This window comes from Amycolatopsis sp. NPDC059027 (assembly GCF_042739735.1).
Taxonomy (GTDB): domain Bacteria; phylum Actinomycetota; class Actinomycetes; order Mycobacteriales; family Pseudonocardiaceae; genus Amycolatopsis.
In genome coordinates this window covers 9,004-64,835 of record NZ_JBHYIK010000030.1, presented here as the reverse complement: position 1 = coordinate 64,835, position 55,832 = coordinate 9,004, and the positions used below count along the sequence as shown (strand labels likewise).

The 55,832-nt window shown below is 68.9% G+C and carries 50 protein-coding genes and 1 tRNA gene; 27 read left to right on the top strand and 24 right to left on the bottom strand.

Translation table 11 applies throughout. The annotated features are described in order from the left end of the window. Positions 1 to 890 (bottom strand): FAD-dependent monooxygenase (locus tag ACFWY9_RS21715; RefSeq protein WP_378339780.1); only part of this gene is annotated, 890 nt, incomplete at its 3' end. Positions 891 to 1,037: 147 nt separating this feature from the next. Between ACFWY9_RS21715 and ACFWY9_RS21710 the strand changes: the two genes are divergently transcribed. Then, complete coding sequence (locus tag ACFWY9_RS21710) at positions 1,038 to 2,192, top strand: hypothetical protein (RefSeq protein ID WP_378322853.1); 1,155 nt, start codon at positions 1,038 to 1,040, stop codon at positions 2,190 to 2,192. A 46-nt stretch (positions 2,193 to 2,238) separates the two neighbouring features. Here ACFWY9_RS21710 and ACFWY9_RS21705 read toward each other — a convergent pair whose 3' ends face one another. Next, the gene (locus tag ACFWY9_RS21705) at positions 2,239 to 3,183 is read right to left on the bottom strand and encodes a methylenetetrahydrofolate reductase (RefSeq protein WP_378322852.1); all 945 of its coding nucleotides are present in this window, start codon (positions 3,181 to 3,183) and stop codon (positions 2,239 to 2,241) included. An 80-nt stretch (positions 3,184 to 3,263) separates the two neighbouring features. Then, entirely contained in the window at positions 3,264 to 5,378 is a 2,115-nt protein-coding gene (locus ACFWY9_RS21700; protein ID WP_378339779.1) for a PQQ-binding-like beta-propeller repeat protein, read from the bottom strand. 277 nt (positions 5,379 to 5,655) lie between these two features. On the opposite strand from ACFWY9_RS21700, the gene ACFWY9_RS21695 reads away from it, so the two are divergent. Genes ACFWY9_RS21695 through ACFWY9_RS21680 form a run of 4 tightly spaced genes read left to right on the top strand, consistent with a single transcriptional unit; the run spans position 5,656 to position 11,895 of the window. After that, positions 5,656 to 6,006, top strand: a complete 351-nt coding sequence (locus tag ACFWY9_RS21695; protein ID WP_378339778.1) for a hypothetical protein — start codon at positions 5,656 to 5,658, stop codon at positions 6,004 to 6,006. Continuing rightward, positions 6,003 to 7,520, top strand: coding sequence for a PrsW family intramembrane metalloprotease (locus ACFWY9_RS21690; protein ID WP_378339777.1), 1,518 nt, complete (start codon positions 6,003 to 6,005; stop codon positions 7,518 to 7,520). The genes ACFWY9_RS21695 and ACFWY9_RS21690 overlap by 4 nt, the downstream gene beginning before the upstream one ends. Continuing rightward, positions 7,517 to 11,395 carry an RHS repeat-associated core domain-containing protein gene (locus ACFWY9_RS21685; protein WP_378339776.1) on the top strand — a complete coding sequence of 1,293 codons (3,879 nt, stop codon included), beginning with the start codon at positions 7,517 to 7,519 and terminating at the stop codon, positions 11,393 to 11,395. Before ACFWY9_RS21690 ends, ACFWY9_RS21685 begins: the two co-directional genes overlap by 4 nt. Next, a complete protein-coding gene (locus tag ACFWY9_RS21680; RefSeq protein ID WP_378339775.1) occupies positions 11,395 to 11,895 on the top strand; it encodes a hypothetical protein in 501 nt (166 codons plus the stop codon). Before ACFWY9_RS21685 ends, ACFWY9_RS21680 begins: the two co-directional genes overlap by 1 nt. A gap of 22 nt (positions 11,896 to 11,917) precedes the next feature. Here the strand turns inward: ACFWY9_RS21680 and ACFWY9_RS21675 are convergent, their stop codons facing one another. The 5 genes from ACFWY9_RS21675 to ACFWY9_RS21655 form a co-directional block, all read right to left on the bottom strand. Next, positions 11,918 to 12,277 (bottom strand): hypothetical protein, encoded by a 360-nt coding sequence (locus ACFWY9_RS21675; RefSeq protein ID WP_378339774.1) that lies wholly within the window; start codon positions 12,275 to 12,277, stop codon positions 11,918 to 11,920. 93 nt (positions 12,278 to 12,370) lie between these two features. Then, positions 12,371 to 13,327, bottom strand: coding sequence for a TIGR04222 domain-containing membrane protein (locus tag ACFWY9_RS21670; RefSeq protein ID WP_378339773.1), 957 nt, complete (start codon positions 13,325 to 13,327; stop codon positions 12,371 to 12,373). 141 nt (positions 13,328 to 13,468) lie between these two features. After that, complete coding sequence (locus ACFWY9_RS21665; protein WP_378339771.1) at positions 13,469 to 13,819, bottom strand: hypothetical protein; 351 nt, start codon at positions 13,817 to 13,819, stop codon at positions 13,469 to 13,471. Between the two features lie 346 nt (positions 13,820 to 14,165). Further along, positions 14,166 to 14,576: a VOC family protein gene (locus ACFWY9_RS21660; protein ID WP_378322843.1), complete on the bottom strand. Its 411-nt coding sequence runs from the start codon at positions 14,574 to 14,576 to the stop codon at positions 14,166 to 14,168. A 48-nt stretch (positions 14,577 to 14,624) separates the two neighbouring features. Next, on the bottom strand, positions 14,625 to 15,389 hold the full coding sequence (locus tag ACFWY9_RS21655; RefSeq protein WP_378339769.1) for a helix-turn-helix domain-containing protein: 765 nt from the start codon (positions 15,387 to 15,389) through the stop codon (positions 14,625 to 14,627). A gap of 110 nt (positions 15,390 to 15,499) precedes the next feature. On the opposite strand from ACFWY9_RS21655, the gene ACFWY9_RS21650 reads away from it, so the two are divergent. The 4 genes from ACFWY9_RS21650 to ACFWY9_RS21635 all read left to right on the top strand — a co-directional run bounded on the left by ACFWY9_RS21650 (position 15,500) and on the right by ACFWY9_RS21635 (position 19,745). After that, on the top strand, positions 15,500 to 15,919 hold the full coding sequence (locus ACFWY9_RS21650) for a PPOX class F420-dependent oxidoreductase (protein ID WP_378322841.1): 420 nt from the start codon (positions 15,500 to 15,502) through the stop codon (positions 15,917 to 15,919). Between the two features lie 211 nt (positions 15,920 to 16,130). Continuing rightward, a complete protein-coding gene (locus ACFWY9_RS21645) occupies positions 16,131 to 16,562 on the top strand; it encodes an FAD-dependent oxidoreductase (RefSeq protein ID WP_378339767.1) in 432 nt (143 codons plus the stop codon). 187 nt (positions 16,563 to 16,749) lie between these two features. Beyond that, complete coding sequence (locus ACFWY9_RS21640; protein WP_378339766.1) at positions 16,750 to 17,613, top strand: class I SAM-dependent methyltransferase; 864 nt, start codon at positions 16,750 to 16,752, stop codon at positions 17,611 to 17,613. A gap of 734 nt (positions 17,614 to 18,347) precedes the next feature. Then, a complete protein-coding gene (locus ACFWY9_RS21635; RefSeq protein ID WP_378322837.1) occupies positions 18,348 to 19,745 on the top strand; it encodes a hypothetical protein in 1,398 nt (465 codons plus the stop codon). Positions 19,746 to 19,781: 36 nt separating this feature from the next. Here the strand turns inward: ACFWY9_RS21635 and ACFWY9_RS21630 are convergent, their stop codons facing one another. From ACFWY9_RS21630 to ACFWY9_RS21615, 4 genes are all read right to left on the bottom strand, one after another. Next, the gene (locus tag ACFWY9_RS21630) at positions 19,782 to 20,027 is read right to left on the bottom strand and encodes a hypothetical protein (protein WP_378322836.1); all 246 of its coding nucleotides are present in this window, start codon (positions 20,025 to 20,027) and stop codon (positions 19,782 to 19,784) included. Positions 20,028 to 20,481: 454 nt separating this feature from the next. Further along, the gene (locus ACFWY9_RS21625; protein WP_378339764.1) at positions 20,482 to 21,027 is read right to left on the bottom strand and encodes a GNAT family N-acetyltransferase; all 546 of its coding nucleotides are present in this window, start codon (positions 21,025 to 21,027) and stop codon (positions 20,482 to 20,484) included. Between the two features lie 60 nt (positions 21,028 to 21,087). Next, positions 21,088 to 21,402, bottom strand: coding sequence for a hypothetical protein (locus ACFWY9_RS21620; RefSeq protein WP_378322834.1), 315 nt, complete (start codon positions 21,400 to 21,402; stop codon positions 21,088 to 21,090). Positions 21,403 to 21,687: 285 nt separating this feature from the next. Continuing rightward, positions 21,688 to 23,739 (bottom strand): RICIN domain-containing protein, encoded by a 2,052-nt coding sequence (locus ACFWY9_RS21615; RefSeq protein ID WP_378339763.1) that lies wholly within the window; start codon positions 23,737 to 23,739, stop codon positions 21,688 to 21,690. Positions 23,740 to 23,996: 257 nt separating this feature from the next. Here ACFWY9_RS21615 and ACFWY9_RS21610 point away from each other — a divergent pair, with 257 nt between their 5' ends. The 4 genes from ACFWY9_RS21610 to ACFWY9_RS21595 all read left to right on the top strand — a co-directional run bounded on the left by ACFWY9_RS21610 (position 23,997) and on the right by ACFWY9_RS21595 (position 29,262). Beyond that, entirely contained in the window at positions 23,997 to 25,064 is a 1,068-nt protein-coding gene (locus ACFWY9_RS21610) for a hypothetical protein (protein WP_378339761.1), read from the top strand. Positions 25,065 to 25,157: 93 nt separating this feature from the next. Next, on the top strand, positions 25,158 to 28,589 hold the full coding sequence (locus ACFWY9_RS21605) for a colicin E3/pyocin S6 family cytotoxin (RefSeq protein WP_378339759.1): 3,432 nt from the start codon (positions 25,158 to 25,160) through the stop codon (positions 28,587 to 28,589). Next, positions 28,586 to 28,903 (top strand): hypothetical protein, encoded by a 318-nt coding sequence (locus tag ACFWY9_RS21600; RefSeq protein ID WP_378339757.1) that lies wholly within the window; start codon positions 28,586 to 28,588, stop codon positions 28,901 to 28,903. The genes ACFWY9_RS21605 and ACFWY9_RS21600 overlap by 4 nt, the downstream gene beginning before the upstream one ends. A 161-nt stretch (positions 28,904 to 29,064) precedes the next feature. Then, positions 29,065 to 29,262 carry a hypothetical protein gene (locus ACFWY9_RS21595; RefSeq protein WP_378322829.1) on the top strand — a complete coding sequence of 66 codons (198 nt, stop codon included), beginning with the start codon at positions 29,065 to 29,067 and terminating at the stop codon, positions 29,260 to 29,262. 354 nt (positions 29,263 to 29,616) lie between these two features. Here ACFWY9_RS21595 and ACFWY9_RS21590 read toward each other — a convergent pair whose 3' ends face one another. Then, positions 29,617 to 30,027 (bottom strand): neocarzinostatin apoprotein domain-containing protein, encoded by a 411-nt coding sequence (locus ACFWY9_RS21590; RefSeq protein WP_378339755.1) that lies wholly within the window; start codon positions 30,025 to 30,027, stop codon positions 29,617 to 29,619. Between the two features lie 489 nt (positions 30,028 to 30,516). On the opposite strand from ACFWY9_RS21590, the gene ACFWY9_RS21585 reads away from it, so the two are divergent. Then, on the top strand, positions 30,517 to 31,281 hold the full coding sequence (locus tag ACFWY9_RS21585) for a hypothetical protein (RefSeq protein ID WP_378339754.1): 765 nt from the start codon (positions 30,517 to 30,519) through the stop codon (positions 31,279 to 31,281). A 69-nt stretch (positions 31,282 to 31,350) separates the two neighbouring features. Continuing rightward, positions 31,351 to 31,923: an IS5 family transposase gene (locus ACFWY9_RS21580; RefSeq protein WP_378339752.1), complete on the top strand. Its 573-nt coding sequence runs from the start codon at positions 31,351 to 31,353 to the stop codon at positions 31,921 to 31,923. Positions 31,924 to 32,478: 555 nt separating this feature from the next. On the opposite strand, the gene ACFWY9_RS21575 is transcribed toward ACFWY9_RS21580, so the two are convergent. From ACFWY9_RS21575 to ACFWY9_RS21560, 4 genes are all read right to left on the bottom strand, one after another. Then, positions 32,479 to 32,799: an RNA polymerase sigma factor gene (locus ACFWY9_RS21575; RefSeq protein ID WP_378339750.1), complete on the bottom strand. Its 321-nt coding sequence runs from the start codon at positions 32,797 to 32,799 to the stop codon at positions 32,479 to 32,481. 5 nt (positions 32,800 to 32,804) lie between these two features. Next, positions 32,805 to 33,053, bottom strand: a complete 249-nt coding sequence (locus ACFWY9_RS21570; protein WP_378322824.1) for a hypothetical protein — start codon at positions 33,051 to 33,053, stop codon at positions 32,805 to 32,807. Between the two features lie 466 nt (positions 33,054 to 33,519). Next, the gene (locus tag ACFWY9_RS21565) at positions 33,520 to 33,726 is read right to left on the bottom strand and encodes a hypothetical protein (RefSeq protein ID WP_378339749.1); all 207 of its coding nucleotides are present in this window, start codon (positions 33,724 to 33,726) and stop codon (positions 33,520 to 33,522) included. A 228-nt stretch (positions 33,727 to 33,954) separates the two neighbouring features. After that, positions 33,955 to 34,027: transfer RNA gene (locus ACFWY9_RS21560), tRNA-Ala, on the bottom strand. Between the two features lie 134 nt (positions 34,028 to 34,161). Between ACFWY9_RS21560 and ACFWY9_RS21555 the strand changes: the two genes are divergently transcribed. Next, positions 34,162 to 35,814 carry an FAD-dependent oxidoreductase gene (locus tag ACFWY9_RS21555; protein ID WP_378339747.1) on the top strand — a complete coding sequence of 551 codons (1,653 nt, stop codon included), beginning with the start codon at positions 34,162 to 34,164 and terminating at the stop codon, positions 35,812 to 35,814. Further along, the gene (locus tag ACFWY9_RS21550) at positions 35,811 to 37,238 is read left to right on the top strand and encodes an ATP-binding protein (RefSeq protein ID WP_378322821.1); all 1,428 of its coding nucleotides are present in this window, start codon (positions 35,811 to 35,813) and stop codon (positions 37,236 to 37,238) included. The genes ACFWY9_RS21555 and ACFWY9_RS21550 overlap by 4 nt, the downstream gene beginning before the upstream one ends. Here ACFWY9_RS21550 and ACFWY9_RS21545 read toward each other — a convergent pair. Continuing rightward, complete coding sequence (locus ACFWY9_RS21545; protein WP_378322820.1) at positions 37,235 to 37,456, bottom strand: helix-turn-helix domain-containing protein; 222 nt, start codon at positions 37,454 to 37,456, stop codon at positions 37,235 to 37,237. The two genes, ACFWY9_RS21550 and ACFWY9_RS21545, sit on opposite strands and share 4 nt — an antisense overlap. Further along, positions 37,456 to 38,100: a hypothetical protein gene (locus ACFWY9_RS21540; RefSeq protein ID WP_378322819.1), complete on the bottom strand. Its 645-nt coding sequence runs from the start codon at positions 38,098 to 38,100 to the stop codon at positions 37,456 to 37,458. The genes ACFWY9_RS21545 and ACFWY9_RS21540 overlap by 1 nt, the downstream gene beginning before the upstream one ends. Positions 38,101 to 38,202: 102 nt before the next feature. Here ACFWY9_RS21540 and ACFWY9_RS21535 point away from each other — a divergent pair, with 102 nt between their 5' ends. Next, complete coding sequence (locus ACFWY9_RS21535) at positions 38,203 to 38,658, top strand: SRPBCC family protein (RefSeq protein ID WP_378322818.1); 456 nt, start codon at positions 38,203 to 38,205, stop codon at positions 38,656 to 38,658. Positions 38,659 to 38,756: 98 nt separating this feature from the next. On the opposite strand, the gene ACFWY9_RS21530 is transcribed toward ACFWY9_RS21535, so the two are convergent. Next, positions 38,757 to 39,587: a hypothetical protein gene (locus tag ACFWY9_RS21530; RefSeq protein WP_378322817.1), complete on the bottom strand. Its 831-nt coding sequence runs from the start codon at positions 39,585 to 39,587 to the stop codon at positions 38,757 to 38,759. 213 nt (positions 39,588 to 39,800) lie between these two features. Further along, positions 39,801 to 40,742 (bottom strand): ornithine cyclodeaminase family protein, encoded by a 942-nt coding sequence (locus ACFWY9_RS21525; RefSeq protein WP_378322816.1) that lies wholly within the window; start codon positions 40,740 to 40,742, stop codon positions 39,801 to 39,803. Positions 40,743 to 40,813: 71 nt separating this feature from the next. Here ACFWY9_RS21525 and ACFWY9_RS21520 point away from each other — a divergent pair, with 71 nt between their 5' ends. Then, positions 40,814 to 41,434 (top strand): pentapeptide repeat-containing protein, encoded by a 621-nt coding sequence (locus tag ACFWY9_RS21520; RefSeq protein WP_378322815.1) that lies wholly within the window; start codon positions 40,814 to 40,816, stop codon positions 41,432 to 41,434. A gap of 23 nt (positions 41,435 to 41,457) precedes the next feature. Here ACFWY9_RS21520 and ACFWY9_RS21515 read toward each other — a convergent pair whose 3' ends face one another. After that, positions 41,458 to 43,884, bottom strand: coding sequence for a LuxR C-terminal-related transcriptional regulator (locus ACFWY9_RS21515; protein WP_378339745.1), 2,427 nt, complete (start codon positions 43,882 to 43,884; stop codon positions 41,458 to 41,460). Next, positions 43,881 to 45,005 carry a molecular chaperone DnaK gene (locus ACFWY9_RS21510; RefSeq protein WP_378339743.1) on the bottom strand — a complete coding sequence of 375 codons (1,125 nt, stop codon included), beginning with the start codon at positions 45,003 to 45,005 and terminating at the stop codon, positions 43,881 to 43,883. Before ACFWY9_RS21510 ends, ACFWY9_RS21515 begins: the two co-directional genes overlap by 4 nt. A gap of 300 nt (positions 45,006 to 45,305) precedes the next feature. On the opposite strand from ACFWY9_RS21510, the gene ACFWY9_RS21505 reads away from it, so the two are divergent. From ACFWY9_RS21505 to ACFWY9_RS21495, 3 genes are all read left to right on the top strand, one after another. Next, entirely contained in the window at positions 45,306 to 46,400 is a 1,095-nt protein-coding gene (locus ACFWY9_RS21505; protein ID WP_378322812.1) for an IniB N-terminal domain-containing protein, read from the top strand. Between the two features lie 108 nt (positions 46,401 to 46,508). Beyond that, positions 46,509 to 48,287 (top strand): isoniazid inducible protein IniA, encoded by a 1,779-nt coding sequence (locus ACFWY9_RS21500; protein ID WP_378322810.1) that lies wholly within the window; start codon positions 46,509 to 46,511, stop codon positions 48,285 to 48,287. Then, the gene (locus ACFWY9_RS21495) at positions 48,284 to 49,480 is read left to right on the top strand and encodes a GTPase (protein WP_378339741.1); all 1,197 of its coding nucleotides are present in this window, start codon (positions 48,284 to 48,286) and stop codon (positions 49,478 to 49,480) included. The genes ACFWY9_RS21500 and ACFWY9_RS21495 overlap by 4 nt, the downstream gene beginning before the upstream one ends. Here the strand turns inward: ACFWY9_RS21495 and ACFWY9_RS21490 are convergent. Next, positions 49,477 to 49,878, bottom strand: a complete 402-nt coding sequence (locus ACFWY9_RS21490) for a TIGR03618 family F420-dependent PPOX class oxidoreductase (protein ID WP_378339739.1) — start codon at positions 49,876 to 49,878, stop codon at positions 49,477 to 49,479. The genes ACFWY9_RS21495 and ACFWY9_RS21490 overlap by 4 nt on opposite strands. 154 nt (positions 49,879 to 50,032) lie before the next feature. Between ACFWY9_RS21490 and ACFWY9_RS21485 the strand changes: the two genes are divergently transcribed. From ACFWY9_RS21485 to ACFWY9_RS21465, 5 genes are all read left to right on the top strand, one after another. Then, positions 50,033 to 51,247, top strand: a complete 1,215-nt coding sequence (locus tag ACFWY9_RS21485) for a glycosyl hydrolase family 8 (RefSeq protein ID WP_378339737.1) — start codon at positions 50,033 to 50,035, stop codon at positions 51,245 to 51,247. 158 nt (positions 51,248 to 51,405) lie between these two features. Beyond that, positions 51,406 to 52,380 carry an ABC transporter substrate-binding protein gene (locus ACFWY9_RS21480; protein ID WP_378339736.1) on the top strand — a complete coding sequence of 325 codons (975 nt, stop codon included), beginning with the start codon at positions 51,406 to 51,408 and terminating at the stop codon, positions 52,378 to 52,380. After that, the gene (locus ACFWY9_RS21475) at positions 52,367 to 53,266 is read left to right on the top strand and encodes an amino acid ABC transporter permease (protein ID WP_378339734.1); all 900 of its coding nucleotides are present in this window, start codon (positions 52,367 to 52,369) and stop codon (positions 53,264 to 53,266) included. The genes ACFWY9_RS21480 and ACFWY9_RS21475 overlap by 14 nt, the downstream gene beginning before the upstream one ends. After that, positions 53,259 to 54,029, top strand: a complete 771-nt coding sequence (locus ACFWY9_RS21470) for an amino acid ABC transporter ATP-binding protein (protein WP_378339732.1) — start codon at positions 53,259 to 53,261, stop codon at positions 54,027 to 54,029. Before ACFWY9_RS21475 ends, ACFWY9_RS21470 begins: the two co-directional genes overlap by 8 nt. Further along, the gene (locus ACFWY9_RS21465; protein WP_378339731.1) at positions 54,026 to 55,777 is read left to right on the top strand and encodes an aminotransferase class V-fold PLP-dependent enzyme; all 1,752 of its coding nucleotides are present in this window, start codon (positions 54,026 to 54,028) and stop codon (positions 55,775 to 55,777) included. The genes ACFWY9_RS21470 and ACFWY9_RS21465 overlap by 4 nt, the downstream gene beginning before the upstream one ends. Positions 55,778 to 55,832: the final 55 nt, after the last annotated feature.

Genomic DNA, 55,832 nt, shown 5'->3' with positions numbered 1-55,832 from the left:
GCGCTGAACGCCGCGTCGCCGAGCAGCCCCACCCGTCCGTTCGACCAGCGGTCCATCACCACCTGGGCGACCTGGTCGAGGTAGAAGTCCGGAGTGTCGTCCAGGTGCGCGAGGATGCGCGGGGTCAGCCAGCCCAGGCCGGCCGTCTGCTCGCGCAGCAGGCGCTTCTGGGCCTCGACATCGCGGTAGTCGACGTCGAATTCGGCCGCGGGGAAGGCGAACATGGCCATCGCCTGCGTGGCGTCCTGGATGGGCCGCAGGCCGGCGGAACGCGCGGACTCCTGGTCCTGGTACTCGATGAACCAGCGGTCCAGCCCGAACTCGTTGGGCACGCTGTAGAAGGCCAGCACGAGCCCGAGGTGGCGGATGAACCGCTCGCGCGGCCCGAAGACCATCGCGCGCAACGCCGAGTGCAGCCCGTCCGCCCCGACCACCAGGTCGAAGCGCCGCCGGTCGCCGCTCGCGAAGGTCACGTCGACCGCGTCCGCGTCCTGGGTGAGTTCGGCGATCCGGTCGCCGAAGATGTACTCGACACTGTCGCGGGTGTCGTCGTAGAGCACCTGGGACAGGTCTCCGCGCAGGATCTCGATTTCCGCGATGTACCCGTCGCCGCCGTCGTCCTCGGCGCGGTAGGTCTCCAGCACGTTCCCGTCGACGTCCACGGTGTGCGCGCCGGCGGTGTCCGTGCAGGCCGCGCGCACCGCCGCGGCCAGCCCCATCCGCCGGATGACCTCTTTGGCCACCCCGCGCGCGTCCACCGCCTGACCGCCGGGGCGCAACCCGGGAGCCCGCTCCACCACGGTCACCTCGGCTCCCCGCCGGCGCAACCAATGGGCCAGCGCGGGCCCCGCGATGCTCGCCCCCGCCACCAACACCCTGATACCGCTCACCGTGCTCCCCCAGTTCGTCCGTCCGGAACCCGGCTGGATTGTACGGTGGTTTCGCGGCCCCGTCCGCCGGCAATGGTTGCCGGCAGTTCAGCAGCCGCTCGAAGTTGCCGCACCAGCCCGGAAAGGTGTTGCGGCTAGCCTGGCGTCGTGGGTCGGCTGGTGCTTGGCGCGGTGATCGTGGGTGCCGCCGTATTCGCGGTGTGGCGCCCGAGGAGGCTGTCCGGCACGCCGTTGCGGGGGCGGGGAAACCCGGTCCGCTGGTTGCTCGCCGTCATCGCGCTGCTCTACCTCAACCAGGTGTTGTTCACCGTCTACGTGGACCGCGTGCACCACGGGGACGCCACCTTCATCAGCCGCTACGTCCCACCGGGTTGGTTCGATCTGGCCGGCCTCGGTCCGATACCCGGCTGGTTCCCCGAGCCCGGCCTGCTGTCGGTCAGCCTGTTCCGGGTCTCGTCATTTCTGGAGTTGCCGTTCGTCGTCTTCGCCTACCTGACGGTGTGCCGCTGGCTTGACGCCGGGGCGTATCGGCGCGCGGTGCGGCTGGTCTGGCCCGCGTCGGTTGCCTACACGATCACGTTCTGCCTCATCGAGTGGGAACTGCGCAATCCATGGACCACCCAGCAGGATCTGCTGATCCGCGCGGCGTCGGGAATCGCGGTCCCGCTGTGGGTGTCCCGGTTCGCCGGCGACACCGGCAGGCGGGTCCGGTCGCTGCCGGATCTGCTGCTGTTCCTCGTCTCGGCCGGCGCACTGGGCTGGCTCGTGCTGGCCGTCTACGACAGCGCCCTGTTGTACAACCTCGGCCACGTACCCGCGGTGTTACCGGGTGCCGTGATCGCCACGGCGGTACTCGTGCCGGCGCGCGTGCTCGCCCGACGGGTCCCGGACCGCCGCGCCGGTCCGGGACTGACCGTGCTGATCCGCTCGGCGAAGTGGCTGGCCGTGGTGTTCTTCGTACCAGCGCTGGCCATTCGGTACGGACTGAACTTCGGCCTTCCGGCACTGGCCACCGTTGCCGGCGTAACGGTCGTCGTGGCCGCGCTCGTCCTCGGCACCGGCCGCGCGCCAGGGCGTGCGCTGCTCGGCGAACTGGCCGCCGCGCTGCTCGGCGGCGCCGTGCTCGCCGGTCCGGCGTATCTCCTGGCCGGCGGCTACCCGGAGGCACGGCTGCTCGCCGCGGCCACAGCCTTCCTGGCCGGGGTGATCACCGTGTGCGCCTTCGTGGACCGGCGGGCCGCTCCGGTTGCCGACCAGCTCGAGGGCGCCACGTCGAGTCCGCCGAACCGTGAGCCGGCCTGATCCGTGGTAACCACCGGACCAGGCAATCGCGTGTTCCCGCGTGGCTTCACCCGGCCGGCCGGTCGCGTTCGAGCAGCCGGCTCAGCTCGCCGGCGAGGGCGGCCGACGCCTCGATCTCGACCTTGCGGATGGACACGCTCTCGGCGAGGAAGCCGAACGGCATGCCGAGCTTGCGGCAGAAGGCGGCCAGGTCCCGCGCGGTCGCCACGCAGTGCTCGTAGGACTCGGCCAGCGTGTCGTCCGCGTGGCGCAGGGAGTTCTCGAGCCAGCGCGGGACGTCGACGCCGAGCCATTTGAGGAATGCCAGCGTCTTCATCGAGCCGCACACCGAAAGCGTGAACAGGACGGGCTTGGGCGTGAGCCGCCGCTCGCGGCAGGCGTAGAAGTAGTCCGAGACCATGCTCTTCGCCGCGTCGGCGTTGTAGACGACTTGCGAGATGAAGTACGCACATCCCGCCTCCTGCTTGGTGATCAGTCGCAGATGTTCCTCGGGGCGCTCGGTGATGGCGACGCCGCCGAGCAGCAGGTCCGGACGGACTTCCCGGCGCAGGGCCTGTGCCTCGGACAGGCTGGTCAGCACCGGCTTGTCCTTCGACGACGCACCGACGAAGACACCGTGCACCCGGTCCGGATCCGCTGTCCGCAGCCAGGTCCGCAGTTCGGCCTCGGCGTATTTGCCGACGCACCGGTAGATGATCGCGGGGCGGTTCCACCCGTCGAGGTATTCCGCATGGTAGGTGGCGGGATCCATGGTCGGCAGGTAGGGAAACGGGCGCTCCGCCGGATTACGGTCGCTTTCGTCGTCGATGTCGTAGAGCGCCAGACCGTCCACGTCGAGGTCGGCCAGCCGTCCCAGGGTGGCCGCGGTGATCTCCCGGATCCGTTCGGGAGTGGTGCTCAGGCGGGGCGGCGTGATGCCGAACAGGAGAATGCCGCTCGAGGCGTTGGTCACCAGCGTCCGGAAAGCCGTGCTGTCACTGCGGTCCACCATGACGCGGAAGCTAGCAGCCGCCCGCCGGTCGTGCTCCGGAAGATCGGATTCTCTGGTGCGGGGCAACCTGCTCCGGCGATTCAGGGGCCTTCGGCAGGCATCGCACCGACGACGGTCTCGTTGTCGCTCAAGGACCCGGGGAATCCGCTGACGAGGTAGCCGCCGACCCGCGCACTCTGCGGGGGCTGGACGGTGGAACCGGGGAAGGCCTTGGCCTGCTCGGCGTTCAAGGCGCGGATTTTCGCGGGCTGGCCGCCACCGGTCGCGGTGTAGAGCGCGGGCTGGCCACCGCCGTCCGCCACGAAGTCCACACCGGACTCGGTGGCCGCCAGCAGTGTCACGTTGGTCGAGCCCGCCACGGTGCTGGTCCACTGCATCCGGCCGGTGTCCGGGTCGATGGCGGCGACGCCGTTGTTCCGGGCGCTCACCGCGGAGTTCTCACCGTTGAGCAGGTACAGGGTGTCCTTGGTCAGCACCATGTTCTCCGGTGGCCGCGCACCACCGTATTCGAAGCCGACCGCGTTGACGGCGACGCCGGAGACCTCTACCGGCGTCAGCGAGTGCCGCCCGGCCCCCAACGTGAACAGCCTGGTGCCTGCTCCCGCGGTCGACATGTGACAGCCGACCACCAGGTGATGGGTGTCCCCGGTCAGTACCCCGGAGAGCGTCTTGTACGAGATACCGGCACGGCAGCCGTCCAGCGGCGCCACCCGGATCACCGTCGGCGAATCCACACCCCCGAGCATCACCAGTTCGGGCGCTGCCCCGGCGTCGCACTGCGCGAGGGCGTAGACCTGACCACGCAGCACCTGGGCGTGCCCGCTGAGCTGGCAGCCGCCCGGCATCGGGTTCTCGCCGGCATCGGTCTTCCACCGCACCTGCCCAGTCGCCACGTCGGCGGCGAGCAGATCGCTGCCGCCGTGCGCGCGGGTGTTGCCACCGGCGTAGCGCGCGCTCACCACGCCATTGCCGATGGACAGCGCCGTGCCCCCGGTGAGGTCCGGGAAGCCGTCGGCGTTCGTGCCGAGCACCAGGCTGACCGGCTGCGCCCACCTGGTTTTGCCGGTGTCCACTTCGATCGTCTGGAGGTGGTCGCAGTCCTCGATGCCGGGCTGGTCGCGGAAATAGCCGTAGGTGAACGCGCCGACACCGCCGTCGGTGCCCGGACTCATGTTGCACAGGAGCGGAAGCTCGTGCCCGTTCTCGGGAGGCTTCCACGTCCAGCGTTGCGCGCCGGTCGTGACGTCGTAGGCGGCCAGTCCGCTGTTCGAGGTACCGACTACGACGAGCGAGGACGTGCGCCACAAGCTGACGAAGGAGCCGCCTTGGCCGCCGGGTACCGACCAGGCGAAGCCCGCCCTCCCGGCCTGTGCCGGCGACGGCGCCGAGGACGGACCGCCCGGCCACGCCAGCAGAGCGATCACAGCGACCAGCACCACGGCCAGCCCGCCGGCCAGCGCGGTGATCCACGCCCACCGGCCACGCTTCGCGGCCGGCACGCTCGGCGTGTACGACGGTGGCGCGGAAGACGGTGGTGTGAAGGAAGGGGGCGCGTACTGCGGCGGCGGGGCGTACGTCGATGGAACAAGGCCGGTCGGCGGTGGCGCGAACGGCACGGCGAACACGTCCTCGAGCGACGGTGAACTCGACGGGGCGACCGCGCTGCGCTGGACCACCACCGCGGCGCTGGGCCGGGCTGCCGGATCCTTGGCAAGGCAGTCGCCGATCAGCACGCGCAACCCGGCGTCGGGCACGGCCGCCAGATCCGGCTCCTCGTGCACGATTCGCTGGTGGGCCACGGCGCGCTGATAGGCCGTAGTCACCTCGCCGAAATCGAACGGGGCCGAGCCGGTCGCCGCGAAGCAGAGTACCGCGCCCAGCGAATAGACATCCGAAGCGCTGGTCGCCGGCCGGCCGAGGATCAGTTCCGGGCAGAGGAAGCCCGGGTCACCCTCGGCATCGGGCGACGCGGCCGGGTTCGGAGACTCGTCCAGTCGTGGCCCGTCCGGCGTCATGCGTACGGTGCTCGGGTCCAGACCACGATGCGCCGTACCCGCCTCCGCCGCCAACGTCTCGGCCAGCCGCGCCGCCAGTTCCCGCACCGCGCCTGCCGGCAGCGAGCCCTGTTCGGCCACCACCTCGGCCAGCGACGGGTCATCGCCTGGGGCTGGCCCGATATTTTCCCCCGAGGACATCTTCGCCTTTCCGGCCACTGGCCCGCTCGCGCGGTGGACGGCGTCGCCGCACCTGCCGGACAACCTAACGGCCACCGATGACATCTGGATGACAAGGCGGTTCCCGGAAATCCCGGTAGCCACGCCCACCGCGGCAGGCCGTGGCGTGTCATCGGGATTTCATCCACTTTCCCTAGCGTGCCTCGCAGGTACGGCAGTGGTCGCCGAGGTCCGATGTGGACAGTCGGTGCGATCGGGACCTACCCGGCCTGTGGGACGAAAAGGATGTCGACGGTAGGTGGTGGTGCGGGTGGGCGGGTTTCCGGCCGCCGGGTTCTCCGGTCCCGGCGAGGAGAAGGAGCCTCCTGGCTACCAGCGTGCCCCGCATTACCGGGTGCTCGTCGCGTGCGCGATGGCCGCGGCGGCGCTGGCGGTGGTGGCCCTGATCGTGAACTTCGGGCTGGACCGGACCCCGCGGCTGCCGAAGATGCCGGGAATGCCGCCGGGGCTGCCGACAAACATGCCACTCCCGTCCGGTTTCCCGACGGGCGTGCCCCTGCCTTCCGGATTCCCGACGGATATTCCGATGCCCTCGGGATTCCCGACGGATGTCCCCATGCCGACCGATTTCCCGACGGAGTCGCCGTGAACCAGCTCGCCTATCCGGCCACCGGCTACCAGCCGGTCGCCGCGGCCCCCAGGGATACCCGGATGCGAGCGGTCCTGCTCGTCGCGGTGGCGCTGTCGGCCCTGTACACGGCGCAGGTGGTCATCGACATGCTTCGGCCGGCGTCCTTGGGCGAGGAGGCGCACGCGCTGGTCGGGTGGCTGAACCCGCCGCTGTCGGGCTCACCGTATCCGTCGTTCGGCTGGTACAAGGTGTCGTTCTGGTGCTACGTGGTGAGTTTGCCCGTCGCCGCGGTGATCTGCCTCGTCGGCAGGCAGCGCGGGCAGACGCTCCCCGACCCGGCCGTCCGCGCGCGCTGGACGTGGCGATGGCAGGCCTCGGCGGCGATCGTGCTGCTGCTGCCGTACCCGGTCTGGCTGCTGGACATGACCGCCGGGGGCCTCGGGGCGCTGCTGATCTGCTTGCCCAGTACAGGATACGCGCTGTGGGGAGTGCACCGCATGCAGCGCTTCGGCCGGTTGCCGGTGTGGCTGCTGCTGGCCGTGGCCGGTTGGGGCGCGGTGGTGGGCGGGGGTTTCGGCGGTTCGATGAACCAGTGGTGGCTGGACTACGCGAACAGCTTCTTCTCCCCGACCATGGCCGACATCACCGCGAATCCGCTGGGCGCGCTGGCGCAGGCCAAGCATGACGTGGCCACCGGGAACTGGGTATCCGCGGGGGTATTCGAAGAAATCGGCAAAGGCACCGGAGTCGCCATCGTCTATTTCCTGCTGCGCGACCGGATCGACAACGTCGTTTCGGGGATCGTGCTCGGCGCCGCCAGCGGGCTGGGGTTCAACCTGCTGGAGACCGCGCAATACATGAGTTCGCACAATGGCGCGAGCGCCTCGACGCAGTACTTCCTGCGCCAGTCACTGGGCCTGATGGCCGCCCACACGGCGTTCACCGCGGCGATCGGAGCGGGTTTCGGAATCGCGCGCCAGTTGCGCGACCGGCGCGCGCGAGTGCGGGCCATCGGCTGTGGATTCGCTGTGGCCATCTCCGGGCATTTCGCCAACGACGTGTTCATCGCCTACGTCAGCCGGCACAAGGCGGAGTGGTTCGCGCCGAGCAGCACCGTCGACATGCTGGTGCTCACCCCGCTGACCTTCTTGCTGCTGCAAGGGCCGATGGTTGTGCTGTATCTGTTGTTGTTGCGGCGAGGACTCAAAGACCAGGCCGCGGGGCTCGCGGTGGAACTGCGCGCCGAGGCGGCGACCGGGGCAGGCGCGATCACCGCGGGCGAAGTCCCCGTACTGCTCCGGCCACCACGCCGGTTCTACCTGCGGCTGAAAGCATTGCGCACCAACGGATTCACCGGCTATCAGAATCTCGGCCGGTTGTACGCCGCGCAGCTGCGGCTGGGCATGGCCCGCTGGCACCGGGCGCGCGGGGAGACTGATCCGTCGGCCCCGGCTGAGCAGACACTGCGCGATGAGGTGCTGCGGCTGAAGCACCGGCACTATGCGACGGTCCCGTACCGGGTGGCGTCATGAGGTGGCTCGTGGTACTCCGGCGGATCGCGGTGGCCGGTGGCCTGTTGTTCGCGCTGTGGCTGGGTTTCCCCGGCCTGGCTGCCGCCGACGTGCCATGCACCGGCGTCAGCTACGACAACGGCCTCCCCGAGCTGCCCGGAATGTCCAATGTGGACCCGTGCGCGGGACAGGCGCAGACCGGGGCGATCGTCGCCGGTGCCGCCGCGCTCGCGGCGACGCTGGCCGCTGCCGCCGCCAGTGCCCTCCAGGGTGGGATACCCAGCCCGGGGGAGGCCTCTGGCGCGCAGCCGGACGCCTCGGCCGTCCCGGACGCCCAGCAGCCGATGGTCCCCGGTTCCGGCCAGACCGCGGACGGCAACACCAACTGCCGGACCGGTGGCGACCCGGTGGACGTGGTCTCCGGGCAGATGATCACCTCTGGGGTCGATGCCGACCTGCCAGGACTGTTGCCGCTCGTGCTGCGGCGCGCGTATGCCTCCGGGTACCAGGGCGGCCGGTTGCACGGGCCCGGCTGGTCGTCCACTGTGGACCAACGCCTTGAGCTCGGTGCGCAGGGCATTCAGTACTTCGGTGACGACGCGCAGATCCTGCGCTACCCTCTCCCCGCGCAGCCGGGCCAGGTTGTCCTGCCTGTCGAAGGCGCCCGCTGGCCGCTGGTGTGGGAAGCCGATGGCTCCCTCCGCGTCGAAGACCCGCACACCGGGTGGACCCGCCACTTCACTCCCTCGTCCCACCGCGCGATCGCCGTGCTCGGTTCCCTCACCGATCGCAACGGCCACCGCATCACCATCCACCGCAAGGCGGACATCCCGGTCGGGTTCGAGCACTCCGGCGGTTACCGCGTGGCCGTCGACACCGCGGACCATCCGGCAGGGCCGCGCATCACCGGGCTGCGGCTGCTCGACGGCACCCATGACGACCACGGCACGCTGTTGCGACGCTTCGGCTACGACTCGCGAGGACGGCTCACCACTGTCGTCAACGCGTCCGGCGCGCCGTTGCGCTACGACTACGACCAGGCGGACCGGATCACCAGCTGGACCGACCGCCTCGGCTACCGGTACGACTACACCTACGACGAGGCCGGCCGGGTGACCCGTGGCACCGGCCCCGGCGGGACGCTGTCGGCGGCCTTCGAGTACCACCCGCTGCGCCGGGTCACCGTCGTCACCGACTCACTCGGGCAGCGCACCGAGTACCACTACGACCGCCGTCACCACATCACCCGGGTCGTGGACCCGCTGGGCAACAGCACGCTCACCGAGTCCGATCGGAGCGGCCGGCCGCTCGCCCACACCGATGAGCTCGGCAACACCACCCGGTACACCCTCGACGAACACGGCGACCCGGTCCGGATCGACCAGCCGGACGGCACTTCGATCACTACGCGGTACAACGAGTTCCGGCAGCCCGTTCAGGTGACCGACCCCGGCGGGGCGGTGTGGCGGTACAGCTACGACGCGCACGGCAACCTGCTGACCAAGACCGACCCGCTGGGCGCGGTCACCGCGTACTCCTACGACCGGCGTGGCCGGCTGACCGCGGTCGCCGATGCCCTGGGGCACGTCCAGCGCGTCTGGACCGATCCGGCGGGCCTGCCACTGGGGATCACGGACGCGGCGGGCAACGAGACGCGGTTGGTGCGCGATGCCTTCGGGCGGGTCACCGAAAGCCATGACCCGCTTGGCAACCGGACGGTTCTCGCCTGGAGCCCGGAAAGCCTGCTGATCTCCCGCACCCACCCCGACGGCGCTGTCGAGCGGTGGCACTACGACGCCGAGGGAAATCAGACCGGCTACGAGAATCCGGACGGCGCGCTGGCCGAAACCGCCTACGGGCCCTTCTCGCGACCGGTGACCCGAACCGGTCCGGATGGCGCCCGCTACGAGTTCGGCTATGACACCGAACTCCGTCTGGCGTCGGTAACCGGTCCCACCGGACTGATCTGGCGCTACGAGCGGGACGCGGCGGGCAGGCTGATCGGTGAGACCGACTTCAACGGCCGGCGGCTCGGCTACCACTTGGACGCGGCCGGCCGGCTCGTCGAGCGGGTCAACGGCGCGGGGCAGCGAATCAGGTACCGGCGGGACGCACTCGGCAAGACGGTCGAGGCCCAGCATGACTCGGGAGCGGCGTCGGTCTACGCATACGACGCGAACGGTCACCTGATTCGCGCCCGGAATCCCGACGCGACCCTCGAACGCACCCGCGACGCGCTGGGGCGGGTGACGTCCGAGACCGTCAACGGCCTCCGGACGACCTGGGAGTACGACCCGCGCGGTCACTGCGTGCGGCGTACGACACCGACCGGCGCGGCGTCCGTCTGGAGCCATGACGCCACGGGCCGCCCGAGCGAACTGGCCACTCCGGCCGGGCAGCTCCGGTTCGGCTACGACCCGGCGGGCAGGGAAACCACCCGGCGACTGGGAGCGGCGGCGGCCGTCACCCAGACCTTCGACACGTCGGACCGGAGGACCGCGCAGAGCATCTGGGCCCTCGACGCGTCCGGCGGCAGCACCCCCTTGCGGCAGCGCACCTACGCCTACCGGCGGGACGGGAACCTCGCCGCGATCCGCGATGCGCAGTCCGGTGTCCGGCAGTTCGACCTGGACTCGCTCGGCCAGGTCACCGCCGTGGACGGCGACGGCTGGTCCGAACGGTACGCCTACGACGCACTGGGCAATCTCACCCACGGCGAATGGCCGGGACCCGGTGACGAGGCCAAGGGCGGCCGCGAGTACTCCGGAACCCTGATCCGCCACGCGGGCCGGACCCACTACGAACACGACGCGCAGGGCAGGCTCACCAGGAAAGCCCACCAGACCCTGTCCGGGCAGTCCCGGCAATGGCGCTACGAATGGGATGCCGACGATCGGCTCACCCAGGCGATCACCCCGGACGGGGCGGTCTGGCGCTACCGCTACGACCCGCTCGGCAGGCGAATCGCCAAGCAGCGCCTCGGCTCCCGCGGCGAAGTCGCCGAGCAGACCACCTTCGCCTGGGACGGCACCAACCTGGCCGAACAGGTCCGATGGACCTCCGACGCGCCACCGGCCACGACCGTCTGGGACTACCGGCCCGGCACCCCCGCGCCGCTCGCCCAGCGCCAGTACCCGGGCCTCGACGCGGCACAGCAAGGGATCGACCAGCGCTTCCACGCCATCGTCACGGACCTGGTGGGAATGCCCACCGACCTCGTCGACACCGAAGGACGCCTCACTGGACTGCACGCCGCCGGTCTCTGGGGCGCCGGCGAAGCCACCGGCTGTCCGCTGCGTTTCCCCGGCCAATACGCCGATACCGAGACCGGCCTGCACTACAACTACTTCCGCTACTACGACCCGGCGACCGCCCGCTATCTCACCCCCGACCCGCTGGGACTGGAACCGGCTCCGAATCCCTACGCCTACGTGGACAACCCGCACACGTGGGCGGATCCCCTTGGGCTGGCCGCCACGAACGACCCGTCGGAGATCTTCTACCGGGCGATGTCACTGGCGGAACTCGAATCCTTCAAGAAACAGGGAATCTGGCCGAGGAATGGCGAGAGCTTCGTCACGCAGGAACTTGACTACCTCAAAAAAGCGATTCATGAGAGCAACGCGGGAAGTTATGACGTCCTGGTGACGATGTACACGAATCCGGGAACGCAGCAGAAACTTCTGGACAGCGGCGCGCGCGACAGGGGCTTGTCGAGAGAAATGGTCAAGCGAGGCCTCGACGGGCTCCCGGTTTTGCAGAAGGGAAATGTGAACGAGGTCCACGTCAAGGCGGAACGTGGGCATGTCACCTACGGTCTTCGCGGTAAAGGTGAAGGTTCGTCTGCTATGTTCAACAGTCAGCTGATCGACTACGAGGTTGGTGGACTTCCGTGATGGCGCCTGTCGACGACCTGGCCGAGTTCGATCGGGTCGTGCGTGAGCATGACGCCGGCCCGGGGGACGACCTCGGTTTCCTGGCGAAGTTCGAGCCCGTCGACGACCTGATCGCGGCCGGGCTGCGGAAAACCCTCGACGATCACGACTGGTACGCCTTCCAGACCTACCTCTTTCTCGCCGGGTCGCGTCCCTCGGCAAAATATGTCGATACCCTGAATGAAGTCCTTGATCGTCGCCTGGCGGACTACGCCCCGGAAGACGTGGTGTCCTACTTGGGGGATATCCGGGACCCCAAGGCAGTCCCGTCGCTTGAACGTGCATTGAGCTGGCGTCGCGAAGACGATGAATTCCACCAGTTCGCCTTCAAGGTGCTGAGTGCTCTTATGGCTATAGGCGGCGAAGAGTCCTGGCGAGTCATCGAGTCCGCCCGGCACGACGACCGCGACCGGGTCCGTGACATTGCCGATCAGCTCTCAGGCAAGCGGGAAAATGGTTGATCGCGCCTGATGGCGGCGCGGCTCAGCGGATTGTCTGTTCGTCGCCTGGTTCGTTGCCCTCGGCGTCGACCTCGACATGGCTGATCTCGAAGCGGAGCCGACGATCGCCGCACAGCCTCCCCAGTGCCGCGAGGCGATCGGCCGCCTCGGCCCGCGGTAACGCGAGGCCGCCGTCCAGCAGGAAGAACCCATATCCCGTACCGGTCGCGGGCCGGGCCTCGTGACAGTAAAGCTCGACGGTCGCGTCCTCATAGGACACTTCGAACCGGCTGCGTTGCGACTTCATCCGAAGCCCGGGTACCGACAGCCACGCACTGAGGATCTCCTCGATGATTTCGTGGTCCCTGGTGGTGATGTCGCCGCTGAAGTCGGTGTGTGGCATGGGTTTCCTCACGTACGTCCAGAGGAGCCGGGCTCGAGCACGTCGAGGACGTCGAACACGCCCGGCGCGGCACGCAGGTAGTCCAGCACCCGTTCAGCCATCCCCGCCGCCACAACCATGGCCGCCGCATCCGTGACCGCCATGGCCCCCGCCATCCCCGCCGTAGGAACCGCAACCGCCGCCCCAGTGGTCCTGGTGGCGCCTGGTCGCGGTCCGGCGCACGCTGGGCCGGCGGGGTGAGGGGGCCGGGCCGGACCGGCCTGTCGAGGGCAGCGGGGCGCGCGGGATCGCGTATTCGGTGGTCGTGGACTGCAAGTGCGTACGCAGCTCGGGATCGGGATGGGCGCCCAATCCGCCCAGGGCGACCAGGCCCGCCGGCCTGCTCCACAGGCCGGCGGTGGCCACACCGGCACGGACCTGTGTCGCCACCCGACGGCCGAGGCCGGTGAGCATGCCAGGGCCACGGGACTCGCGCGTCCACCACAGCGGTGAGATCACCACTGCGGCGAGGCAGGCAATCAGCCATCCCTCCGGCCGGCGTGGCCCGACCTCGGCGATCAGCCGGACCGCACCGATCGTGAACAACACAAGCACCGCCCCGAACGGTAGCCAGCGACGACGCCGCGTCCGTCCGCCCGCCACCAGCCCCAGACCGGCGAGCCCGCGCTGGACCGCGGCGAACTCGGGTTCGCCGACCGCGTCCCGTGACACAGCGGCGACCGGCGTCGGACGCCATTGGCTGAGCCGGCGCAGCACGGCCGCGTCCACCCGGTTCTGCCTTGCCGTGGTCAGATCCGCGCCGGCGACCCTGGTCAAGCCACTGCTGGACACGCGCAGTGTCCCCTGGTCGACCAGCCGTACGATGGCTGTGTCCGCCAGCCGCGCCGCTCCGCCGAGCAGGTAGGCGACCTCGTCGATGGACAACGGCCGTGACGGCGCCGCGCGGCGCGGCAGGCGCAGCTCCCACCGCACCATCGCCGCCCACACCATGGCCGCCCCCAACGCGACCACGTAGGTGAGCAGGCAAAGCACCCGCCACCACTCGTCCATACCACCACCGCAGGTCGTCCCGGTCCGAACGACCGTACGCACCGTCGATGAAATCCCGATGACACCTTCACCGTGGCACGGGGTCCGGCAACACCGCTCAGCGAAACCCGGGGCATGACTGATGGGCGTGGTCGCCCACCATCAGCTGAACCAGCGGCGCATTCGTGTCCACCAGCCGACTTGGTGCTGGTGGATGTGCACGTCGCCGGTGATGTCCCTGGCTTGGAGAACCGATCCGAGCACAGTGCCGGTCAGCGAGTTGCCGGAACGCCCCTCCGGATTCCCGGGAAACGTGCCGACCGGCCGGATGACCTGGACCGTGTATCCGGCCAGACCGCCGCGGCCGGGAACCACGTCGGCGTCGGCGCGGACCAGCATGTCACGTGCGGCGGTTACGGCTGCGGCGGTCAGCCCCGGCTCGGCGTTCTTCCCGATCTGAAGATCGGCCAGTTCGTCCGCGACCTCGCTCAGTTCGTCGTCGATCCGCCGCAACTCCGCGCGCGCTCGCGGCCGCTATCGGATCGGCCTCGTCGAACTGCCAGAAATGCTCGTCCCGGCCCACGACCGCGCGATCGGTCTTGCCGATCACCTTGCCCACCTTGGCACCCAACCGGCGCCACTTTTGCCGGTCCGAAGGCCCGTTGACAGCGGCACGGATCGCGAAGAGCTGACGGTAGGTCTGCCAGCCAGGTCCGCCAATGTCGCTGACCTGCGGTTTAGAGAATCAGCTGGTTGGCTGGTGCAGTTGCTTGTCGTTCGGTGCGGTTGATGGTGGTTGTGATCGCGGGTGTGCTCCAGATCTGCTCCAGACCCGTGTGCTCAGCGCGTCAGCCGCAGGTCACTCCGGGGTGCCGGGCATCGCCGATGCGTCGAAGGAGAGCAGTTCCCAGCTGTGGCCGTCCGGGTCGTCCACGGCACGGTTGTAGAGCCAGCCCATGTCCTGAGGGGGGCGCGGTTCGGACCCGCCTGCCTTCACGGCGGCGTCGGCCAGCCGGTCGACGTCCTCCTTCGACTCGGCGGGCAACGCGAGGATCGACTCGATCGCACCGGAGGCGACGGGTCGTGAGGTGAACTGGGCGAACTGCTCGTGCGTCATGAGCTGCACGGTCACCACTTCACCGAGGGCGACCTGCGCGGAAGTCTCGTCGGTGAACTGCGGGTTGAGCACACCACCCAGCGCCACGTAGAACGACGTGCTCGCGTCCAGGTCGGTGACCGGCAGGTTGACATAGATCTGTGTGAAAGCCATGCGGGGCTCCTCGGTTCTTGTAGCCGGGCCTTCCGGCTGACTTCGAACCTACGGACGTACCTCGACCTCGGTCTTGTACAGCAGCGACACCATCTCGCCGGCGGCAGGCCGCCACAGCTGTGTCGCCGTCCGCCCGACGAACCGGGTCAGCGACCGCGCCAGATGTGGCTGATCGTGATACCCGACAAGATGCACGACCTCGGTCGCGGCCACGCCCTGCCGCAGCAGCATCGTGGCCTGCCGCGCCCGCTCGATCTGCCGGATCATGCCCTGCGTCAGGCCCGTGGCCGCGGCGACCCGGCGCTGCACCGAGCGCGGTGTGACCAGCACAGGCCGCTCCCCTGCGACGACGTCGGTCACCAACGGATCCCGCACCAGCAACCCCGCCCGGACCAAGCGCTCCACGAACGTCTCCGCGTTCTCGTAGGTGGGGATCTCCCACTCGCTGCCCTGCAGCAGAAAAGAGCGCGGCGTCGTGCACGGGCTCGACACGCTGCCGTCCACAAGCCCGCCCACCGGCAGATTCCGCAGGAAGGCACCGTGCCGGAAGATCACACCGAAGGTGCTGCCCAGCCCGCCACCCAACGGCACCACGGTGGGCCTGGTTTCGGGACCACGGACCGAAACGGTGGTGACACCGTCCGATGCCCACACCAGCAACTCCCAGTTCGAGTTCACCACCGACACCATGCGCTCCGGCGCGAAGCCGCCACGCCCACCATCCGGCGCCACCCGATACACGCCCTCGACATAGGGCGAGTCCGACAATCGGTACTCCAGCCCTGAAATGTCCTCAACCCGGTCGAGCGCCACGTCCGGCATCGTAGCGCCGAGCGACTAGGGCGTGTCCCCGACGAGCTCGTGAATCTCCGGGGCTGTCTGAGCCCGACGTGGACGGGCCTCGGGCTGGTAAGCCTGGTTGTATGGCAGTGCAGATTTCCGCGTCGGCGCGGTTGTGCGGCGAGGCCGCCCGGTTCTTTCAGGCCCCGTACTTCTCGGCCCTCACCACCGTGGGCGGGGACGGGGCCCCGCATTCGAGCATGATCTGGGTTCGCCGTGACGGTGGTGACGTGCTCATGGTGACCGTTCGTGGCAGGCAGAAATGGCGGGACATGACCCATGACCCCCGGGTTACGCTGCTCGCGCATGACCCGGGAAATCCTTACCACTACGTCGAGATCCGGGGCACCGTCACGATGACCGATGAGGGCGGAGCCGAACTCATGAACGAGCTCTGCCTGGCCTACACGGGGAAGCTGTGGGAGCCCGACCCCAGTCAGGAAGCCCGGGTCGTGGTGCGGCTGACACCGTCGAAGGTCATAGAGGCGAACGTGCCTCGATGAGCGGCGGGCGGAAGCCTTCGCGGCGACCAAGGCGGCCTCACCGAACGGGGCGGCGACCGCACAGGGCGACCCTCGACGCGGAGGGACTGGTCAATGCCGGTCCTGACGCACAGCGTTGCACCACCCACGTTGCCAGGCTTATGGCAGCCGGCAGCAGTACTGAAGTGGAACAGGTTATCGCGCTGAAGGTTGGCGGACGCCGCGTTCCCGAATGACCGATAAGCGGCATGACCCGATGCAGTGGACCGGCGACCCGGACGCCGTCGACATGAACCCGACGGCGGCGGTCTTCGCGGCTCAGGTGACGCGGGCCGCGCGGCGGCTGCCCGACCTGGCGGTGCCCAACCGGGCGCGCGGCGTGGTGGGCGTCTATGACGTCGCCGACGATCGGACTCCGATCTACGACCGCACCGAACTCGAGGGCTTCTACCTCGCGATGGGAACGAGCGGCAACCAGTTCAAGAACGCGCCGGTCGTGGGGCAGCTGATGACAGAGCTGATCACCCAGGTGGAGAACGGCGTCGACCACGACGCGTCGCCCGTCCGGTTCCGGGCCCCGCGCACCGGCCTGGAGATCGACCTGGGTGCGTTCTCCCGCAAGCGCAGCCGAAACACCGCGAACTCGGGCGCGGTGATGGGCTGAGCCGGAACCTGGGATCCCCGGTCAGCTCGATCAGGGCCGGAGGCGGCCACCTGGACGCCGATCTCTTCCAGGGCGGCGGCAGGAGCCGGTCGGGAAGTCGAAGAACCGCAGATCCTTTGTCGCCATGACCGGTCGGCGTGGCTGAGTTCACGGTGCTCGTGTCGTGGCCGTGAGTAGGTTCGTGAGCATGGATAACGAGGGACCCAGCCAGACAGCGCTCGCGACCGCTTATGCCCGTGCCTATCACCAGATCGCTGACCGGCCACGAATCCTCACCGACCCACTTGCGGCACGTCTGCTCGGTGTCACCGCCGATGAACTGTCCGCATTTGCCGAGCCCACAGAGGACCGCCCCGGTAGCGGCGCCGGCTATCGGCCGCGCCGCCTGTTCTTTGCCGCGCGGGCCCGCTTCGCCGAGGACCGGGTGGCCGCGGCCGTGCCTGCCGGCGTGCGGCAGGTCGTGGTCCTCGGCGCGGGCCTGGACACCTTCGCCTACCGCAATCCACACCCGGGCCTGCGTGTGTTCGAAGTGGACCATCCGGCTACCCAAGCCTGGAAACACCAACGCCTCGCCGCTGCCGGTATCGATCACCCCGAGACGTTGACTTTTGTGCCAGTCGACTTCGAAACCCACGCGCTGGCAACAGAACTGGAGTCCGCCGGATTCGTCCGGGCCGATCCGGCCGTATTCGTGTGGCTTGGTGTCGTCTTCTATCTGACCCCGGACACCGCTCGCGCCACCCTCGAATACATCGCCGGTCAAGCTCAGCCGGTCGAGGTGATTTTCGATTACCTACAGCCGGCGGACACCGACGCGGATCGTGCGCAGCTACGAGAGCGAGCGAATCGGGTGGCCGCTGCCGGCGAACCCTGGTTCAGCTACTTCACCCCCGACGGCATCGCCGCACAGCTGCGCTCCCTCGGCTTCATCGACATCGAAGACCACTCCGCCGCAGAACTCATTGCCGGTTACCTCGATGGATCCGCGGAATTCACGGGCGAACCGCCCCAGTCACTGCGCGCGAGCCGCATAATACGGGCCAGCCGCTGAGGATTCGCCCCGCAATTCCGGGGTGTCGGCGGTGCGCATCGGACAACCGAACAGTTGACTTGAGTTGGACCGGCTTCGGGAGTCCTGGGCCATCCTGTATGAACATTCGACCGGTACGCCCGATTGCGAGCCACTGGAAATCGGCGACCTGAGGTGGCGATTGCTGCGACTGTGTCTCATATGGATTCCAGTGTGAAATTTCTCCGCACAAGAAAACACCTTTTGCGTTGACGGAAGTCGGCCCCAATATTGAAGGAGGCCCCTCGAAGCTGGCGACCGGCACGGCTGACCGCCAGCCCGAGCGCTCTCTCGTCGCATAGAGAGCGATTGCCGAACTCGCTGACTTGCCGAATTGGGAACTTCCAGGGGTAGCCCCGGCAGGAAGCTCACGGCGGGAGCTTCCCCGCCCGCGCGTGTTCACCGAGCACGGGTTTCCCGCAGGCGAGGGTTGTCGGGTGCCGGGTTTGCGGAGGGATTGCAAGACATGTTCGGTGTAGTGCCCGAGCGCGGCCTGGACCGGCTCCTGTTGGCCGTTTGAGAGGTTCACGCGTTGTTGACCGTGGCGCGCGTCTACCGTGCCGGCGTGTGATGGATTTCCCCACCGTGTGTTGTATCTACTCGATTGTGCGGACGGGAGATCACGATTCATGTGGTGTGGTGTCGCTCGTCGGTGTTTGATGGGTGAGCTGTTTGTGTGACTTCCGGGTGGGGGCAGGTGTGTTTACTGTGCCTTTATGCGTTCTTTTCTGGCGGTGTCGCGTCGTTGTGCGGTGTTGGCCCTGGTGGTCGTGACGGGCGTGGCGGGGTCGGCGACGGCAGGGGTCGCCACGCCCACGGTTCCGGCGTCCCCGGCCGCTGCGACCTGGCCGACTGACGCCACGGGGGTACAGGACGCCCAGCCGCCGATCTCGCACGTGTTCGATGGGATGTTCAAGAGCACTCCGGAAGAGCTGAAGACGGTCGCGGAGGAAGCCTGTGACGAGAGCTCGACAGGGGCGTTGCCCGAGCGTGTCTGCAACGAGCTGACGGCCGAGCAGGTCGACAGGTTGCCGGCGGATCTCAAGGCGCAGGTCGACGAACTGGAGAAACTGGCCAAGGAGGACCTGGCGGCACGGGACTCGCTCGCCCAGCCCCGGTCCATCGCCGGTGTGGCTCAGGTGCTGGACCGGGTGACCAAGCTGAGCAACAACCCGGCGATGAAACAGCTCACCGGCAAGGGGGGCCAGTTCGCCGACTGGGCTGGGCGGGCCACCACCGCGGCCGGCGGTCTGACCGCGGGCAACGTGGTCGAATACGCGAAGTCCGTCGCCTACATCGCGGCCAGCTTCGTCCCGGGTGTGGGTGATCTGATGTCGCTGGTGGAAGGCATCACCACCGGCAACGTCGAACAGAGTGTCGTGGCCGTCGTCGGTCTCGCCGGCGTCGCGATCGGGTTGGCCTTCCCGCCGGCCGGAGCCGTCATCGCCGTGGGTCTCGCCGTCTACAGCCTCGCCAAGTACATCTGGAGCTTCTTCGAAGCCCGCACACGGGACTGGGTTAACGACCCGCCCGGCACCCCCGAAGAACTCCGCGACCGGGGCGCGGACATCAAGTGGACGGACCACAAGCTCCCGGGGAAAAAGGACAAGGTAAACGTAGTACTGTCGAAGACGGGGCACGTCGCCACGCAAACCATGCTGCTGGATTCGAAATGGACCAAGTATAACCGGGACCAGCGGCCGGTCAAGTACACCCTGCAGACCACTGGGCGGCTTCCGGGTTTCTACCCGGGAACGTTCTATACCAACGTGATCAACGGGATCAGGTTCAAAAAGGTCGAGATGACCGTCGCACAGGGCGGAAAAGTCAGCAATCCCGTCAAGTGTTTCCCGGACGAAAACTACCCACAGAAGGACCTGGTGACCATTGTTGTCTGCGCAACACTGAAACCTGTCGTGACGATCTCCGCAGGCCACAGCGCAGTTCTGAAGTTGAAGTACTTCATCGACAATCCCAGTGAAGACATCGACGAAGGCTGTGCGCCGCCGTGCGTCTTCGATCGCGAGAACCTCAGTTTTCTCTTCGTGCACGCCGAGCGCAGCGAGCAACCGATTCAGTTGCCTGTGCACTTCAGGATCGGGGTCGTCCCCTGACGAGGCAGGATCTCGGCAACGTCACCACCGACGGCGTCAGGAGCCGAGTTCGGTGGCGGCGGGTCGGCCGCCGAGGTACCGCGTGAGGCGGTAGGCGGGGATGAGATGCGCTCCCTGGTTGACGAGGCGGACCCACTGCGTTCCGGGGCGCAGGTCGGGCTCACCGATGATCACCATCCCGACGTTGCCGCCGTATTGCCCTCCAGTGACCTCGACCCAGTGCCCTTCGTCAAACGACGGCGATCGCGGCCGGAGCCGGGGCGTCGTGCCGTTGGTGTCCATCGTGCCAGGGTGCGCGCTGCGAGGTGGGTCACCGTAGGGGCTTAGTGCCCAGGGCGGCCTGGCCTTCGTAACAATCAAAGGCTGCGCTCATTTCGACAGCGTGCCAGCCCGCCACCCATGGTGATCTGATCGAACGCGAGAGCAAGGGTGCACGCCCGGTCGCCCTTCTAGGCCAAAACGCACTAGTGTCCTGAGTCGTTAATCCTTGACCTTGGGTGTCTTGTGAGTGGCGTAGTTGTCCAGCACCAGGTGCAGGTCCAGATCCTTCGGGTGCTGGGCGGGCAGGCTCGTCCGGGCGCACGACGGTCGTCGCTTGCGGCAAGAGCCTCATCAACCACCAGGTGGTGTAGGCGGATGCCGTTGCCAGTCACCAAGGTTGTCGTCGCGTCCCGCCGTCGGCGACGATTCGACCTGGGTGGCCGCCTCGTGGCGACTCGTATGGTGACGGGGCTGGTTACAGGTCCTTGTTGTAGATGATGAAGTCGCACGGTACGGCAAGCTGGGGTGCGAGGCCGGGATACTGCTCCTGCAGAGAACCTCGGCGGACCACCTTGTAGCCGGACCGCTCGTTCCACTCGGCCATGAACTTCTTCGATTCCTGCGTGCCTTCCCGGGGGACGAGGAGTTCGATCTGGAGGGACTTCACTCCGCGGCCGCGGAGCATGTCGATTACGAAGCGGCGCAGTTCCCGGCCGATGCCGATGTTCCGGAACCTTGGATCCGCGACGAGCATGCCGGTCTCGGCGGTGTTCGGGTCGAGTTGTTGTACGCGGATGGAACCCACGATGAGCGTGCCGATGCGGGCGACGACGATCTGCCCGGCCTTGGTGAACTCCTTGATCTCGTCGACATTTGTGCGCGTCGCGCCAGGGAGCCACAGTCCGTGCTCGGCGGTCGCGTACACCCGGTTCACCATCTCGGCGAGGTGTGTCATCGTGTGTTGGTCGTCGCTCGCTTCGGGAGGCAGTAGCTCGATCTTGAGATCAGTGGACACGCTCATGTGGACCCTGGGCTCCCTCTGTGGTGACGACATCAGTTCATTAGTTGATTGCTGACAAATTCAGGCTAGCAGGGTTCTCCGGTGATCCGGGTGGCGCAGCTTCGCCGACCGGGTCATTTCGAGCCGGTGCGGCCTGGGCCGGGTGGGCAGCACCGGCGTGTCCGAGAATCCGCGTTCGAGAAGGCGCCTGGTGATCTCGTCGTGGGCAGTCCTGATATGCGTGGCGGTGAGTTCGGCGACTGTGTCGGCCTGTCCGGTCTCGATCGTCTTGACGAGGGCGGTGTGCTCGCGGTCTGGCTCTTCGGTGTTGCCGTCGTATGAGAAGCCGAAGGCGAAATAGCGCTGCGTAAGTGTCCGCAGGGAACGGATCGACACGAGCAAGCGCAGCCGTTGCGAACAAAGGGCCGGTCGACGACTTCCACGTCTCGACCGCATGCGGTTTGAGTCCGAACGCCGGCCAGCGCGAGGCTCATCCGACAAGCCCTCCAACCGGTCTTCGACCAACCGCGACCGCCATTTGGAACACACGGGGACGCAGTCGACGATCAACGTCCTGCGCAAGCAGATCGACACCGCTGGCCAGAAACCTGTGGCAGGGCGAGACGGACGGTGGGCGTGCCAGGGGCCGGGCACGCCCACCGTCGGATGAGTATCGAGGTGTCAGGCTTGCGTGGGCAGGGTGGTGACGAGCCATTGCTGCTCGTCGCCGTTGCTGTCGGCGAACTGCTGCACCAGTGCGCCGTTGTGTGTGCCGGAGTCGAGGACGGAGGCGACACCGCCGCTGAAGACGCTCTGAAGTTTCACAGCGCCATTCTTGCCGGTGACGAACGTCCATTGCTGGTTGACGTCGAGATGGCAGGCGTACTGCGTCAGCGCGACGCCGTTGCGGGCCTGGAGGCCGGTGACGTCGAGGCACTTGCGGGAGTTGACGTTGCGCAGCGCGTACTTGTGGCTGCCGAGGTCGAGGAGTTCCCAGCGCTGTTTACCGCCGCTGACGCAGTCCCAGAGTTCGGTGCCGCGGCCGTCGGTGAGCGCGTCTTCGGTGCCGCCGGCGACCTGCAGGCATCGCTGGGACTGGACGCCCTTGAGTTCGATGACGCCGGGCTGCATGGCGATGGTCTGGCCGGTGTGGTTGACGTCGATCAGGCGCCAGGCCTGGTTGCTGGCGTGGGTATTGGTGTACTGGACGACCAGGGTGGCGTTGTCGGTGCCGCCGTTCGCGGCGGCGGCGGCCTTGCCGCTCTTGACGTTGCGCAGCTCCATCATGCCGTCGTCGCCGACCGGGACGAACTCCCACAGCTGCTCGGGAGCCGTGCCAGCGCAGTCGTTCTGGACGAGGGCGTCGTTGTTGTTCACGCCCCCGCCGGCGACGCCGAGGCATTTGAGCGAGTTGACGTTCTGGAGCGCGTAGCGGTCGTTGCCCTTGGCTCGCAGGACCCAGCGCTGTTTGTTGCCGTTGACGCAGTCCCAGAGTTCGGTGCCGGCGCCGTTGTTCTCCGCGCCTTGGCCCCACAGTCCCGCGACCTGCAGGCACCGGCCGGACTGCAGTCCCTTGAGCTCGATGACCAGGCCTTCGGCGGGTTTGGCGAGGTCGAGCTTGGCGGCGTCGTGCTGCCCCTTGTTCAGGAACGCAGTGAGCACGGCCAGTGTCGGGGTCTTCAGCGCCGTCCTGGCTGCGGCGACCAGGTGGGGCTGGAATCCGTCACGTTCGGCGGCGTCGAGGATCTCCTTGACTTGACGTGTCTTCAGCTCGGCGTCCTTGGCATCGCGGGCTTCGATGTCGCGCTGGTGGGCTGCGTGCACGCCGGTTGCGATGAACTCCTTCAAGGCGGCCGGGGTACCGGCGTCCAGCGCTGCGCGTGCGGCGATCTTGACCTCGGCGCCGGTGGTCTTGGTCCAGATCATGTCCACGAAGTCCCGGTCGGGCAGGTTCTTCATGGCCTCGTCGGCCACGATCCCCAGCGCCGCGGACACGGCGAGTGCCTTGGCCTCCTGGGCCTCTTTCAGTTCTTTGGCTTTTCGCTCGGCTTCTTTCGCGTCCGCGATCTCTTTCTGCCGGTCGATCTCGCGCGCGTCGTAAATTCCTTTGTTGATGAACTTCTGGTGATCCTCTGGTGTGCTCTCCGGGCGCAGTGCGTCGGCGGCGGCGTTCTTCACCGCGGATCCGTCTTTGGCTTTCTGCCAGACTCGGAAGACGAATTCCTTGTCGGACAGGTTGATGATCTCGTCGGTGGCTTCCATGCCGGGAACCTGGGCGACGGCGTTGCGCTTGGCGGCGCGGGCTTTCTCCTTGGCGAGGTAGTCGGCGATCTCCTTGTTGTCGTCGATCTGCTTCGCGGTGTAGATACCGGTCTTGATGAACCGGGTGCACGCGTAATCGTCGGAGCTGGTGAACGCCAGCAGCGCCGCGTTCTTGACCTCGCTGCCTTCCTTGGCCTTGCGCCACAAGGCGAGGACGAAGTTCTTGTCGTTGAGGACCAGCATGTCCTCCCGGGCGCTGATGCCCAGGACCGCGGCGGCCTTGAACTTCTCGTCGGTCGTCGACTCCTCTAGCAGCGTCTGCGCCGAGGCTGCCGCCGGGGTCGGTGCGGGCGCGGCCACAGCGGTCGGAGCGCCGAGTGCCGTGGCGAATATCGCCAGCGCCAGCGAACCCGTGGCGACGTGACGACCGACACCTGAAATGGCTATTTCCCGCGCGCTTCTAATACGCATGCATGCATCCCCTCGAAACGTGGTGAAACCATCCCACCCGCCTGCGCATCGATTGCGCGCCGCGCGGCGTTACGTCCGCAATGACCGATCCTGTGTTTTGTGGTGCGGGTCACCGGCTAAAGTGGCGCGTGCTTGCGTGACGACCTTTCGGTGTTGTTTGATGCGAAGTGTCGTCGCGCAGCTCAGTATTTAGGCGACGCAGGGGCTGGGCCATTCGGAGTGTCGCTCTCCCGGTCTACCAGTTGAGGGGAATTGTTATGAAAAAGCGATCGTTGATCGCTGTCGCGTTACTCGCCGCTGCGAGTGTCGAGTTGGTGACTGTCGCACCGATCGCCGTCGCGGCTTCCGCGTCGGCGGGTACGGCTGCCGGTCAGGTCGACTGGAGGCAAGCCATGGTTCGGCGGCTCACCGAGAAGGACGCCCGATCCGAAGTGCGGCTCGCCGCGTGGAACGCGTTGCTGAGCAAGGACGTCGACGCCGCGATCACGCGATTCCTCGCACCAGGCGGGGGCTATGAGACAGCGAAGGCGCGTGCGGCGCGAAACGCTGCCCGCAACGAGGAGATCATCCGCCGGGTGTTGTCGACCACCTCCGCGCTCACCTCGCCCGCCGTGCACGCTGCGGCCACCCGGGCTTCGCATGGGACCCTGGACGAGCAGGACGAGTTCGTGCGTACAGGCTGGGATGAGGCCAGGGCGCAGGACGAGAAGTCCGATGGCCGGAAAGATCGTGAGGTCGCCCGCCAGGCGCAGGCCGATCGTGACTATGTTGCCGGGCTCGCGGCGAACGCCCCGGGCCCCTGGGTGCGGGCCGCCGCGGCACGGGCGGTGAGTACCGGCGATGCGGGTCTGGTGGAGTTCTTCGGCTACGAATGGGCCAGCGCGGCGCGCTGCGATGTGCAGGCCTACCGGGTTCGGATGGCCGATGCGGAACTGCTCTGGCAGGCACGGCTGAGCCAACTCGTCAGTTTCGCCGAGGAGGCCGAGGCGGCGTTGGCGCGGGCCGAGGCGGCTGTGGTTGACAAGGCACGAGCGGCCGCCACCCAAGCCTGGCGCACGGTTGCCGATCACGCCGCAACGGCTGAGCAGGGCTGGGAGGCCGAGCGGCAGCGAGCGGCTGAACAGGCGAAGTCATGGAGCGCGGTGGCCGAGTTCGCGAAGACCGCGAGCACCGCGCAGGACTGGACGACGATCGCCCGGCACGCCGACGACAGCCGCGCCACGTGGGCCGAGGAACAGTCATGGGCGCAAGCGCAGGCAGCACAGTGGCGGACGCTCGTCGACACCGCCCGCGCCGACGAGTTCCGCGTCGCGGCTTCCCACTGACCTTTCGTCCACAAGAGACATCTGACTGACCACGTTGGAGTGCGTTTCCCCATGCCCACGTACGCTTTCCGCGCCGTCCTGAGACACGGCCGCGTGATCTCCCACACGATGATCGTCCTGCTCGCGTTCGCTGTCTTCCTGGGACTGGCGGCTCCCGCGCACGCGGTCGAGGCACCGCAGCCACCACCGGCGACCGGGCCGGCGCAGGCTCCGGCGTCGCCGATCAGTGACGAGGAAGCCGCGTTCAACCGCCAGCTGGTCCAGGACATCGTCGATTTCACGAGTGAGGTCGAGGTTCGCGAGGCGGCGAAGGCCGCGTTGGCGACCAACGATCCAGTGAAGATCAAGGAATACCTCGACGTCGGTGACGCGCTGGCGAAGAAGGCCGCTGCCGAGCGGAAGAAGCGCGTCGCCGCCGAGAACCGCGCTCAGGTGGCCGAATGGGCCCGCACCGCGGGCCCTACCGCGCGGGCGCGCGCGGTGGAGTTGCTGGAGAAGGGCGACGACGCGCGGATCGCGGACTTCGTCGCGTTCGGTAAGCGACTGGCCGATGACGAGGACAAGCAGATCGCCGACGACGCGGTGAAGCGCGCCGCGGTGATCGAAGCGCGTGTGGTGTCGATGGTCGCCGCCGGCGGTCCGGAGGTGAAGGCCGCTGGTCAGGCCGCGCTGGACACTCACGACCCGATGGTCATCGCCGAGTTCTACAACCACGGCTACGCCGTCGCCAACCAGCGGGACGCCGACGCCCGCGCGGCGATCGAAGCGGCGATGGCCGCGCGGAACAAGGCGCTGGCCGAACTCAAGGATCTGGCCGAGCGGTCCACGCGAGCCGCGAACGCGCGTACCGAGATTCTCAAGGCGAGTGTGCAGGGGGTGCGGTTCCTCACCGACGCCTCCTACGCCATGCGCGCCGCGAATCAGGCCGCGAAGAAGGCCGGGCAGATCTTCGAGGTCGACAAGCCCGGCCGCGCCTCCGGGCAGCGTGGCAGGGCACCGGAGTTGGCCCAGCAGACCAGAGACGCCAAACGGGAATGGGACAACACTCTCGCCGCGGCGCGGGAAGTCACCACCGCGGCGGCGATGTCGGAGACCGCGACCCGTCAGCTGGCCGAGACCGGTCTGACTCATGGCATCGAATGGGGCAAGGTCACCCAGTCCATGGCCGCCGCGGCCCAGTCTGCGGTGAAGGCGGCCGAGACCGCGTTCCACGCCGCGGAGGCCACCGAAGCGGCCAGCAAGGCCCTCGACGCGGACGCGAACGCCCAGGTCCACGCCGATAACGCCGCGCAGTGGCGCCAAGCCGCCGAAGACCACGCCAAATCCGCGGCCGCGATCGCCGATGCGGCCCGCCAGCAAGCCAAGGCCGCCGCCGACGCGGCAACCCGCACCAAGCGGGCCAGGACCGACGCCGAACGCGCCGAACAACAGGCGTGGGCCGCCGCGAAACGCACCCGTGACGCCCGCCTCGTCGCCGAGAAGGAACAACGCAACGCTGCCGCCGCCCGGGCTCGCGCGGAACAGGAAGCCCGCAACGCGGCCGGAGCCCGCGCCCGGGCACAGTCGCAGGCCGCCATCGCGGCCGGTGCCCGTGGCAACGCCACCCGCCTGGGCCAAGCCGCCATCGCGGCCGAACAGACCGCGGCGAGGGAGGAGAAGAACGCCGTCGAGGCGAGCGGGCGAGCGATCGAGGCGGAACGGGCGCAGAACGCCAAGCTTGCTCGTGCCCAAGCCCTGGAGGCGATCGCCGCGAATGCTGCGTCCGGTGAGGCGGCAAACAACGCCCGCGCCGCGGCCACCGCGGCGCGATCCGAAGCCGATACCGCGACCGCAGCAGCCGGGCAGGCCAGGGCTGCGGCCAACGCCGCGACAGGTGCCGCGGTACGGGCGCGTTCGGCGGCCATCGAAGCGTCCGCCGCCGCGGCGCGGGCGAACGCCGCCGCGAACAAGGCCGAGACCGAAGCCGCAGCGACGCACGCGTTCGCGGTCACGGCCAACGCCGCCGCCGCGACCGCCACCGCCGAAGAAGCCCTCGCCGCCGAACGCGCCGGTGCTGCCCAGCGGTTGGCCGCTCAGGCCGCGAGCGAGGCCGCTCAGGCCCTGGGCGCCGCCGACCGCACCAAAGCCGAGGCCGACGCCGCGCTGGCCGAGGCGGTCGCCGCGGCCGTCCAGGCGGGAATCGCGGTGCGGGCAGCACAGGCGGCCGGAGCATCGGCGGCCGGGATCGCCGACCCCGCCGGAATCGCCGCGGAGGCTTCGGCAACCGGCAGTGACCTCGCCGCGGAACTCACGAAGCAGGTCGCTGAGCAGGCGAAGATCATCGGCACAGACCAGGCCAAGGCCGCCCAGGACCGGGCGGCCGAAGCCTCCGCTGCGGCGAGTCGTGCCGCGGACGCGGCCAAACGAGCCGCTGCCGAGGTGGCCCCCGCCTACACCGCGGCCGCCGCGGCAGCCGAATCCGCCTCAGCCGCGTCGCGGGCCGCCGCCGACGCGCAGCGCTCGGCCGCCGCGGCGGCCGAGGACGCGGCCGCCGCACGCAACGCCGGCGCCCGAGCATCGCAAGCCGATGACCAGGCACAGGGCGACGCGCAGGCAGCACGTCGCGCCGCTAACGCCGCCGCCAGTGACGCCGCCATCGCCGGCCGGTCGGCGGCCAGCGCCGAATCCGACGCCGCTACCGCCCGCGGCGCGGCCAGCAACGCTGAACGCGATGCCGCTATCGCCCGTGACTGGGCCGACAAGGCCGAAGCTGCCGCGAGCTGGGCCGAGGACCACGCGAAGAACGCCGCCGCCGCGGCAGCCGAGGCGGTCGCAGCCGCCCAGCGCGCCGAGCAGGCCGAGAAACAACCCGACCCTGGGACAACACCGCCCCCGGGCGCCGCGGATGACCTCGGTGAACCCGCCCTCGGGCACGACCTGCCCGCCGACCGCCTTGAGGCGCTGCGCGGGATCGGCTACACCGGCTCCAGCCGTTTCACCTGGCAGGAAGCCCTCGACTTCGCCGCCCGCGGCCCCTGGCCGCAAGCCGAAGTCTGCTTCGCCCTCGGCGGCACCATTGACCAATGCCGCCCCGGCGGACCCCTCGGTGGCTTCGCCGGCTTCATCTATGACGTCTTCCTCTCCGACATCAAAGCCTGCGCCATCGGAAACGGCACATCCTGCGCCATGGCAGTCGCCGGAGCCGGCGGCAGAGCAGCCAAAATCCTCGGCGAAGCAGCCAAAATTGGCGAAGATGCAGCCAAGGCGGGTGCCGCGGCCCGCAAGATTCCTGGCTACACCCCGCCGCCCAAGGGACCACCACCTGGAGTGAAGGGGGCAACGATTGCGGATCGGAAGACGTCAGTTCAAGGTGGTGGCGGACTCCGCAAAAGATGGAAGGACGACAAGGGGAACATCTACGAATGGGACTCGCAACACGGCGAGTGGGAGATGTACAACAAGCGCGGTAAACATCAAGGCGTCCTTGACCCCAACACAGGGGAACAGATCAAGGGCCCAGTTCCCAACCGGAGCGTCGAACCATGAACGATCCCGCAGTCGGATGGCAGATCGAAGCATTTCGCAAGTCGGACGAACTTTTGGACTGGGTCCTGGATCTGCCTCCGGGGATCAGCCATCACACCCTCGAGGACATACTCGGCTATGACGATATGTCCAGGCCCGAGGGGTATCCCGCCACTGCTGAACAGGTCCGCGCCGTCATGAACCACTTCGGCGTGCCAGCAGATACTGCTTGCCCGCTCGACGACACCAAACTCAAGTACTACGTGGCAGCCTTCGCCGACACGCGCACGGCCCAAGCCGACACCAACCCACCCGGAACGTCGAGCGATGAGTGATCAGGCGGCCGGTTGGCAGATCGAGGGCTTCCGCAAGTCAGACGAGGGCTTGGCCTGGCTGGGGAGGCTTCCTCTGGGGTCGACCTCATCGTCGAGTGCGCGTGGAGTCGTGGCCATTCGCCTCGCCGGTAGCGAAGCTCGTCGCCAATCGGAAGGAAGCCATGCCTGAACAGAGCCGTCCCCACCGCATGTCGGTGCGTCTGGGGCTGCTGGTGGTCGTGTTCACTTCGCTGGGCATGCTGGTCATTCCCCTGACGACCGGAACGCTCAGAGGCGTACTGCTGACGCTCTTGGGAATGGGAGTTGCCGCCGCCGCAGTTGCTGTCGGAGCCTGCTATGCCGGGACGAGAGAGCGATGAGCACTCGTCCGATGGTCATGTCCCGGCCGTCGATCAGCTTCAGGAAGCGCACAAACTCCTGGTGGCGGTGGTGCCGGTAGTGCTGGGCGATCACCGAGCCGCTGCCGACATCGAAGGCCGCGAACAGGCTGTGAACGCGTAGTCGCCGGAGAGGGTTTTTCCTTCGGAGATGAAGGATCCTGGCCGGAACGAGCGGCCACTGCAGCAGGACTCAACCGAACATAACACCGCCCGTAAGGCCGAGGCTAATGCCGCGAGCGCCTGGCAGAGTTTCTCAACTTCGAGCCGTTACAGCGGCGTATAGCGACCTGCCCCTGTGAGACGGATCGCTATACGAACGCTCGTGTCGCCAAATCAGCGGAAAGAGATGGGCACCTTCGGCAGCTCACCTGTGTCAGGGTCGCTGGCTGCTACGTAGCACCCTCCGCCTGGGGTGTTGCAATCATAGTTGTCATTCTCACCCCACGACATATGCCGGTAGACTGTAACGGTGGCCGAGACATTCCCGCTCCCGTCGGTCACCGGGCCGCCGATAAGGTAACAACGTCCGTCTGCGCTGCATTCAACCAGTATGATCTGTCGATTCGGTGTCATGTCACTGACGGAGACTGAGACTTGCTGCTCCGGATCGAGGTTTGTTGACGGTGTCACGGTGAGTGTGGCCGACGGTGACTGAGCCGCCGCCGTGCCGCCGAGTAGTGTTGCGCTCGCAACAGAGACAGCGGCCAAAGTCACCCACTTTACCGTGCGCTTAGTGGATATCATTCTTCCCCCTCTTTAGATTGTTAAATCTCAGGCGCCGAGGTGGCAGGGTTTCCTCGGCTCATATGTGTTGCCCAGGAGACGACCAAGTCCTGCTCCCTCCGTTCGGCAGCCTGCCGCAACCGTGAGGCCGTGGTCAACGGTGTCGATGCTGCGAGAGGTGAGGCGTGGCGATTTTGTCACGTCCGCGTAGGCCAGCACCGGGGATCTTGTCGGATGGAGTCGCCCGGTGGCCATTGACCGAACGAGGAGCCTGGCAGTTCGCAGGTCGCGGCCACGTGCAACGCTGTGAGTTTACACCAAGGTACTTGTCACGAGCATCACAATCCTGCGGGGAAGGATGCCTCACGTTGATCACAACAATCGCTACGCGCAGAACCCTCTTGTCTGAAGTGTGCCCTAATTGCTTGCGTGGTGAAAACTTCGCCACGTATCGTCTATTTCGGCGTACCGGCGTATTATCGATGTATCAGGCGACGAAGGATAACCACTATGCGACTGGTGACTCGACGCGGCGTCCGTGCGCTGGCGATCGGTGTGGCGCTCGCCCTCGGCGCTGTGTCGCTGAGCTCTGCCTCTGCCACGTCGACCGGCCCCAGTATGAACGAGCCGGTTTCGTCAGTAGCTGCTTCGACTGCGGCAGCCGGTTTGACCGCGTCGTACTATGTGCGGAACACGGTTTCGCGCATAGCGAAACTTCGCTCGAACCTGGCCACCGGCGAGGGGCGTTTCGACGCCACGGTTGACGCGGTGAAAAAAACCCTGTCGGGCTCGATCACATTGCCGATTATGGCGAACGCGTACTTCGTGACCTTCGGCTTCATGCCGGCGACCAGCACCGTGGAGCTAGTGGCCGACGGAGATCAAAGCGGCTTTCTGCTGAAGAACCCTGGCGACCCCGGGGAAGTGGCGTCGCGGCCGTTTCCGGATGGGAAGAACTACATGTCGGTGATCACCGACATGACACTGCGGCTCGGTATCCACGTGAGTGACACCAAGGTTGACAACAAGGTTCTCGAAGTGGGGCCGAACTGCAGGACTCGGAGCCCTATGGAGATCAAGATCAAAGGGTTGATCGGGCTGCAGAACACGGCCCCCCCGACCGTCCTCAAGAGCAGTTTCGATATCCCGCCCTTCTCCGGATGCGGCGTGCGGGAAAACCTGGATAAGCTCATCACCGGCATGATTTCTGGGCCCGGGAACGAGATGAGCACCACCATTGCCGTCCGCTGCATTGGCAGCTGCTCTGTCAGCTAGAGCCTGTTTTGGTGTGCTGAGCAGCGGAGCTTCTGTCTGGCGTTGTTGGTGCGGCGTGTCTTAGGTCAAATGGACGGCATTCGCTGGCGGGTTCGTGTCGGTTCCCCGTGGCGTGACATCCCACCCGTGTATGGCTGCTGGCAAACCGTCTATGGCTTGTTCCGGCGCTGGCAGCGCGCCGGTGTGTGGGCGCTGATCCTGGCGGCGTCGCAGACCCGGGCCGACGCCGCCGGGCTGATCACCTGGGACGTGAGCGTGGATTCCACGATCAAACGGGCGCATCAGCACGCGGCAGGTGCCCGTATCGAGGGCGGTCTGCGGAAAGAACCGCCAGGCGGTATCGGCGAGCCCGAACCGGCCGACCACGCGTTGGGCCGGTCGCGGGGAGGTTGGACGACCAAGCTGCATCTGGTCACCGAGCAAGGCCAAAAACCATTGTCGTTGCTGGTGACCGCCGGTCAGCGTGGTGATTCGCCGCGGTTCGAGACGGTGCTGGCCAGGGTCCGGGTCGCCCGGACTGGTGGTGGGCGAGCCCGGACCCGGCCGGATCGTGTCCTGGCGGACAAGGCCTGCAGTTCTCGCGCCAACCGGGCCTGTCTGCGGCGGCGCGGGATCGCCTGCACGATTCCCCGACCCCTTTGACCAGGTCCGGCATCGCCGCAACCGCGGCCAGGCCGGTGGCCGGCCGCCAGCGTTCGATCCGGAGATCTACAAACAGCGGCATGCGGTCGAGTGCGGCATCAACCGGCTCAAACGCAACCGAGGCGTCGCCACACGATTCGACAAACTCGCGGTTCGCTACGAGGCAACCATCCACATCGCAGCGATCAACGAGCGGCTACGCCATTGAAACAGGCTCTAGACCGACGAGCGGCCGATCCGGAGGGCGGTCGCCGTGGCACGGATGATCGTCTCAATGAACTTCAGTGCCTGGCAATCAGCCTGTCCGATCGTCGGAGTGCGCGCGGGGAATGCGGGGCCGCTGTGCGCAGGTCGGGCACTGTGGGTACGGCGCGTCTATGGCGAGGCGACGCACATTTCGGTCCAGGTGCACCAGGTCCACATAGTGTTCCCCATTCCCCCAGCGGCGGGGAACATCGGTGATCAAGCTCAGCACGGCATGCGCAGCCAGAGTCCCAGCAATCCCGGCCGCGACCGCGTTGCCCGCCGTCAGAGCATCCCCGTCCGGGGGTGGCGTCAGGAACTCCCGAGACAGCTCTTCCCATCGTTCAGGATCCGCGACATACCCGCCCTGTTGCGGAGGCGATACCCATCGATCACCTTGTTCACCGCGATACGTGTGACGTAACTGCGGTTCGCAGCCATCGGCCGCCCGCAACGGTCCGGCCAGAGCCTCAGCATCTCGACATAGGCGTCCTGCGTGGCGTCCAGCGCGAGCTGCAGGTCACCTACGGCCGTGCGGCGGGCGACCATCAACGTCCGGTCCGCCGTCGCGCGGTAGAACGCCTCGAATCCTCCCGGCCCCGCATCGTCGGACAGATCACCACGCGGAGGCACGACCATCACTGTGCTTTGTCCTGCTCGATGTCCGCAGCGGTCGATGGCGGCTGAGACCGACAATGGTCGACAGTGACTGCGAACCGTGCACCCTGCTCATCCTCGTCAACCAGGTGAGTCCCAGGTAGAGCGATCTGGGTGGCGATTCGCTCGATGCCGGCCCGGCGGCGCAGGTACCGCATCAAGCTGAACAGCTCTCTGACCACGACCGCGGCGGTCGAGGTCAGGGCAACCACCATCCACGTGCTGCTCATCGTCGCGAGCCCCCTCCGACAGGAACCATCCACCCCGAACTCGTTCCAGCCGGTGCCCGCGTCTACACCGCCGCGAGTTGGGCGCGACGCCGAACCTCCGTTCGTAACACGTTGACCTGAGATTCCCGAGCGCGTTGCCGGAGAGCGACGCGTCACCATCGAGCACTGCCACGCTCTCCATGGCCGAGATCGGGAACGGTGGTGCGATTACGGCAAGGATCGGTCGGCACGCCGACCGACGAGGACTTCGTGCGGCGGCCTGAGCCATCCGAGTGATTTTCTTGGGAGCACGCCCCGGATGCTGCGTGGGCTGGCTGGACGGTGCCCAGTCGTCCAGCCGGTTTGTCCGGGGCGTCGTGGAGGAGGCAGGGCGGTGCGCCACCGTGCTCGCCCATCGAGCCGCGCCTGCTCACCACATTGCTGTGGCACGCCCAGCTCAGTTGGCTGGCCCGTCCTGGACTCAGACTCACAGACGTGGGCGGCCGGTCCGGAGAGTGGTCGCCGCAGCGCGGATGGTCGTCTCGATGAACTTCAGGACGTCGTCGCACTGCGTACGAACCGCGTCCATCGCCCGCTGGCGGCGCGAGGCGGTGCCGGGGCCGGTCGGGGCGACGAGAGCCGGTTCGTGGATGATCTCGTTGCGCGCTGCGAAGAACGGCGCGAGGTCGATCATGCAGCGTAATTGGCCAGCGACGGCTCTTCCTCGATCGTGGCCGTCTTCGCCGACGACGAGGAGCAGGTCCGCGTGGAGCGCCCGCAGCGCCAGCGAGGATGAATGACGTTGACGGGTGACGAGCGTCGGCCCCTCGGCGACGGGATGGGGCCAGGTTCGACCCCCAAGAGACACAACGAAGAGAGCCCTGTTTGCACTTTTCGCAAACAGGGCTCTCCCTTGAACGAGTGGAGCTAAGGGGACTCGAACCCCTGACCCCCTCACTGCCAGTGAGGTGCGCTACCAGCTGCGCCATAGCCCCGAAGCGAAGCTGAACTCCGCGTTTCGTGTGTTCATAAGATACACCCCGTCGCGACGGCGTTCGCAGGGGGGTGCCTCGCGGCCGCTTCCCTGGAACGCTCCGTTGTCGCGTTGCTTCCCCGTAGGCTGCTCCTCGTGAGCCAGCCGATCTTGATGACCGTCGACGACGATCCCGCCGTCTCCCGGTCCGTCGCCCGTGACCTGCGCCGCCGTTACGGCAAGGACTACCGCGTCATCCGCGCCGATTCCGGGGCCGACGCGCTCGACGCGCTCCGGGAGATCAAGTTGCGCGGGGACGCCGTCGCGGCCATCCTCGCCGACTACCGGATGCCGCAGATGGACGGCATCTCGTTCCTGGAGCAGGCGATGGACCTGTTCCCGCACGCCCGCCGCGCGCTGCTGACCGCGTATGCCGACACCGACGCCGCGATCCAGGCGATCAACGTGGTCGACGTCCACCACTACCTGCTCAAGCCGTGGGATCCGCCGGAGGAGAAGCTGTATCCGGTGGTCGACGCGCTGGTCGAGGCGTGGCGGACGGTGGGGGACCGGTCGGTCGAGGACATCAAGGTCGTCGGGCACCGCTGGTCCTCGCCGTCGTATCACGTGCGCGACTTCCTCGCCCGCAACTCCGTGCCCTACCGCTGGTACTCGGTCGACGACGCCGAGGCGTGCCGTCTGCTGGACGCCGCGGGGGCCACCGCCGCCGACATCCCGGTGCTCATCACCGCGGACGGCACGGTCCTGCGTCAGCCGAGCGGTGCCGAGATCGCCGACGCGGTGGGCCTGTCCACCCGTCCGGCACAGGAGTTCTACGACCTCGTGGTGGTCGGCGGCGGTCCGGCCGGGCTCGGCGCGGCGGTGTACGGCGCGTCCGAGGGGCTGCGCACAGTGCTCGTCGAGCGCAAGGCCACCGGCGGACAGGCCGGGCAGAGCTCCCGCATCGAGAACTATCTGGGCTTTCCCGACGGCGTTTCCGGCGCCCAGCTCACCGACCGGGCCCGGCGCCAGGCGCAGAAGTTCGGCGCGGAGGTGCTGACCGCCCGGGACGTCGTCGGGCTGGAAGCACGCGGCTCGGCGCGGGTGATCACGTTCGGTGACGGCACCGAGATCGCCGCACACGCGGTGGTGCTGGCCAGCGGCGTCGCCTACCGCGCGCTGGAGGCGGACGGCGTCGCCGAGCTGACCGGCCGGGGCGTCTTCTACGGGTCCGCGGCCACCGAGGCCCCCGAGTGCCAGGGCGAGCACGTCTACATCGTCGGCGGCGCGAACTCCGCGGGGCAAGCGGCTGTTTTCTTCTCGAAACACGCCCGCGCGGTCACCATCCTCATCCGCGGGGAATCGCTCGAATCCTCGATGTCGCACTACCTCATCGAGCAGATCGCCGCGATCGGCAACATCCAGGTGCGCACCCGCACGACCGTGCTGAAGGCCCACGGCGCGGACCATCTGGAAGCGCTCACGGTCTGTGAAAACGGGGTCACCGAGACCGTCGAGACCGGGCACCTGTTCATCTTCATCGGCGCCGCACCACGCACCGACTGGCTCGGCGACGAGCTGCTGCGCGACGGCCACGGCTTCGTCCGTACCGGGCCCGACCTGCTCACCGAGGGACGCAGACCACCCGGCTGGTCGCTGGACCGGGATCCGCACTACCTCGAATCGTCCATTCCCGGGGTGTTCGTCGCCGGGGACGTGCGCGCGCAGTCGGTGAAGCGCGTCGCGTCCGCGGTCGGGGAGGGCGCCATGGCCGTCACCCTCGTCCACCGCTATCTGGAGGAACAGTGAGCGAACCCGCATTGCCGCGGGACGAACTCCGCGGCCTCTTCCTGTTCGAGCATCTGACCGAGGAACAGCTGGACTGGGTGTCCGAGCACGCCGTCGTCGAGCACTACCCGGCGGGCACCACGATCATCCGCGAAGGCGACCCGGCGACCTGCTTCTACCTCCTGCTTTCCGGGGCGCTGCGGCTGACCAGGCTGGTCAGCGGCACCGAGGTCGAGGTCACCCGCTCCGACCAGCGAGGCGCCTACTGCGGTGCCACGCAGTTCTTCGTGCACCAGGATTCCGAACACAGCTACGGCGCGTCGGTGCACGCGGTCAGCGACCTCAGCTTCCTCACCCTGCCCGCCGAAGAGTTCGCGATCGAGTTCCGTCAGTGGTTCCCGATGGCGACCCACCTGCTGGAGGGCATGTACCTCGGCTGGCGCAACAGCGACACGGTCATCGGTTCGCGACGCCGTCTGCTCGCGCTCGGCGAGCTGTCCGCCGGGCTCACCCACGAGCTCAACAACCCGGCCGCCGCCGCGGTGCGCGCGACCGCGTCGCTGCGGGAGCGGGTCGCCGGGATGCGGCACAAACTCGCGTTGCTGGCCAAAAAGGACATCGAGCCCGAGCTTCTGGAGCTGTTGCTCGAGGTCCAGGAGCGGCTGGTCAAGCAGGTCGCTTCGGCGCCGAAGCTGACGGCGATGCAGCAGGCCGACCGCGAGGACGAGATCGGCGACTGGTTCGACGAACACGGCATCGGCCAGGGCTGGGACCTGGCGAGCATCTTCGTCGCGGCCGGGCTCACCGCCGACGACCTCGACCGCGTCCTCGAATCGGTGGGGGAGACGTTCCTCGACGGTGCCGTCCGCTGGCTGGCCTACGCGCTCGAGACCGAGATGCTGATGGGCGAGATCGAGGACTCGACCACGCGGATCACCGCGCTGGTCGGCGCCGCGAAGCAGTACTCCCAGATGGACCGCGCGCCGCACCAGTGGATCGACGTGCACGAGGGCCTCGACTCCACGCTGGTCATGCTCGCGGGCAAGATCGGCGAAGGCGTCCGCGTCGTCAAGGAGTACGACCGCGAGCTGCCGCGGATCCCGGCCTACGCGGGCGAACTGAACCAGGTCTGGACGAACGTCATCGACAACGCGCTCGGCGCGATGAACGGCGAAGGCACGCTGACCCTGCGAACGTGGCGCGTCGACGACCAGTTGCGGGTCGAGATCGGTGACACCGGGCCCGGTATCCCCGCGGACATCCGCCAGCGGATCTTCGAACCGTTCTTCACCACGAAACCGGTCGGCGAGGGGACCGGTCTCGGCCTCGACATCTCGTGGCGCATCGTCGTCGAACGGCATCAGGGCGACGTGCGCGTGGAGTCCGAGCCGGGGAACACGCGGTTCGAGATCTGCCTGCCGATCGCCGAACAGGCCTCGATCTAGGGACGGTGACCGAGCAGGTCGCCGGGCTGGCAGCCGAGGACCTGGCACAACCTGCTCAGCGTGGAGAACCGGATCGCCTTGGCGCGCCCGTTCTTCAGCACCGACAGGTTGACGACCGTGACACCGACGCGCTCGGCCAGCTCGGTCAGGGTCATCCCGCGTTCGGCGAGCAGCCGGTCGAGGTGGACTTCGATGCTGTGCGGCTCGTCCGGCGGCATCAGATGGTGCCTTCGAGGTCTTCGCGCATCCGGCTGCCGATCCGCAGGATCCGCGCGAAGGACAGCGCCGCGGCACCGGCGACGATGGCCCACCAGGGCAGGCTGCCCACCCAGTCACTGAACCACGAGCCCGAGGGCAGATCGGTGACCATGCTCCGGCGCAGGAAGAACCGTGCCAGCGCGGAGATCATCGCGAGCACCGGCCCGCCGATCAGCAGGTACCAGCCGAGCCCGCGCAGTTTGCCGGGAACGACGTCGGCGTAAGGCCCGTTCCTGGTCGCGGTCTTGAGGAAGTGCAACAGGACGATCAGCGCGCCGACGATGAAGACGACCTGCGGCAGCTGATCTCCGATATGAGCGAAGCGCTGGCCGGCGCTCGGCTGCTCGACGCACAGACTCGTCACGGCCGCGCTCGGCCGTGTCCCGGGCTTCAGGTTGGCGCCGAGGTCGCCGGTGATGTGCGAGGACACGATGTCGGCCGCGTCGACGCAGGCGGTGTCGCGCTTCGCGCCCGGCCACCAGCCCGCGGTGTAAAGGGTCTGGAACACGGCGAGGATCAACAAGAGCCAGAACACGATGGACAGCACCTCGGCGATGCCACGTAGAGGCTGGAACGGGTTGCGCTGCTTGCTCGCCTTGGTCACGTGACCGACCTCCATATCGTTTTTCGATGCTATCGAGAAACGATAGCATCGAAAAACGATATGGTCGACCTGATGGGGCGGTGTCGCCGTAGCGTTGAGGTCATGGCGCGTTTCGAACTCATCGCCGGCATCGCCGCGCCGCCGCGGCGTGTCTTCGATGTCTCACTGGAGGTGGAGGTGCACACCGCGTCGATGGCCGGTTCCGCGGAACGGGCGGTCGGTGGTGTCACTTCCGGGCGGCTCGCGCTGGGTGACACCGTCACCTGGGAAGCGCGGCATTTCGGCGTGCGATGGCGGATGACGTCCCGGATCACCGCCTGTGAACCGCCGGGGTACTTCGTGGACGAGCAGGTCGCCGGACCGTTCCGGCGCTGGCATCACGTGCACCACTTCACGCCGGACGGTCGTGGTGGGACCGTGATGCGCGACGTCGTCGAGTTCGCCGCTCCGCTCGGTTTGCTCGGAACTCTGGCTGAACGCGTGGTGCTCGAGCGGTACATGACGCGGCTGATCCGCGCACGCAACGACCACGTCAAGGCGGTTGCCGAGGGACCCTGAAGCCGTCTGGCGGAGCACCTGATCGTGTGATGGCATCGAACGAGCGTTCGAGTATGGTCGTGGTGTGGGTCACACGACCCGCGTGGCAAGGGGAGGTGTCAGGGGCGTGCGCCCAATTTCGGCAGGGTCAAGGTCAGAGCCGCGGTGGTCAGCCAGCTCAGCAGGTCGGAGAGCGGAATCCGGGAGAGCCGTTCCGGCCACTCGTCGGCGACGGTGTGCAGGACGAGTTCGTCGTGCCGTGGTTCGACCGCGGTCAGCCGGATCCCCGGCGGCAGTTCGGGCAGCGGCAGCCGGATGGGCTGGAACCGTTGGGGTGGGCGGAACTTCCACCGTCCGATGTGGAGCGAGCGCGGGGTCAGCACGACCGCCGAATCGTCCACAGTGGAGTCCAGGGTCAGGTGGCCCCAGTGCGGCCGCCGCGCCCACCGCACGTGCAGGAGACCGTCTTCGGCCGGGGTCGCCACGATTCCCGGGCGATGTTCGGCGACGCGTCGCCGAACGACGTCGGCGGCGACGGCTATCCGCAGCTCCACCCCGGCGGGGATGGCCGCGGGGGAGGGGAGCGACCGTAGCTTCACGTCGCGGGCCAGCACCGTGACCCGGCGCAGCGGGATCCGGTCGTCGGTGTCGCCGGTGCCGTCACCGGGTTCCGGCCAGTCGACATCCTCGGCGACGATGCGCACGTCGCCGACGCGGCCGGTCGCGAGCTTGAGCGAGTCGGCGGGGTAGTCGAGTGCGGTCAGGGTCAGGCCGACCTCGCGGTCACCGACCTTGGCGGTGAGCCTGCGCCCGATGAGCTGCTCGGTCACGGTGCGGGCGAGCGCGGCCGGGGTCGCCGGGACGTTGGGCAGCAGGGAGCGACCGGCCGCGGCCAGGCCGGAGAGCTCCGGCCAGGGCACCCAGCTGTCGAACCATCGCCCCTCGCTCATCGGACCAGTGTTGCCGAAACACGTCGCCTCCGGGAGCGGCGGGGTACGGGATGGGGCGTGGGTGGTCTCCGGCGGGCGCGGCGGAGACGGCCGCGGTGACCAGGTGGAACGTTGCGGGCAGGCGGCGTTTCCCCTGGTACGTGGGTGAGAGGGGTGTCACCCGAAGGAAGAGATCTTCGTAACGGAGGGAGAACGGTTGACGGGAGAAAGCGGCTATCCGTGAACGGGCGGTGACACGGCGAAGGCCGGGTCGAGCAGGCGGGCGATGGCCCAGTCCTGTGCGGCGACACCGACGGACTTGAACACGGTGCGTCCGCCCGTGCCAGGCGGGGTGCGCAACGCGGAGCCCAGTTCCAGGATCGCGGCGCGATCGAGGAGTCCGGTACCGACGGCGTGCCGGATCTCGCCGGATTCATCGAGGCACGCGTCGAGCTGGTCGACGACCACGGCCGACGCGGTCGCGAGCAGGTCGGCGGGCAGCTCCCGCATCGAGGGCCGGAACGAGCCGATCGCGTTGACGTGGACGCGTTCCGGAAGTGCGGCGGTGGCGAGGACGGGCGTGTCGCTCGAGGTGGCACAGCAGACGATCTCGGCATCGGCGACGGCGTCGTCGGCGCTGGTGGCCACCCGGGTGATGAGCCCGGGGAACTCGGCGGTCAGCTCGGCCAGGAGAGCGTGGGCCCGGCCGGTGCCGCGGCTGAACACGGTCAGCGCGCGGAGGTCCCGGACGGCGGCCACGGCACGGACCTGGTCGGCCGCCTGGGCACCGGCGCCGATCAGGGTGAGCCGGGAGGCGTCGCGGGGTGCGAGCAGGTCGGTCGCGACGCCGCTGGCCGCGCCGGTGCGCAGGGTCGTGATGGAGGCTGCCTCGGCGACGAGCTGGCGCTCCGCGGTGGTCCACACGAGCGTGCTCTGGATCAGCGGGTCCCGGCCGGGAACGACACTGGTCGTCTTCACCGTGGCCGCACCGGTCGGCCGGTGGTACGCGCTCATGACCAGCACGGTGCCCGTCCCGGCCTCGCCACCGAAGGCCAGCCGCTGTGGCTGGACGAAGCAGTCGTCGGCGAGGTCGAGGAACGCGTCGCGGACGGAGTCCACGGCGGCGGGCATCGGTACCGCGGCGCGGACCTCGTCGGCGCTGAACCGGGCGGGCATCGCACTCCTTCGGGATCGTGCGTGGCCGGAATGTCGGTGGCAGAGGTTAGCGTGGGGCGTGCGGAGAAGCCATGTCTGATGCCCAGCCCGAGTCCCAGCGAGAGACCACTGAGGACACCGTCTTCCAGCGGGAGGACTGGTATGCCGAGGAGCTCACCGGGCGGACGTTCGTCCGGTGCCAGTTCCACGAGGTCGACCTCACCGAGGCGACCACGCGGGGTGTCGTGTTCACCGACTGCGTGTTCGGCAACGTGCGGTTCAACTCGTCGCGGCACACCGATTCGGCGTTCACCGGCTGCACCTTCAAGCGCTGCAACCTGTTCGACGCGGAGTTCGTCGGGTGCAAGCTCGTCGGCAGCGTGTTCACCGAGTGCTCGCTGAGGCCGCTGCGGGTCACCGGCGGGGACTGGTCGTTCGCCGGGCTGCCCGGTGCCGATCTGCGTGGTGCGCGGTTCCACCAGGTGCGGCTCCGGGAGGCGGATCTCACCGCGGCGAACTGTGTGGACGCGGTGTTCGCCGATGTCGACCTTTCGGCGGCCCAGCTGCACAGCGCCAAGTTCGGCCGTGCCGATCTGCGGGGCAGCGACCTGTCGGCGTTCGACCCGTTCAACGTCGAGCTGGCCGAGGCGATCATCTCGCCGGAGCAGGCGACGGTGCTGATGACGTCGATGGGGCTTCGGGTGCGGGCGTAGGCCGCGGGGTCAAAGGTGCTGGGTCAGGGGTGCTGGGCGAGCAGTTCGCGCAGGATGGCGAGCAGCTCGCGGCGGTCCCCGGCACCGAGCTTGCCGCGGATGCGGGCCATGTGGTGCTCGACGGTCTTCCCGGAGATGAAGAGCTTGCTGCCCGCCTGCTTGTAGGTCAGCCCGTCGACGACGAGGCGCGCCACCTGCAGTTCGCGTTCGCTCAGCGCGCTCAGGCCGGTCGTCCCGGCCGGTTCGGGTGTGCCGGTCTCGCGGCGCGCGGTGCTGCCCTGGAACTGCCGGGCCGCTTCGAGCAGGTGGACCATCGCCTTGCGGTCGGAGGTGCGGATCGCGGCCTGGCCCGCCAGCCGGGCGGCGTCCCAGCACAGGCCGAGCTCGTGCAGTTCCGCGGCGGCCGCCGAGACCTCGCCGGGTTCGACGGCGCCGCCGAGCACCGCGAGCCAGCCCCGTGCCGCCCGCGCCATCGTGGCGGGGTACCGGCCGTGGTCCGCGTGCCGGGTCAGCGTGGCCAGGTGGGTTTCCGCGGCGGCGGAGTCCTCCAGCGTGATGGCGGCGTGCAGTTCGTGCCAGGCCAGTGAGACCGTCCACAATGGAGGGTCGTCGAGCCGGGCCAGCAACGCGTGCGCGCGGTCGAGCTGGCGGGCCAGCTTGGCGTGGGCGCCGGCCCTGGCGGCCGCGATGGCGAGTTCTCCCAGCGGCAGCAGGGTAAACAGGTCCGCCTGCTGCCGCATCGAGGCCTGGTAGGCGCGTTCCCACGCGTGCTGCAGCCCGACGAGATCGCTGGCGCGCCGGGCGAGCCCGAGGTCGAGCGTCGCGAAGAACAGCTCGTCCCGCGCTTCGAGGGGGCGGCCGAGACGCGTGACCGCGTCGCGGTGTTCGGCGGCGGTGGCCAGATCCCCCGCGGTCATCGCGACCCAGCCGAGCAGCAGCCGGTGCCGGGTGGCCAGCAGTTCGCCGCCGATCCGGTTCGCCAGCGCCCGGGTCAGCACCGACTCGGCCAGCGCCAGCTCACCGGAGTGCAGTCCGGCGAGCGCGGCCAGCGCGGCGGGACTGTCCGGCAGGGCGAGCCCGCCGCCTGCCGGTTCGAGCATCGTCGCCGCGCCCACCAGGGTGGACAGTGCTTCCGCGGCACGGGTTTCGGCGGCGCCACCCGGCGACACCGATTCGGCGATCCCCTGCGCCATGCGGGTGGCGGCGCCCGCGAACAGGGTCGGCACGACACCGGGGGCGGGCGAGTCGAGCAGGCGGTTCGCGCCGTCGAGGTCGCCGGTGCCGACGAGCGCGATCGCCGCGAAGGCGTCCGCGTCGCCGCGGCCCGCCCAGTGGTAGAGCTCGGCGCTGCGGGCGAGTTCCCCGCGATGGGCCAGTACCGTCGCGGCGATTTCCGCGCCCGCCGCGCGTGTGTCGGCGTCTTCGCCGCCGAGCATGCTGTCGCCGAGGCGCAAAGCCGTGTCGAGATCACCGGAAAGCGCCGCGGCGCGGGCCCAGCCCGCGGTCAGCTCGGGGCCGCGGGCTCCGGCTTCCGCCGCCGCTTCGGCGAAACGTGCCGCCAGTTTCGCGTCGGCGGGGAGCGCTTCCCGCGCGGCGGCCGCGAAGGCCGCGGCCGCGCTCGCCCCGGCCCCGCCGGCGTCGAGCAGCGACCGGGCGAGGTCGAGCACCGGCAGTCCCCTGGCGAGCTGCAGGTCGACGAGCCGCTGCAGCGCGGTGAGCCGCCGGGCCGGTGGGCTGAACGCGCGGATCGCGTCCGCGGCCAGGGGGAGCAGCACGTCGTCGGTACCGAGCAGCCCGGTCGCCCGTGCCCCGTCGACGACCTCGGGCAGCCGGTCCGGGGTGCGGCCGAGCAGCACGCTCAGCAGGTCGAGGTTCCGGCCCGCGCCCGCCTCGGCCGCGATGAGATACCGCAGCACGTCGTCGTCCAGTTCGGCCAGTTCACCGCGGAACTCGGCCAGCCTGGCGGTGAGCGCGCGGACGACGAGCCGGGGCACCCCGCCGGTCCTGGCGTGCACCTCGCGCACCGCGGCGGGGTCCGCTGCGTCGCCGGTGGTTTTTTCCCACAGCCGCCCCACTTCCTGCACTCCGAGCGGGGACAGCCGCAGGCCGGGGGTCCGCCTGCCGAACGTCTCGCCGAGCAGGCGCAGTGCCGCCCGCGGCCGTGGCCGATGGGCCAGCACGATCGGCGCGTCCGTCCGGTCCGCGAGCGCGGTCAGCCGGTCGAGTTCCGCTTCGCCGAGCCGGTCGGCGTTGTCGACGAGCACCGCGTCGATTCCCGCCGCGCGATAACACGCGTCGAGCGCGTCGAGCAGCGTGGTTTTGCCGTAGCCGCCAGGGGCGACGACGGTGAGGCGCAACGGATCGGCGGGGTCGGCCGAGACGTCGGCCAGCAGCCGCTGGGCGGCGGGATGGACGAGCTCGGTGCCGGAAGTCGCCAGCAGTGCGTTCAACAGTGACCCTCAGCGGATGCGCCCGCGCCGGGCCGGGCGCAGGAGGTCGGGGGAGCGGGGTGGGGGTGGCCGCCCGCGGTCGCCTCACGCGTGGTCAGCGTGATCGTCAGGATCGACGCGGTGAGTGTGAGGACGGCGGCCGCGGCGGCCAGCGGACGTCGTTTGCCGAAGAGCTTGCCCGGACCGCGGCGTTCGGGCAGCGCGAACGGCGTGATCTCGACCGGCGGACGGGCCGGTCGTTCGCTGACCTCGGGCGCGAGGCCGGGCTGGGGGAGCAGCGTGGTTTCGACAGCGGCTGCCGCCCGCCGCGCCGGGGCGCTGGTGGTCACCGCGCTCGCGCCGAGCGCGGTGGTGAGTTCCGGGTGGGGACCCGCGAACACCGGGCAGGGCAGCCGTCCCGGGAGCGAACCGGGCGTGATCGCGCCGCAGAACACGAGGCCCGCCAAGGCTTTCGGCGGAACCGACGCGGTGTGGGCGAGCGCGAAGACGGTGCTCACGGCGGCGGCGGGCGCGACGCCTTCGGCCGTGGTCACCTGCCGCCAGCCGCTCGCGCCGGAAGCGGTCGCGAGCGTCACGGTCACCCCGTCCGGGCCGTATTCGCACACCGCGGCCGCGGTGTCGGCAGGGCCCGGCGCGGGCAGATGGGCGTGCAGCGCGGCGATCGGGCCCGGTACCAGGGTCACCGCGGTGATCCCTGCCGTGGTCAGCTCCCGGCGCAGCAGCTCGCGCCGGTAGCCGCCCCAGCCCGCCGGGTGGGTCAGCACGACTTGGCCCGGGGCTTCGCCGAACAGGTCGGCCGCGTGCTCGACGATGCCCTCGACGAGCACGCCGCTCAGCGACTGGGGTGAAAATCGTTCACCTTCAACGATGATCGGCACTTCGTCGCCGATCCGCTGATGGAATCCGGTCAGCAGCCGGGACGGGATTTCGGCACCGGCGTGCGCGGCGGCGTCTCCGGTCAGCAGGTATCCCTCGTCGTCGAGGAACAGCGCGGAGGCGGCCGAGGGGGCCTGCTCGCCGAGCCACAGCGGCTCCGGCGGTCCCCAGCCCTCACCCGCCCGGGTGCGGGTGGCGGCGTGGGTCCTGGTGGGGGCGACGTCGATGCCGAGGACGTAGGACACCGGCACCTCCTCCTTCGTCGCGCGGCCCGGCGGGAAATCCCCTAGGGCTCGGAAATCCTCACCCGTTCGGGTCACTCAAGCAAGCTGGGAGTGGATTTAACCCAACGGGACGCGTCTCGGATGAGCCCCTAACTCCCTAACGATGTCATACCGATCCCCTATTGGCTGACTGAGCGACGACTCGGAGTAATCCCCGATGTGCCCCGGGGCCGGTCTTCCCTAGTTTGATCGACACGCGGAGACCAGCGACGGTCCTCGCCGTCCCCGTCCCATCGGACCTTCCCCACAGGAGAATTCCTCATGAGCTCCGTGCAGACCTTGCACGACTTCACCCTCAACCTGCTCTCGAACCCGGCCGCGCTGCAGGCGTTCGGCTCCGACCCGCAGCAGGCGCTCGCCGCCGCCGGGCTCGGCGACGTCAGCGCCGCCGACGTGCACGAGGTCATCCCGCTGGTGCTCGACTACGTCCCGGTCGACAACCCGAACGGCCTCGGCGGTGTCCCGCAGTTCGGTGACCTCACCGAGCGCGCCGACGTCCCGCAGGAGGGCCTCCAGGGCGCCATCGCCCAGCTGCACGCGCTCACCGCGGGTCTCGGCCTGCCCGCCGCGCCGGAGCTGCCGGGTGCCGAGCTGCCCGGCCTGCCGTCGGTCCCGGCCGGCGTCCCGTCCGTGCCCGGCGTTCCCGCCGTCCCCGGCACCCCCGACCTCGGCCTGCACGCCCCGGCGCTGCCGCAGCTGCCGGGCGAGGCCGACGTCACCAACGCCGCCGCCGGTGTCACCGCGCTCGCGCACAACCCGACCGGTGCCTTCGGCTACGCGAGTGACCTCGCGCACGGCATCGACTCCAACCCGGTCGGTCAGGCCAACTTCAGCGTCAACAACGCCGTGGGTCAGGCCAACTACAGCCTCGACAACGCCGTGGGCCAGGCCCAGCACGTCGGTGGCGACCTGGCCGGTGCCACGCAGGGCGCGGGCCTGCCCGTCCCGGGCGAGCTGCCGAACCCGGTCGGCGACCTCGGCGGGCACGCCCCGGGCGTGGGCGACGTGACCGGCGCCCTTGGCGGTGTCGGTGGTCACATCGGCGGCCTGACCGGTGGGCTGCCGAACGCCGGCGACCTCGACGTCAAGCACCTCGGCGGTGACCTGGCCGGGAACGCGGGCTCGCAGATCGCCAACGCCGCGCACAACGGTGTCGACGCCGCGCACAACGCCGTCGGCGTCGCGCACAACGGTGTCGGTGACGTCACCGGCGCTATCGGCAACGGTGCGGGCGTCTCCGACGTCCACGATGTGGTCTCCCACGTCGGCAACTGCAACGACCTCGGGCACAACGACATCGGCAACGTCCACACCGGCGACATCGGCTCGGGCAACGACCTGCACATCTCGTTCTGATCCGGCCACGATCACCGATCGTGGAACCCCGGCCCCGCGGCTCGCTTCCGGCCGCGGGGCCGGTCCCCGTTGTGCGGCGCGATCCGGGAGGGGGGACACTCCTTCGTCGTGACCGTCCCCGCCTGGCTCGAGGTCCTCGACGAGACCTTGGCCGCCTGTCGTGCCCACGGCCGCGCGGATCTCGCCGAACGGCTGCGCAGAAGACGTGACGCCGATCCCGGCCGCACGCGGCTGGCCGTGCTCGGTTTTCCCAAGCAGGGCAAGGGTTATCTGCTCAACGCGGTGCTGAACGCGCCGGTCTGCGCGGTCGGCGACGCGGCCACCCCCTCGGTGCCGACCGAGATCGGCTACGCCCCCGAACCCGGGGCCACGCTCGTCGGCCAGGCCCGGGAACGGATCCCGGTCGCCGTCGAGCGGCTGACCGGCGAACTCGGCGCGCGCCCGGCCGGGACGCTGCGCCGCGTCGAGGTCGGCGTCCCGCGCGAGCTGCTGTCGGCGGGACTCGTGCTGATCGACACTCCCGCTGTCGGCGACCCGCAGTCCCCGCGCACCGCGGCCGCGCTCGACGTCCTCGCCGACGCGCACGCGGTGCTGCTCGTTTCCGACGCCACCGCACCGCTCACCGCCGCGGAACTCGCGCTGGCCCGGCACGTCCGGACCTGGTGTCCGCACGTCGTGCTGGCGCTGACCAAGATCGATGTCTGCCCCGGCTGGCGCGCGGTGGCCGAACGCGACCGCGCCGCGCTCGCCGAGGCCGGGATCGACGCGCCGGTCCTGCCCGTTTCCGCCGTGGTCCGCCAGGCCGCCGCGAAGGCGGGTGACGTGGAACTCAACGCGCAGTCCGGGTTTCCCGCGTTGCTGGCGTGGATCGCGGAGCAGAGCACGCGCGGTGCCGAGCAGTCGATGGCGCTGCTCGCGGCGGTCGGTGTGCGGGCCGCGGCGGCGGAACTCGTCGACACCCTGCGCACGCGGGCCGAGGCCGCCGGCCAGGACGCCGGGGTCGACCCGACCACGTTGCTCAACCGCGCGCAGCGCCGCGGCGACGAGCTGCGCAAACAGAACCTGAAGTGGCAGAACCTGCTCGCCGACGAGATCGCCGACCTGAGCGCCGACGCCGAATACGACCTGCGGGAACGCACCAGGAAGATCGTGCAGCACATCGACCGCACCTTCGACGAGGGCGACCCGGCGAAGGTCTGGCCGGATTTCGCCGCCTGGCTGGACGAAACCCTCGCCGACGCGGTCGAGACCAACTACGGCTGGATGGCCGCGCGTGCGGAGTGGATCGCGCAGGCCGTCGCCGCGGTCTTCGGTACCCGGTACGAACGCGAACTGCCGGAACTCCGTCTGGAGGACTCCGGCGCGTCGACGATCGGGGACGTCGGCTCGCCACGGATCGAGCGGTTCAAGATCGGCCAGAAAGCGTTCACCGGGCTGCGTGGTTCGTACGGTGGGGTGCTGATGTTCGGCCTGGTCACCAGTCTTGCCGGGATGCCGCTGATCAACCCGGTGTCCATCGGTGCCGGTGCCGCGTTCGCCGCCAAGACCATCCACGACGAGGGCGGGATGCGGCTGCAGCGCCGCCAGGCCGCCGCGAAGGCGGCCGCGCAACGCCACGTCGACGACGTCTTCCTGCGGTTTTCCAAGGAATCCCGCGACGCGATCCGGCTGGTGCAGCGGCGGCTGCGCGATCACTTCACCGAACTGGCCGAGGAACTTTCCGAGGAACTCACCGCCGAACGCGAGACGATCATCGCGGGTTCGGCCGAGCGGGAACGCCGGTCCGCGGCGCTGCGGCGGGAGATCGACCGGCTCGCCGCCCTGCACAAGCGGGCAGGGGAACTGGGCCTGCTCGCCGGTCGGATGCCGCGGGAGCTACCGGCGTGACGGAAGACGTCCGTGCCCTGCTCGCCGACGCGGCCGCGCTGTACCACGACAATCCGCGCGCGGCGGGGCCGCTTCGCTCCTTTTTGGACAGCTGGGACGAACCGCTGCGCGTCGGCTTCACCGGTCCGGCGGGTGCCGGGAAGTCGACGCTGGCCGCCGCACTCGGCGAATGGCCGACCCGCGCGCTGCGCGAGGTCACCCTGCTCGACGATCCCGCGACGCCGACCGACGCGACCGTGCGGCTGATCCGCCATCTCGAACCGGACGAGCTGGCCGCCGCGCGGCCGGACGGAGGTTCGGCTTTCGCGCGGCAGAGCGCGGTGAACACGATCCTCGTGCTGGCACGGGCCGACGAGGTCGGTGCGGGCCGGATCGACGCGTTGCTGAACGCGAAACAGCTCGCCAGGCGGGCGTGGCGCGAAGACCCGCAGTGCAGCGGGTTCCAGGGCGTGATCGCGGTCGCCGGGCAGCTCGCCTACGCGGGGCGCGCCCTGCGTGACGACGAGTTCGACCTCCTCGCGGCGCTGGGTGCCGTGCCGAGGGCCGAACTGGACCGGCATCTGCTGTCGGTGGACGCGTTCATCGCGGACCCGTTCCCGGTGGGGCTGCCCGCCGAGACCCGGCGTGCGCTGCTGACCCGCTTCGGGCTCTACGGCGTCCGGCTCGCCGCGACCCTCATCCGGACCGGCTGCGACAGCAGGATGCGGCTGTCCGCGGAACTCGTCCGCCGCAGTGGCCTCGGCGAGCTGCGGGACACGATCGCGAGCTGTTTCGTCGCTCGTGCCGAGGTGCTCAAGGCGCGTACCGCCGTGCTGTACCTGGAATCCTTGCTGCGCGGAGAACCCCGCCCGCACACCGACCGGCTCGCGGCCCGCGTCGAACGGTTCGCCGCCGCGTGTCACGACTTCCGCGAGCTGCGGCTCATCGCCGACATCCGCGGCGGGCGGACGGCGCTGACCGGGGAAGCCGCCGAGGAAGCCGTCCGGCTGCTCGGCGCGCAGGGCACCTCGGCGGGCGAACGGCTCGGGCTCCCGCCGGAGGTGCACCCGGCCGACGTCCACGCCGCGGGGCTGGACGCGATCCGGCGGTGGCGCCACGAGGCGGAACGCCCGGACCGGCCGCGTGCCGATCGCGCGGCAGCCCACGTCGTCGTGCGCAGCGCTGAGGGCGTGCTCGCCAGGATGTTCGCTTAGGCGTTGCCGAGTACGCGGGTCACCGCGATTTCGATGACGACCCGGCCCGGGTTCACTCGCGGCTGCCGATACCTTGCCGTGTAACGGTTTTCCGCGTCCCGCACCGCGTCGGCGTCCTCGCGCAGCACCGCTCGTCCCTCCAAAGTGGACCAGTGGCGGCCCTCGAACTGGCACACCGCCACGGCCGCGCCGTCCGCGCCCGCCGCGCGCACCAGCCGGGCCTTGCGTGACGAGCCGGACGTGATCACGCGCGCGATCCCGGCCGCGAAATCGACGGTCACCCCGACCGCGACGACGTGCGGGGTGCCGTCGGGCCGGACCGTGCTCAGCGTGGCCAGCCGCCGTTCGGTCCAGAACCGCGCGAAGTCCGGGCCATGCCCGGTGAGGTCGATCGTCATGGCCGCAACGCTAGCCCGTTCGGGGTAGCGGCCCGGAGGGTGTGGCACAGGTTAATCGTAAAGAAAGTTTCCTAACAGTCTTGACGTTCTCTTGACCTTTCTGTCAACCTCGGACGCATCGCCGCCGCAGCCGACGAAGTCCTACGGAGGAACGATGAAGAGACCTGTCCGGGCACTGGCGGCGGTGGCCGCGTTCGCGGTGGGCCTGCTGGGCATACCGACTCAGGCCGTCGCGGCGCCCTCGGGTGGAACTCCTTACGTGCCAGGCACTCTGCGGCCGTCCGCTTCGCAGGAGGTGCAGGATCAGGCGCTACAGAAGTACTACTCGTTCTGGAAGCAGCACTTCCTCACCACCAAATGCGGCAGCGGCACGTACGCGGTGCTCGCGCCCGACGCCGACCACGCCTTCGTCGCCGAGGGGCAGGGCTACGGTCTGAGCATCGCGGCCATGATGGCGGAGAAGGACCCGCAGGCGCGCGGCATCGTCGACGGCATCCTGAAGTTCGTGAAAGCGCATCCTTCGGTCAACAACAAGGATTTGCACGCCGCCGAACAGGACGCCAACTGCAAGAGCGTCAACGGGAGCGACTCGGCCACCGACGGCGATCTGGAGATCGCCTACGGCCTGCTCGTCGCCGACAAGAAGTGGGGCAGCGGCGGTTCGGTGAACTACAAGGCCGAGGCTGTCCGGATCATCAACGCGATCAAGAAGAGCGAAGTCAACCCGAGCACGAAGTACATGCGCCTCGGCGACTGGGCCACCGATGGCAAGTACATCAACAGCTCCCGGTCCTCGGACTGGATGCCGGGTCACTTCCGCGCGTTCGCCAAGGCGACCGGCGACAGCGAGTGGAACACCATCCGCGCCAAGCATGAAAGCGCTGTCTCGACGCTGCAGCAGAACAACGCCCCGAACACCGGGCTGCTGCCGGACTTCGTGGTCAACACCAACTCGACGCCGAAACCCGCCGGGGCGAACTTCCTGGAGGGCCCGAACGACGGCAAGTACAGCTGGAACGCCTGCCGGGACCCGTGGCGCCTCGGCGCCGACGCGATCACGGCGGCGGGCAGTGCGGCGGCCGGCCAGGTGCGGAAGATGAACGCCTGGATCAAGCAGGCGACCGGCGGTGACCCGGCCAAGATCACCACCGGCTACTCGCTGTCCGGCTCGAAGACCGAAAGCGGCCAGCACCCGTGCTTCACCGCGTCGTTCGCCGTCGCGGCGATGGCCGACCCGGCCTCTCAGGCCTGGCTGGACAAGCTGTTCACCCAGCTCACGTCGTTCGCGCCGGACAACAAGGACTACTACGGCACCGGGATCACCGTGCAGGTCCTGCTCATCCTCTCCGGCAACTACGTCGCGGCCTGAGCTGAAGGGGACTTTCCTCGCACGAGACGCGCTGAGGGGGACTTTCCTCGCATCGCATGCGGCGAAAGTCCCCCTCAGTATCTTTCAACACGACGTTGACGGCTTCAACAACGAGTTGTAGCGTGCCTCCATCCGAGCGCCCCACCTTGGAGGTCGTCATGCCGCCGGTCCCCTCGTCCCGTACCCGTCCCTGGCGTGTCGCCGCACTGGGCGGGCTGATCGCGCTGGTCTCGTTGGGCGCTGCCGCCTGCGGAGGCGGACCGGACGGTGCGGGCGGCAAGTCCCAGGCCGCGGCGGCCCCGTCGGCGATCCCCGACAACGCCGCGCTCCTCGCCGCGGTGAAGCCGGACCCCGCGCTGAAGGAAGCGCTTCCCGCGAACGTCAAGCAGGCCGGCGTGCTGAACCTGGCCTCGAACATCCAGTCCGCGCCCAACAACTTCTACTCCGCCGACGGCAAGACCCCGATCGGCTACGAGGTCGACCTCGCCAAGGCGATCGCGGCCAAGCTCGGTGTCACGGTCACGCACCAGGACATGGCGTTCGGCTCGCTCATCACCAGCCTCCAGTCCGGCCGCGTCGACCTGACCATGGCCGCGATGAACGACACCAAGGCCCGCCAGGAGCAGATCGACTTCGTCGACTACTTCTCCTCGGGCATCACGATCATGGTCGCCAAGGGCAACCCCGAGGGCATCACCGGGCCGGACACCTTGTGCGGCAAGAACGTCGCGCTCGTGCAGGGCACCAGCCACCAGAAGTTCGCCACCGAGCAGAGCGGGAAGTGCACCGCGGCGGGCAAGCAGGCGATCACCGTCACCGCGACCGACAGCGACACGCAGAACCAGAACCAGCTGCGCACCCGCCGCGTCGCCGCGATCCTCAACGACCTGCCCAGCGCCGTCTACATCTCCCGCACCGCGGGCGAGGGCAAGTTCTTCGAGGTCGTCCCCGGCGAGCCGATCAACGGCGGACCCTACGGCCTCGGCGTCAACAAGCAGAACAAGCCGCTGACCGACGCCGTCCAGAAGGCGTTGCAGGCGCTGGTGACCGACGGCACGTACGGCAAGATCCTCCAGGCGTGGGGCGTCGAGCAGGGCGCGGTCAAGGAGGTGCGGATCAATGGCGGGAGCTGACGACGCACCGCTGCCGATCGTCCGGCTCCGGCACTGGGGCCGCTGGGTCAGCGCGGTCGTCATTCTCGCGCTGCTGGTCCTGCTCGGGATCGCGCTCGGCAACGCGCAGATCGCCTGGGACCAGGTCCCGGACTTCCTGTGGTACCGGGTGATGGCCGTCGGCCTGCTCAACACCGTGGTGCTCGCGGTGATCGCGCAGGCGGCGGCGATCGTCATCGGCATCGTGATCGCGTTGCTGCGCCGCAGCACCAATCCGGTCGCACGCTGGTTCGCCGCGGGCTACATCTGGCTTTTCCGCGGTCTTCCGGTGCTGCTGCAGATCCTGATCTGGTACAACCTCGCGCTGATCTTCCCGACGATCTCGATCCCGCTGCCCTTCGGCGGCTACCTGCTCCACGAGCAGACGAACGTACTGATCAGCGCGTTCACCGCCGCGCTGCTCGGCCTCGCGCTCAACGAAAGCGCGTATATGGCCGAAATCGTCCGCGCCGGGCTGAACAGTGTCGACAGTGGACAGACCGAGGCGGCGAAGTCGATCGGCATGACGCCGGGCGCGACGCTGCGCCGCGTCGTGCTGCCGCAGGCGATGCGGGTCATCATCCCGCCGACCGGCAACGACTTCATCAACATGCTCAAGGGGACGTCGATGGCGTCGGTGATCGGGGTGACCGAGCTGATCCACGCGGCCAACAACATCTCCTCGAACAACCTGCTGGTGATGGAAACGCTGCTCGCCGCCGCGATCTGGTACATGGTCGTGGTCACCGTCGCCGGGGTCGGCCAGCACTATCTGGAACGCGCCTTCGACGCCTCCGATCGAGGGCCGATGGCGCGCGCGGCGAAAGCGTTGAAGGGCGCGCCGCTGACGAGGGGGTCCCGTGTCTGAGCCACTGCTGCGCGCTGTCGGCGTCCGCAAGTCCTTCGGGCATACCGAGGTGCTCAAGGGCATCGATCTGGAAGTCCATAAAGGACAGGTCGTCTGCCTGCTCGGGCCGTCCGGCGCGGGCAAGAGCACGTTCCTGCGCTGCATCAACCATCTGGAGACCATCGACGCCGGGCAGATCTGGGTCGACGGCGAGCCGATCGGCTTCCGGCTGCGCGACGGGAAACTGTACGAACTCAAGGAACGCGACGTCGCCCGGCAGCGGCGCGACATCGGGATGGTGTTCCAGCGGTTCAACCTGTTCGCGCACCGGACCGTGCTGGACAACGTCGTCGAGGGCCCGATCCGGGTACGCGGCACCGATCCGGACGCCGCGCGGGCCGAAGCGTTGGAGCTGCTGGAGCGCGTCGGCCTCGCACATCGCGCGGACGCGTACCCGGCGCAGCTGTCCGGCGGGCAGCAACAGCGGGTGGCGATCGCGCGGTCGCTGGCGATGAAGCCGAAGCTGATGTTGTTCGACGAGCCGACGTCGGCGCTGGATCCGGAGCTGGTCGGGGAGGTGCTGGCGGTGATGAACACGCTGGCCGCGGAGGGGATGACGATGGTGGTCGTGACACACGAGATGGGCTTCGCCGCCGAAGCCGCCGACGAAGTGGTCTTCATGGCCGACGGCGCCGTGGTGGAGACCGGTCCGCCGGGCGAGGTGCTGAGCGCGCCGAAACACGAGCGCACCCGGCAGTTCCTGGCCCGGGTGCTCGCGTCATGAGGATCTCGCCCCGGTACCTGCTGCAGTTCGACGAGCCCGCGGGATATCTCGACTTCGCGCGCTTCGGCCCGCCCTCGCACGCCGTGCTGGACACCACCGCGCGCCTGCTCGACCAGACGACGACAGCCGGTCCGTCCACTGTGGACGAGCTGATGCGGCAGGAGATCCGCGCCAAGGCGGCCGCGGCGCGGTTGTGCGGCAGCGACACCGACACCGACCACACCGTGCTGCTGCCGCACACCAGCCTCGGCCTGTTCCAGGCGGCGTTCAACGCGCCCGGCGGCGAGGCGCTGGTGTCCGCGGGGGAGTTCCCGGCGAACACCTACCCATGGGCGCGGGCCGAGCAGGCCGGTCGCCTCACCGTGCGGCGGATGCGTCCGCCGCGGGGTTACGTCACTCCCGAGGCCGTCGCCGCCGAACTGACGCAGGAGACGTCGATGGTGTCGGTCAGCGCGGTCGACTTCCGCACGGGCTATCGCGCCGACCTCGCCGCGTTGCGCGACGTAGTCGGCGATCGGTTGCTGGTGGTGGACGGCATCCAGGGCTTCGGTGTCACCGAGGCACCGTGGGAGGTCGCGGACGTCCTCGTCGTCGGTGGGCAGAAGTGGCTGCGCGCGGGCTGGGGAACCGGGTTCGCGGTGCTGTCGGACCGCGCGCTGGAGCGCATGGATCCGGTGCTGTCCGGCTGGACCGGGGCACGGGACCCGGGCCTGTTCGACGACGAGATCCACGCCGCCGACCCGATGGCGGCGGCGTGGTCGATCAGCAACCTCAGCCCGGTGACGTCGGGCGCGTTCGCCGCCGCGTTGGAACTGGTCGAGGAGGCCGGGGTCGGCGCGATCGCCGCGCGCATCGCTGAACGGGTCGGGGAACTGGAGGACGTGGCGAAGTCCTTCGGCGCCGAAATCGTTTCGGCCACCGAGCGCCGCGCGGGCATCTTCGCGTTCAGCCTGCCGGGCCATCCGGCCGAGCAGGTCGGCGCCGCGCTGTCGGCGGACGGCATCGCCGCGACGGTGCGTCCCGACCACGTCCGTCTCTCGCCGCATGCCTCGACCCCGGCGGCGGCCGCGGAACTGCTGCGGTCGTCCCTCGACCGGCTCCACCGTCCTGTTCGGACGTTCGTGCCGAACGCCGTCCCCGCCGCGCCGGGGGAGGCTCCCGCGTCGCCGGAGCTGCTCACCGCCCTGATCCCCGCCGTGCACGGCCTCGCCGCGATGCTCGGGCCGGGCAACGAGGTGCTGCTGCACGACCTGAGCAGGCTGCCGGACTCGATCATCGCGATCGCCGGGGAACTGACCGGCCGGACCGTCGGCGGGCCGATGACCGATCTGCTGCTGGGCCTCGTCCGTCGTGGCACGACACAGGATCTGACGAACTACCGCACCCACGGACCGGACGGCCGCGCGATCCGCTCGTCGACGCTGTTCCTGCGGGACGCCGAGGGCGTCGCGATCGGCTGCCTGTGCGTCAACAGCGAACTCACCGGCGCGGAGGGAACCGAGACGCCGCAGCGGGAAACCTTCCCGCCGGACGTGGACAGCCTCCAGCGGTACCTCGTCGAACGCGCGGTCGGCAAGGCCGGGATCCCGGTGGAGCTGATGAAGAAACAGCACAAGGCCGCGGTGGTCCGTGAGCTGGACGAGGCGGGGTTCTTCCTCATCAAGGACGCGGTCGACCACTTGGCCGGGCAGCTCGACGTGACCCGGTACACGATCTACAACTACCTCAACGAAACCCGGGGCACGTGAGCTGAAGGGGGGGGGGGGGGGTGGCGGGGTGTCGCGAGCGAGACTACCGCCAGGG

Bases quoted from the DNA above. Each gene is read 5' to 3' on its own strand.
- ACFWY9_RS21705 (WP_378322852.1), bottom strand. From the start codon at position 3,183: ATGGTGGACCGCAGTGACAGCACGGCTTTCCGGACGCTGGTGACCAAC.
- ACFWY9_RS21700 (WP_378339779.1), bottom strand. From the start codon at position 5,378: ATGTCCTCGGGGGAAAATATCGGGCCAGCCCCAGGCGATGACCCGTCG.
- ACFWY9_RS21685 (WP_378339776.1), top strand. From the start codon at position 7,517: ATGAGGTGGCTCGTGGTACTCCGGCGGATCGCGGTGGCCGGTGGCCTG.
- ACFWY9_RS21680 (WP_378339775.1), top strand. From the start codon at position 11,395: ATGGCGCCTGTCGACGACCTGGCCGAGTTCGATCGGGTCGTGCGTGAG.
- ACFWY9_RS21675 (WP_378339774.1), bottom strand. From the start codon at position 12,277: ATGCCACACACCGACTTCAGCGGCGACATCACCACCAGGGACCACGAA.
- ACFWY9_RS21670 (WP_378339773.1), bottom strand. From the start codon at position 13,327: ATGGACGAGTGGTGGCGGGTGCTTTGCCTGCTCACCTACGTGGTCGCG.
- ACFWY9_RS21660 (WP_378322843.1), bottom strand. From the start codon at position 14,576: ATGGCTTTCACACAGATCTATGTCAACCTGCCGGTCACCGACCTGGAC.
- ACFWY9_RS21650 (WP_378322841.1), top strand. From the start codon at position 15,500: ATGGCAGTGCAGATTTCCGCGTCGGCGCGGTTGTGCGGCGAGGCCGCC.
- ACFWY9_RS21645 (WP_378339767.1), top strand. From the start codon at position 16,131: ATGACCGATAAGCGGCATGACCCGATGCAGTGGACCGGCGACCCGGAC.
- ACFWY9_RS21640 (WP_378339766.1), top strand. From the start codon at position 16,750: ATGGATAACGAGGGACCCAGCCAGACAGCGCTCGCGACCGCTTATGCC.
- ACFWY9_RS21635 (WP_378322837.1), top strand. From the start codon at position 18,348: ATGCGTTCTTTTCTGGCGGTGTCGCGTCGTTGTGCGGTGTTGGCCCTG.
- ACFWY9_RS21630 (WP_378322836.1), bottom strand. From the start codon at position 20,027: ATGGACACCAACGGCACGACGCCCCGGCTCCGGCCGCGATCGCCGTCG.
- ACFWY9_RS21625 (WP_378339764.1), bottom strand. From the start codon at position 21,027: ATGAGCGTGTCCACTGATCTCAAGATCGAGCTACTGCCTCCCGAAGCG.
- ACFWY9_RS21615 (WP_378339763.1), bottom strand. From the start codon at position 23,739: ATGCGTATTAGAAGCGCGCGGGAAATAGCCATTTCAGGTGTCGGTCGT.
- ACFWY9_RS21610 (WP_378339761.1), top strand. From the start codon at position 23,997: ATGAAAAAGCGATCGTTGATCGCTGTCGCGTTACTCGCCGCTGCGAGT.
- ACFWY9_RS21600 (WP_378339757.1), top strand. From the start codon at position 28,586: ATGAACGATCCCGCAGTCGGATGGCAGATCGAAGCATTTCGCAAGTCG.
- ACFWY9_RS21595 (WP_378322829.1), top strand. From the start codon at position 29,065: ATGCCTGAACAGAGCCGTCCCCACCGCATGTCGGTGCGTCTGGGGCTG.
- ACFWY9_RS21590 (WP_378339755.1), bottom strand. From the start codon at position 30,027: ATGATATCCACTAAGCGCACGGTAAAGTGGGTGACTTTGGCCGCTGTC.
- ACFWY9_RS21585 (WP_378339754.1), top strand. From the start codon at position 30,517: ATGCGACTGGTGACTCGACGCGGCGTCCGTGCGCTGGCGATCGGTGTG.
- ACFWY9_RS21580 (WP_378339752.1), top strand. From the start codon at position 31,351: ATGGACGGCATTCGCTGGCGGGTTCGTGTCGGTTCCCCGTGGCGTGAC.
- ACFWY9_RS21570 (WP_378322824.1), bottom strand. From the start codon at position 33,053: ATGAGCAGCACGTGGATGGTGGTTGCCCTGACCTCGACCGCCGCGGTC.
- ACFWY9_RS21565 (WP_378339749.1), bottom strand. From the start codon at position 33,726: ATGATCGACCTCGCGCCGTTCTTCGCAGCGCGCAACGAGATCATCCAC.
- ACFWY9_RS21545 (WP_378322820.1), bottom strand. From the start codon at position 37,456: ATGCCGCCGGACGAGCCGCACAGCATCGAAGTCCACCTCGACCGGCTG.
- ACFWY9_RS21535 (WP_378322818.1), top strand. From the start codon at position 38,203: ATGGCGCGTTTCGAACTCATCGCCGGCATCGCCGCGCCGCCGCGGCGT.
- ACFWY9_RS21530 (WP_378322817.1), bottom strand. From the start codon at position 39,587: ATGAGCGAGGGGCGATGGTTCGACAGCTGGGTGCCCTGGCCGGAGCTC.
- ACFWY9_RS21525 (WP_378322816.1), bottom strand. From the start codon at position 40,742: ATGCCCGCCCGGTTCAGCGCCGACGAGGTCCGCGCCGCGGTACCGATG.
- ACFWY9_RS21520 (WP_378322815.1), top strand. From the start codon at position 40,814: ATGTCTGATGCCCAGCCCGAGTCCCAGCGAGAGACCACTGAGGACACC.
- ACFWY9_RS21505 (WP_378322812.1), top strand. From the start codon at position 45,306: ATGAGCTCCGTGCAGACCTTGCACGACTTCACCCTCAACCTGCTCTCG.
- ACFWY9_RS21490 (WP_378339739.1), bottom strand. From the start codon at position 49,878: ATGACGATCGACCTCACCGGGCATGGCCCGGACTTCGCGCGGTTCTGG.
- ACFWY9_RS21485 (WP_378339737.1), top strand. From the start codon at position 50,033: ATGAAGAGACCTGTCCGGGCACTGGCGGCGGTGGCCGCGTTCGCGGTG.
- ACFWY9_RS21480 (WP_378339736.1), top strand. From the start codon at position 51,406: ATGCCGCCGGTCCCCTCGTCCCGTACCCGTCCCTGGCGTGTCGCCGCA.
- ACFWY9_RS21475 (WP_378339734.1), top strand. From the start codon at position 52,367: ATGGCGGGAGCTGACGACGCACCGCTGCCGATCGTCCGGCTCCGGCAC.
- ACFWY9_RS21465 (WP_378339731.1), top strand. From the start codon at position 54,026: ATGAGGATCTCGCCCCGGTACCTGCTGCAGTTCGACGAGCCCGCGGGA.